This window comes from Massilia haematophila (assembly GCF_042647645.1).
Taxonomy (GTDB): Bacteria; Pseudomonadota; Gammaproteobacteria; order Burkholderiales; family Burkholderiaceae_D; genus Telluria; species Telluria haematophila.
The window spans coordinates 2,497,893-2,553,027 of record NZ_JBHRVV010000001.1; the positions used below are offsets into that span (position 1 = coordinate 2,497,893).

Annotated in this window: 52 protein-coding genes and 3 tRNA genes (2 of these 55 only partly in view); 16 read left to right on the top strand and 39 right to left on the bottom strand. The window is 66.1% G+C overall.

Annotated features, from left to right (window positions below):
- The 4 genes from ACFOPH_RS11105 to ACFOPH_RS11120 form a co-directional block, all read right to left on the bottom strand.
- A protein-coding gene (locus ACFOPH_RS11105) for an ABC transporter permease (RefSeq protein ID WP_312550825.1) crosses the window boundary here: on the bottom strand, positions 1–699 show its 5' portion. The gene continues 195 nt to the left of window position 1, outside the view; the window shows 699 of its 894 coding nt (coding positions 1–699); it begins with the start codon at positions 697–699; its stop codon lies beyond the left edge, outside the window.
- A complete protein-coding gene (locus ACFOPH_RS11110; protein WP_379737910.1) occupies positions 696–1,529 on the bottom strand; it encodes an ABC transporter ATP-binding protein in 834 nt (277 codons plus the stop codon). Before ACFOPH_RS11110 ends, ACFOPH_RS11105 begins: the two co-directional genes overlap by 4 nt.
- A 7-nt stretch (positions 1,530–1,536) precedes the next feature.
- Positions 1,537–2,541: an ABC transporter substrate-binding protein gene (locus ACFOPH_RS11115; RefSeq protein WP_379735262.1), complete on the bottom strand. Its 1,005-nt coding sequence runs from the start codon at positions 2,539–2,541 to the stop codon at positions 1,537–1,539.
- 141 nt (positions 2,542–2,682) lie between these two features.
- A complete protein-coding gene (locus ACFOPH_RS11120; RefSeq protein ID WP_379735264.1) occupies positions 2,683–3,558 on the bottom strand; it encodes a TauD/TfdA dioxygenase family protein in 876 nt (291 codons plus the stop codon).
- Between the two features lie 235 nt (positions 3,559–3,793).
- On the opposite strand from ACFOPH_RS11120, the gene ACFOPH_RS11125 reads away from it, so the two are divergent.
- Genes ACFOPH_RS11125 through ACFOPH_RS11140 form a run of 4 tightly spaced genes read left to right on the top strand, consistent with a single transcriptional unit; the run spans position 3,794 to position 6,144 of the window.
- Positions 3,794–4,363 (top strand): RNA polymerase sigma factor, encoded by a 570-nt coding sequence (locus ACFOPH_RS11125; RefSeq protein ID WP_312550830.1) that lies wholly within the window; start codon positions 3,794–3,796, stop codon positions 4,361–4,363.
- A complete protein-coding gene (locus ACFOPH_RS11130) occupies positions 4,360–4,779 on the top strand; it encodes a DUF3619 family protein (protein ID WP_312550832.1) in 420 nt (139 codons plus the stop codon). Before ACFOPH_RS11125 ends, ACFOPH_RS11130 begins: the two co-directional genes overlap by 4 nt.
- On the top strand, positions 4,776–5,603 hold the full coding sequence (locus tag ACFOPH_RS11135) for a DUF3106 domain-containing protein (protein WP_379735267.1): 828 nt from the start codon (positions 4,776–4,778) through the stop codon (positions 5,601–5,603). The genes ACFOPH_RS11130 and ACFOPH_RS11135 overlap by 4 nt, the downstream gene beginning before the upstream one ends.
- Positions 5,590–6,144 (top strand): RDD family protein, encoded by a 555-nt coding sequence (locus ACFOPH_RS11140; RefSeq protein WP_379735269.1) that lies wholly within the window; start codon positions 5,590–5,592, stop codon positions 6,142–6,144. The genes ACFOPH_RS11135 and ACFOPH_RS11140 overlap by 14 nt, the downstream gene beginning before the upstream one ends.
- Here the strand turns inward: ACFOPH_RS11140 and ACFOPH_RS11145 are convergent.
- The 14 genes from ACFOPH_RS11145 to ACFOPH_RS11210 all read right to left on the bottom strand — a co-directional run bounded on the left by ACFOPH_RS11145 (position 6,126) and on the right by ACFOPH_RS11210 (position 17,382).
- Positions 6,126–6,392, bottom strand: coding sequence for a hypothetical protein (locus ACFOPH_RS11145; RefSeq protein WP_312550524.1), 267 nt, complete (start codon positions 6,390–6,392; stop codon positions 6,126–6,128). The genes ACFOPH_RS11140 and ACFOPH_RS11145 overlap by 19 nt on opposite strands.
- Positions 6,393–6,617: 225 nt before the next feature.
- Positions 6,618–7,493: a YdcF family protein gene (locus tag ACFOPH_RS11150; RefSeq protein ID WP_379735271.1), complete on the bottom strand. Its 876-nt coding sequence runs from the start codon at positions 7,491–7,493 to the stop codon at positions 6,618–6,620.
- 105 nt (positions 7,494–7,598) lie between these two features.
- A complete protein-coding gene (locus tag ACFOPH_RS11155) occupies positions 7,599–8,330 on the bottom strand; it encodes an rRNA pseudouridine synthase (RefSeq protein ID WP_379735273.1) in 732 nt (243 codons plus the stop codon).
- Positions 8,330–9,358: a low-specificity L-threonine aldolase gene (ltaE, locus tag ACFOPH_RS11160; protein WP_379735275.1), complete on the bottom strand. Its 1,029-nt coding sequence runs from the start codon at positions 9,356–9,358 to the stop codon at positions 8,330–8,332. The genes ACFOPH_RS11155 and ltaE overlap by 1 nt, the downstream gene beginning before the upstream one ends.
- A 5-nt stretch (positions 9,359–9,363) precedes the next feature.
- Positions 9,364–10,278 carry a class I SAM-dependent methyltransferase gene (locus tag ACFOPH_RS11165; RefSeq protein ID WP_379735277.1) on the bottom strand — a complete coding sequence of 305 codons (915 nt, stop codon included), beginning with the start codon at positions 10,276–10,278 and terminating at the stop codon, positions 9,364–9,366.
- Positions 10,265–10,459 carry a Fe-S cluster assembly protein IscX gene (gene iscX, locus ACFOPH_RS11170; protein WP_312550519.1) on the bottom strand — a complete coding sequence of 65 codons (195 nt, stop codon included), beginning with the start codon at positions 10,457–10,459 and terminating at the stop codon, positions 10,265–10,267. The genes ACFOPH_RS11165 and iscX overlap by 14 nt, the downstream gene beginning before the upstream one ends.
- An 11-nt stretch (positions 10,460–10,470) precedes the next feature.
- Positions 10,471–10,812, bottom strand: coding sequence for an ISC system 2Fe-2S type ferredoxin (fdx, locus tag ACFOPH_RS11175; RefSeq protein WP_312550518.1), 342 nt, complete (start codon positions 10,810–10,812; stop codon positions 10,471–10,473).
- 234 nt (positions 10,813–11,046) lie between these two features.
- A complete protein-coding gene (hscA, locus tag ACFOPH_RS11180; protein WP_379735280.1) occupies positions 11,047–12,936 on the bottom strand; it encodes a Fe-S protein assembly chaperone HscA in 1,890 nt (629 codons plus the stop codon).
- A 254-nt stretch (positions 12,937–13,190) separates the two neighbouring features.
- Positions 13,191–13,706 carry a Fe-S protein assembly co-chaperone HscB gene (hscB, locus tag ACFOPH_RS11185; RefSeq protein ID WP_312550516.1) on the bottom strand — a complete coding sequence of 172 codons (516 nt, stop codon included), beginning with the start codon at positions 13,704–13,706 and terminating at the stop codon, positions 13,191–13,193.
- Between the two features lie 5 nt (positions 13,707–13,711).
- On the bottom strand, positions 13,712–14,035 hold the full coding sequence (gene iscA / locus ACFOPH_RS11190; RefSeq protein WP_312550515.1) for an iron-sulfur cluster assembly protein IscA: 324 nt from the start codon (positions 14,033–14,035) through the stop codon (positions 13,712–13,714).
- Positions 14,036–14,060: 25 nt separating this feature from the next.
- A complete protein-coding gene (gene iscU / locus ACFOPH_RS11195) occupies positions 14,061–14,447 on the bottom strand; it encodes a Fe-S cluster assembly scaffold IscU (protein WP_312550514.1) in 387 nt (128 codons plus the stop codon).
- Between the two features lie 29 nt (positions 14,448–14,476).
- The gene (locus ACFOPH_RS11200; RefSeq protein WP_312550513.1) at positions 14,477–15,733 is read right to left on the bottom strand and encodes an IscS subfamily cysteine desulfurase; all 1,257 of its coding nucleotides are present in this window, start codon (positions 15,731–15,733) and stop codon (positions 14,477–14,479) included.
- 24 nt (positions 15,734–15,757) lie between these two features.
- Entirely contained in the window at positions 15,758–16,237 is a 480-nt protein-coding gene (gene iscR / locus ACFOPH_RS11205) for a Fe-S cluster assembly transcriptional regulator IscR (RefSeq protein ID WP_312550526.1), read from the bottom strand.
- 374 nt (positions 16,238–16,611) lie between these two features.
- The gene (locus ACFOPH_RS11210; protein WP_312550512.1) at positions 16,612–17,382 is read right to left on the bottom strand and encodes a uracil-DNA glycosylase; all 771 of its coding nucleotides are present in this window, start codon (positions 17,380–17,382) and stop codon (positions 16,612–16,614) included.
- Positions 17,383–17,559: 177 nt separating this feature from the next.
- Between ACFOPH_RS11210 and ACFOPH_RS11215 the strand changes: the two genes are divergently transcribed.
- Complete coding sequence (locus ACFOPH_RS11215; RefSeq protein ID WP_379735283.1) at positions 17,560–18,003, top strand: CBS domain-containing protein; 444 nt, start codon at positions 17,560–17,562, stop codon at positions 18,001–18,003.
- A gap of 120 nt (positions 18,004–18,123) precedes the next feature.
- Here ACFOPH_RS11215 and maiA read toward each other — a convergent pair whose 3' ends face one another.
- Both maiA and ACFOPH_RS11225 read right to left on the bottom strand, forming a co-directional pair.
- Positions 18,124–18,768 (bottom strand): maleylacetoacetate isomerase, encoded by a 645-nt coding sequence (maiA, locus tag ACFOPH_RS11220; RefSeq protein WP_379735285.1) that lies wholly within the window; start codon positions 18,766–18,768, stop codon positions 18,124–18,126.
- Positions 18,765–19,790 carry a fumarylacetoacetate hydrolase family protein gene (locus tag ACFOPH_RS11225; protein ID WP_312550509.1) on the bottom strand — a complete coding sequence of 342 codons (1,026 nt, stop codon included), beginning with the start codon at positions 19,788–19,790 and terminating at the stop codon, positions 18,765–18,767. Before ACFOPH_RS11225 ends, maiA begins: the two co-directional genes overlap by 4 nt.
- Before the next feature lie 96 nt (positions 19,791–19,886).
- On the opposite strand from ACFOPH_RS11225, the gene ACFOPH_RS11230 reads away from it, so the two are divergent.
- Together ACFOPH_RS11230 and ACFOPH_RS11235 are read left to right on the top strand one after the other, a co-directional pair.
- Positions 19,887–20,801 (top strand): LysR family transcriptional regulator, encoded by a 915-nt coding sequence (locus ACFOPH_RS11230; protein ID WP_312550508.1) that lies wholly within the window; start codon positions 19,887–19,889, stop codon positions 20,799–20,801.
- 72 nt (positions 20,802–20,873) lie between these two features.
- Positions 20,874–21,443 carry a gamma-glutamylcyclotransferase gene (locus tag ACFOPH_RS11235; RefSeq protein WP_312550507.1) on the top strand — a complete coding sequence of 190 codons (570 nt, stop codon included), beginning with the start codon at positions 20,874–20,876 and terminating at the stop codon, positions 21,441–21,443.
- A gap of 186 nt (positions 21,444–21,629) precedes the next feature.
- On the opposite strand, the gene lpxD is transcribed toward ACFOPH_RS11235, so the two are convergent.
- The 5 genes from lpxD to ACFOPH_RS11260 form a co-directional block, all read right to left on the bottom strand.
- The gene (gene lpxD / locus ACFOPH_RS11240; protein WP_379735288.1) at positions 21,630–22,694 is read right to left on the bottom strand and encodes a UDP-3-O-(3-hydroxymyristoyl)glucosamine N-acyltransferase; all 1,065 of its coding nucleotides are present in this window, start codon (positions 22,692–22,694) and stop codon (positions 21,630–21,632) included.
- A 115-nt stretch (positions 22,695–22,809) separates the two neighbouring features.
- Complete coding sequence (locus ACFOPH_RS11245) at positions 22,810–23,985, bottom strand: PA0069 family radical SAM protein (RefSeq protein ID WP_379735290.1); 1,176 nt, start codon at positions 23,983–23,985, stop codon at positions 22,810–22,812.
- A gap of 40 nt (positions 23,986–24,025) precedes the next feature.
- Entirely contained in the window at positions 24,026–24,661 is a 636-nt protein-coding gene (locus ACFOPH_RS11250; protein ID WP_312550504.1) for a tRNA-uridine aminocarboxypropyltransferase, read from the bottom strand.
- A gap of 62 nt (positions 24,662–24,723) precedes the next feature.
- Positions 24,724–25,299 carry an NADPH-dependent FMN reductase gene (locus ACFOPH_RS11255; protein ID WP_379735292.1) on the bottom strand — a complete coding sequence of 192 codons (576 nt, stop codon included), beginning with the start codon at positions 25,297–25,299 and terminating at the stop codon, positions 24,724–24,726.
- A gap of 96 nt (positions 25,300–25,395) precedes the next feature.
- Positions 25,396–27,765, bottom strand: coding sequence for a hybrid sensor histidine kinase/response regulator (locus tag ACFOPH_RS11260; protein ID WP_379735294.1), 2,370 nt, complete (start codon positions 27,763–27,765; stop codon positions 25,396–25,398).
- Positions 27,766–28,097: 332 nt separating this feature from the next.
- Here ACFOPH_RS11260 and ACFOPH_RS11265 point away from each other — a divergent pair, with 332 nt between their 5' ends.
- Entirely contained in the window at positions 28,098–29,381 is a 1,284-nt protein-coding gene (locus ACFOPH_RS11265) for a dienelactone hydrolase family protein (RefSeq protein WP_379735296.1), read from the top strand.
- A gap of 156 nt (positions 29,382–29,537) precedes the next feature.
- Positions 29,538–30,722, top strand: coding sequence for an esterase/lipase family protein (locus ACFOPH_RS11270; RefSeq protein ID WP_379735298.1), 1,185 nt, complete (start codon positions 29,538–29,540; stop codon positions 30,720–30,722).
- A 223-nt stretch (positions 30,723–30,945) separates the two neighbouring features.
- Here the strand turns inward: ACFOPH_RS11270 and ACFOPH_RS11275 are convergent, their stop codons facing one another.
- Positions 30,946–32,853 (bottom strand): hybrid sensor histidine kinase/response regulator, encoded by a 1,908-nt coding sequence (locus ACFOPH_RS11275; RefSeq protein WP_379735300.1) that lies wholly within the window; start codon positions 32,851–32,853, stop codon positions 30,946–30,948.
- A 249-nt stretch (positions 32,854–33,102) separates the two neighbouring features.
- On the opposite strand from ACFOPH_RS11275, the gene ACFOPH_RS11280 reads away from it, so the two are divergent.
- The gene (locus ACFOPH_RS11280) at positions 33,103–35,349 is read left to right on the top strand and encodes an ATP-binding protein (protein WP_312551828.1); all 2,247 of its coding nucleotides are present in this window, start codon (positions 33,103–33,105) and stop codon (positions 35,347–35,349) included.
- 15 nt (positions 35,350–35,364) lie between these two features.
- Entirely contained in the window at positions 35,365–35,820 is a 456-nt protein-coding gene (locus tag ACFOPH_RS11285; RefSeq protein WP_312551827.1) for a response regulator, read from the top strand.
- Positions 35,821–35,917: 97 nt separating this feature from the next.
- On the opposite strand, the gene ACFOPH_RS11290 is transcribed toward ACFOPH_RS11285, so the two are convergent.
- Entirely contained in the window at positions 35,918–37,555 is a 1,638-nt protein-coding gene (locus tag ACFOPH_RS11290; protein ID WP_312551826.1) for a response regulator, read from the bottom strand.
- A 181-nt stretch (positions 37,556–37,736) separates the two neighbouring features.
- Between ACFOPH_RS11290 and ACFOPH_RS11295 the strand changes: the two genes are divergently transcribed.
- Together ACFOPH_RS11295 and ACFOPH_RS11300 are read left to right on the top strand one after the other, a co-directional pair.
- Positions 37,737–38,027 (top strand): hypothetical protein, encoded by a 291-nt coding sequence (locus tag ACFOPH_RS11295; RefSeq protein WP_312551825.1) that lies wholly within the window; start codon positions 37,737–37,739, stop codon positions 38,025–38,027.
- Positions 38,028–38,107: 80 nt separating this feature from the next.
- On the top strand, positions 38,108–39,646 hold the full coding sequence (locus ACFOPH_RS11300) for an amidase (protein ID WP_379735303.1): 1,539 nt from the start codon (positions 38,108–38,110) through the stop codon (positions 39,644–39,646).
- 301 nt (positions 39,647–39,947) lie between these two features.
- Here ACFOPH_RS11300 and ACFOPH_RS11305 read toward each other — a convergent pair whose 3' ends face one another.
- Positions 39,948–41,039, bottom strand: coding sequence for a tartrate dehydrogenase (locus tag ACFOPH_RS11305; RefSeq protein ID WP_312549765.1), 1,092 nt, complete (start codon positions 41,037–41,039; stop codon positions 39,948–39,950).
- Positions 41,040–41,185: 146 nt separating this feature from the next.
- Positions 41,186–41,261: transfer RNA gene (locus tag ACFOPH_RS11310), tRNA-Asn, on the bottom strand.
- A 138-nt stretch (positions 41,262–41,399) separates the two neighbouring features.
- On the opposite strand from ACFOPH_RS11310, the gene purT reads away from it, so the two are divergent.
- Positions 41,400–42,614 (top strand): formate-dependent phosphoribosylglycinamide formyltransferase, encoded by a 1,215-nt coding sequence (gene purT, locus ACFOPH_RS11315; protein ID WP_379735305.1) that lies wholly within the window; start codon positions 41,400–41,402, stop codon positions 42,612–42,614.
- A gap of 749 nt (positions 42,615–43,363) precedes the next feature.
- Here the strand turns inward: purT and ACFOPH_RS11320 are convergent.
- The 5 genes from ACFOPH_RS11320 to ACFOPH_RS11340 all read right to left on the bottom strand — a co-directional run bounded on the left by ACFOPH_RS11320 (position 43,364) and on the right by ACFOPH_RS11340 (position 46,269).
- On the bottom strand, positions 43,364–43,924 hold the full coding sequence (locus tag ACFOPH_RS11320; RefSeq protein ID WP_379735307.1) for a toll/interleukin-1 receptor domain-containing protein: 561 nt from the start codon (positions 43,922–43,924) through the stop codon (positions 43,364–43,366).
- Between the two features lie 260 nt (positions 43,925–44,184).
- A tRNA-Asn gene (locus tag ACFOPH_RS11325) sits at positions 44,185–44,260 on the bottom strand.
- A gap of 123 nt (positions 44,261–44,383) precedes the next feature.
- Positions 44,384–44,668: a PEP-CTERM sorting domain-containing protein gene (locus ACFOPH_RS11330; RefSeq protein ID WP_379735309.1), complete on the bottom strand. Its 285-nt coding sequence runs from the start codon at positions 44,666–44,668 to the stop codon at positions 44,384–44,386.
- Between the two features lie 262 nt (positions 44,669–44,930).
- Positions 44,931–45,006, bottom strand: a tRNA-Asn gene (locus tag ACFOPH_RS11335).
- Between the two features lie 51 nt (positions 45,007–45,057).
- Positions 45,058–46,269, bottom strand: a complete 1,212-nt coding sequence (locus tag ACFOPH_RS11340) for an amino acid aminotransferase (RefSeq protein ID WP_312549759.1) — start codon at positions 46,267–46,269, stop codon at positions 45,058–45,060.
- 115 nt (positions 46,270–46,384) lie between these two features.
- Between ACFOPH_RS11340 and uvrB the strand changes: the two genes are divergently transcribed.
- A complete protein-coding gene (gene uvrB, locus ACFOPH_RS11345; protein WP_379735311.1) occupies positions 46,385–48,502 on the top strand; it encodes an excinuclease ABC subunit UvrB in 2,118 nt (705 codons plus the stop codon).
- Between the two features lie 180 nt (positions 48,503–48,682).
- On the opposite strand, the gene ACFOPH_RS11350 is transcribed toward uvrB, so the two are convergent.
- Entirely contained in the window at positions 48,683–49,144 is a 462-nt protein-coding gene (locus tag ACFOPH_RS11350; RefSeq protein WP_379735313.1) for an RES family NAD+ phosphorylase, read from the bottom strand.
- A gap of 169 nt (positions 49,145–49,313) precedes the next feature.
- Between ACFOPH_RS11350 and ACFOPH_RS11355 the strand changes: the two genes are divergently transcribed.
- Entirely contained in the window at positions 49,314–50,651 is a 1,338-nt protein-coding gene (locus ACFOPH_RS11355) for an IS4 family transposase (RefSeq protein WP_379735315.1), read from the top strand.
- 54 nt (positions 50,652–50,705) lie between these two features.
- Here ACFOPH_RS11355 and ACFOPH_RS11360 read toward each other — a convergent pair whose 3' ends face one another.
- The 4 genes from ACFOPH_RS11360 to ACFOPH_RS11375 form a co-directional block, all read right to left on the bottom strand.
- Complete coding sequence (locus ACFOPH_RS11360; RefSeq protein WP_312549756.1) at positions 50,706–51,803, bottom strand: trypsin-like serine protease; 1,098 nt, start codon at positions 51,801–51,803, stop codon at positions 50,706–50,708.
- 189 nt (positions 51,804–51,992) lie between these two features.
- Positions 51,993–52,433 (bottom strand): FKBP-type peptidyl-prolyl cis-trans isomerase, encoded by a 441-nt coding sequence (locus tag ACFOPH_RS11365; RefSeq protein ID WP_312549754.1) that lies wholly within the window; start codon positions 52,431–52,433, stop codon positions 51,993–51,995.
- Between the two features lie 98 nt (positions 52,434–52,531).
- Positions 52,532–54,583 (bottom strand): hybrid sensor histidine kinase/response regulator, encoded by a 2,052-nt coding sequence (locus ACFOPH_RS11370; RefSeq protein WP_312549753.1) that lies wholly within the window; start codon positions 54,581–54,583, stop codon positions 52,532–52,534.
- A gap of 1 nt (position 54,584) precedes the next feature.
- Positions 54,585–55,135, bottom strand: partial view of a MarC family protein gene (locus tag ACFOPH_RS11375; protein WP_312549751.1) — the 3' portion only. Its footprint extends 46 nt past the window's final position; 551 of the gene's 597 nt are visible here — the last part of the coding sequence; its start codon lies beyond the right edge, outside the window; the stop codon is at positions 54,585–54,587.

Here is a 55,135-nt window from a genome sequence, read left to right on the forward strand (position 1 = left end):
GGCGATCAGGGTGCGCCAGGCAAACGCCCAGGCGATCTTCAGGCCCGACAGGATGGCCGGCAGCGCCGCCGGGACCAGGATCTGCAGCACCAGGCGCAGGCCTTTCAAGCCGTAGTTGCGCCCGGCCATGCGCAGCGTCTCGGGCACGGCCCGGAAACCGGCGCAGGCGTTCAGCGTCAGGGGCCACATCACGGAATGCATCAGCACCATGATCAGGCTGCCCTTGCCCAGGCCGAACCACAGCAGGGCCAGCGGCAGCAAGGCGATCGCCGGCAGCGGGTTGAACATCGAGGTCAGGGTGTCGATGAGTTCGCGCCCGAGCCGGTTCGACACCGCCAGCCAGGTCAGCAGGAAGGCGCCGAGAATGCCGGCCAGGTAGCCCTGGGTCAGCACGGCGAACGAGACGGCCACGTAGCCGAACAGTTCGCCGGTGGCGATGCCGTCGATGAGCGCCCTGCCCGTCGCCAGGGCCGTCGGCAGCAGCAGCTCGTTGTCGTACCAGCGCGCCAGCGCTTCCCAGAGCAGGGCCAGCACCAGCAACAAGGCCGCCTTGCGCAGCCAGGCGAGCTCGCCGAAGGCAAACCAGCGAGGACCGGCTGCGGCCTGCATCGATGCGCCCAGCGGGGCAGCACCCAAGATGGGCGTCGCCAGGGCGAGTTCGTACTCGGGACGGATGGGTGGTTCGCGGAAGGCTGTCATGGATGGGCGGCGTAGCCGGGAGCGGTGGAAGGAATGCCGGACGCCGCAACGGCGGCTGCGCCGAACAGCAGGCGGTGGATGCGTTCGTTCGCGGCCTGGAATTCAGGGCTGCCGGCGCTGCCCAGGTCGAACTGGTGGCTGTTGAGTTCCGCGCGCACGCGGCCCGGGTGCGGGCTGAGCAGCAGGATGCGGTTGCCGACCACCAGCGCTTCCTCGATCGAATGGGTCACGAACAGCATGGTGAAACCGATCTCTTGCCATAGCGCCTGCAGTTCTTCCTGCATCTTGCGCCGGGTGAGCGCATCGAGCGCGGCGAAGGGTTCGTCCATCAGCAGGATCTCGGGCTGCATGGCCAGCGCCCGTGCGATCGCTACGCGCGCCTTCATGCCGCCCGAGAGCGTGTGCGGATAGGCGTCGCCGAAGCGCGCCAGGCCGACCTTGCCGAGCCAGTGGCGCGCGCGCTCGCGCGCCTCTTTCTTGCCTGTGCCGCCCGCCAGCATCGGGAACATCACGTTCGCCTCCACCGTCTTCCACGGCGGCAGCTGGTCGAATTCCTGGAACACGACGATGCGGTCCGGTCCCGGCCCGGTGACGGGCTTGCCGCACAGGCGCAGGCTGCCCGCGCGCGGGGCGACGAAGCCGGCGACCGCCTTCAACAGCGTCGACTTGCCGCAGCCCGAAGGCCCGAGCAGCACGAAGCGGTCGCCGCGGTGCACCTCGAAACTCACGTCCTCGGTGGCGCGCACCACGCCGCGCTCGGTCGGGTAGTCGATGGTAACGTGCTCGGCCCGCAACAGCGGTCCATGCGGCACGACCTGCAGGGTCGGCATTGTCATGTCAGCTCCCCGAAGCGAGCGCCGGATGCGCGAAGAAGTAATCGCGCCAGCTCGCCGGCTTCTTGCGGATCGCGCCGACCTGGTGCAGGAACTGCGCCAGGCCCAGCGTATTCTGCGGCGCCACCTTGAACTGCACCTTCGGATCCTTCAGGACCTTCACCAGCAGCGCGCGGTCGATGCTGTTCCTGTTCACGCGCAGGTAGGCGTCGGCGGCGGCTTCCGGGTTGCTGGAAGCGAGCTGCGCGGCCTCGACCAGCGCGTCGAGGAAGGCGCGGTAGGTCTTCGGGTTCTCCCTGACCCACTTCTCGGTGGCATACAGCACCGTGGCCGAGCTCGGGCCGCCCAGCACCTCGTAGGAATCGAGCACGACCTTCGCGTTCGGATTGCCGGCCAGTTCCTGGTCCTGGAAAGGCGGATTGCCGAAGTGGGCGTTGATCTCGGTCTTGCCGGCGATGACGGCGGCGGTGGCGTCCGGGTGCGGCACGGCCTGGGTCAGCGGGTCGAGCTTGCGGAACTGGGCCGCGCCCCACTGCTTCGCCGCCGCCATCTGCAGGATGCGCGCCTGCACCGAGACGGTGACGGCGGGCAGCGCGATGCGGTCCTTGGGACCGAAGTCGGCGATCGACTTGACCGCGGGATTGGTGCTGACCAGGTAATACGGGAAGTTGCCGAGCGAGGCCACGGCGCGCACGTTCTGCTTGCCGGCGGTGCGGTCCCAGACGGTGAACAGCGGTCCCAGGCCGGCGCCGACCACGTCGACCGAATTCGACAGCAGCGCATCGTTGCCGGCTGCGCCGCCCGACAGCCTGATCCAGTCGACATCGATGTCGACGCCCTGCTTCCTGCCGTGCTTTTCGATGAGTTTCTGGTCCTGGGCGACGTTGAGCAGCAGGTAAACCACGCCGAACTGCTCGGCGATGCGGATCTTGCCTTCGGCATGGGCCGGCACGGCGGCGGCCAGGGCGAGCGCGGCCAGGCCGGCGGCGACTTTGGAAAAACGGAACATGGGTTCTCCGGGGTGGTTTGCTTTAGAGCGCTTAACAAGACCTTTAGGGCAAGGGATACGGCCGCCGGCGCATCGGCGAAGACAGTACGCGGGTACGGCGAGACGATGCAACGCAGCCATGGAGGTTTTGTTAGGCGCTCTTTAAAATGGGACATCGCCTGCGATCGTCGTGCGGTACAGCTTGCGGCGCTGGTCCGGCGGGCAGCCGGCCGCCAGGTGCAGCAGCGAGCGGTTATCCCAGAACACCATGTCGTGCGGCTTCCATTGGTGGCGGTAGATGAATGCCGGCTTGACGCTGTGCGCGAACAGCGCGGCCAGCAGTGCGCGGCTGCGGTCTTCCGGAATGTCGACGATGCGCGTCGTGAAGTGTTCGCTGACAAACAGCGCGCGGCGCCCGGTTTCCGGATGGGTGCGCACCACCGGGTGGCGCACCGGCACCACCTCGTCGATCTGGGCCTGGGTCAGCGCGGGACGCCAGGGATTCAGTTTGCGCAGGTCTTCGTAGCGCGCCAGGTAGCTGTGCTCGGCCTGAGCGTGTTCGACTTCGCGCTTGAGCCAGCCCGGCAGCGTATCCCAGGCCAGGTGCTGGTTGGCGAACAGCGTGTCGCCGCCGTCGGGCGGCAACTCCTGGGCGTGCAGCATCGAGCCCAGGCTCGGCACGGCCTTGTACGACAGGTCGGAATGCCACAGGTGGCCGGCGTCGCCCAGGCCGATCGGTTCGCCGTTCTCGCGGATGTTCGAGATCACCAGCACTTCCGGATGCTCCGCCAGCTGGAACTGGCGCAGCACGTGGATCTGCAGTTCGCCGAAGCGCCGGCTGAATTCGACCTGCTGGGCCGGCGTGATGCGGGTATCGCGAAAGACCAGCACATGGTGGTCGAGATGGGCGCGGTGCACGCGCGCCAGGTCGAAGGTGGACAGGGGGCGTGCGAGGTCGAGGCCGAGGACCTCGGCGCCGAGCGGCGCGTTCAGGGGCCGGATGTCGAAATCCTGGCGGGAGACGGTATCGAGTGGCATGGCGGTCAAGATGAGTAGCGGTATGAATGAGCGTGCAATTCAGCTTAGCCATGCCCTGTTGAGGCGACAACGAATCATTTCGACTATCCTCATGCAGTTTTTGAAAGCGCCGCGGCCGTCCAGGCGGCGTAACTGAGCAATTCCGGTGCATGGCCGGTGGTTTTTTGCTAGGATTCGTCAGTTTTCCAATAAGCACGAGCTACGTACTCGGAGCGCATCACCCCCTCTCATCCGCATGGCGACAGACAAAGAACTCAACGACTTCCTCGAGAATGTCGAACGGCGCGCGTTCAAGCAGGCCGTGTATGCGGTGCGCAAGGACGAGGCGGCGCTCGATATCGTGCAGGATGCGATGATCAAGCTCGCCGAAAAATACGGCGACAAGCCGGTTGCCGAACTGCCGATGCTGTTCCAGCGCATCCTGCAGAACACCATTCTCGACTATTTCCGCCGCGAGAAGGTCCGCAACACCTGGGTCAGCCTGTTCTCGGGCTTCGGCCGGAAGGACGAGGACGATGAGGACTTTGATATACTCGCCTCGTACGAGGCGGAGGAAGGTTCGGCGGCGGCGGAATCGAGCCTGGACCAGGTCGAGCGGGCCCAGACTTTGCGCCTGATCGAAGCGGAGATACAAAAACTCCCGGCGCGTCAACGCGAAGCCTTCCTTATGCGTTACTGGCAGGATATGGACGTGGCCGAAACGGCTGAGGCGATGGGCTGTTCCGAGGGCAGCGTCAAAACGCATTGTTCGCGCGCGACCCACGCGCTTGCCGATGCCCTGCGGGCCAAGGGAATTAAACTATGAATACCGACGACATCAACCTGGCGTACAAGGTGCGCCACGCCCTGAACGAGAACCTCGACGCGCTGCCCGCTTCCACCACCGAGCGCCTGGCCGCCGCGCGCGCCCTGGCGCTGTCGCGCAAGAAGCCCGACGCCTTGCCCGTCGCGCTGGCCGCGCCGGCGAAGCAGGATTGGCGCCGTAGCTGGTTCGATGTCGACACCCTGTTCTCCGGCGCCGGCCTGGGACGCCTCGCCGTCGCGGTACCGATGCTGGCGCTGGTCGTCGGCCTGGGCGGCGTCTACCAGTACCAGCAACAGCAGCAGATCGCCGAACTGGCCGAGCTCGACGCCGCCGTGCTGGCCGACGAGCTGCCGCTGACCGCCTATCTCGACCAAGGTTTCAACGCCTATCTGGAGTCGCAACAGCGCCACCAATGACGAAACGCGATTCCAAACCCCGCCGCGCCTGGCTCGCAGTCGCGGCGGTGGTGGTGGCCGGACTGGCGGCCTGGGCCATTTCTCAGCGTTGGGGCATCGGCGATCCGGATTCCGGACTCGCCCCCGCCGTCGCGACCTCCGCACAAGCCGGCGCCGCTGGCGCCAGGAACCTCGACAAGCCGCTCTGGCGCGATCTCACGCACGCCCAGCAGCTCGCGCTCGCGCCGCTCCAGCCCGAATGGGATGCGATGGACGGCGTGCGCAAGCGCAAATGGCTCGAGATGTCGCGCCGCTTCGCCTCGATGAATCCGGAAGAGCAACGGCGCGTGCACGACCGCATGCGCCAGTGGATCCGCCTGACGCCGGAAGAACGCAGTCTCGCACGCGAGAACTACAGCAAGGTGCGCAAGCTGGCGCCGGGCGAAAAGGCCGCGACCTGGGAAAGCTACAAGCAGCTGCCGGCCGCGCAGAAGCGGCGCCTGGAGCAGAGCGCCAGGCGCAAGAACGCCCCGGCCGCCATTGCTTCGGAACCGACGATCGTGGCGCCCACGCCCTGCCCGTCCGGCACCACGCGCCGCGGCGCTTCCTGCATCTCGCTGCATCCGCCGGGCACGCTGCCGAACACGCCGGCGCTCACCCAGCCGGCCCCGGCCCCTGCCGCACCCGGCATGCCGCCCGGGGCTGCACCCGGGAGTGCGCCGGGCGCCGCACCGGCCGCGCCGGCTCCGGCGGCGCCAGTCGCGCCCGCGGAACCCGCCCCGAGCGCGCCCGCCGCCGGCGCCCAACCCACGGTCACTCCAGGCGTATCGAATGCAAACGGCTGAATCTTCCGCAGCAGCTCCCGCAGCCCATCCCGTGATCGGCACGCCGACGGTCAAGCGGCGCCTCATCGCGATGGCCTACGAGGCCTTCCTCCTCACCGCCGTCGAGGCGCTCGCCGTCTTCGTGTTCATCTTCGCCACCGGCAACCGCCAGGAGGCCGGCTACCGTGCCGCCCTGATGGCCTTCCTGTTCCTGGTGACGGGCGCCTATTTCGTCCACGCCTGGAGCGGCAGCGGCTTCACGCTGGCGATGAAGACCTGGCGCATCAAGGTGGTCAAGGTCGGCCACGCGAAGGTGCCCTTCAGGAATGCCGCGATCCGCTACCTGCTGGCCTGGGGCTGGTTCGCCCCGGCGCTCGCGGTGGGCGCCCTGCTCGACCTGCACCATGCGAAGGAATGGGCGGTCGCCCTAGGGATCGGCCTGGTGGCCTGGGCGCTCACCGCCTTCCTCGACAAGGACCGGCAGTTCCTGCACGACCGGATCGCGGGGACGCGCTTGATTGCGCTGCCGAAGAAGCAAGCTGTTCAGGCCAGGGCGAAGTAGCCGATCAACAGCGGCATGCTCGCCATCGCGCACAGGACGCCCGCCAGCGAGGTCTCGTAGCGGCGCCTGAGCACCCGGCTCCAGGACCGCAGCGCGATACGCTCGTACCAGTTGGCCTGCCATTGGGTCAGCGCATACAACTGCAGCGCGATCGCGCCTGCCAGCAGGGCGCCGGGCTCGCGCTGGAAGGCGAGGACGACCGCCGCCACCAGCAGGCAAAACGACGCAGCTTTGCATTGCGTTTTCATTCTCGGTTCCGCTCGCTTCAACATGCCACGCCGACCGCTCCGGTTGAGTCAGACCACCCTTCGCGCAGCCGAGCCAGGCATCAATGTCGACAGGAAGAACAGGCTCTACAGCATTGATCGACGTTAATTCATCCGCTGACAGGCGTCCATTTCTTTTGCGCTAGGCACTGAGGCAAATCAAAGTGCGAACCGGGATGTTCGGCAAGCGCATTGCCCTCCTCGCTCTCACTCCCCGCAGCATTTCGTTTCGATCGACGCTTGCTTGCCTGGCGGCTTAGTGGCGGGCCCATCGGTGGCACCCGTCCCCGCCGAGCGCAACCGGTACCAAGCCAGGCCGAGCAGTTCATACATCGCATAGCGCGCGCGGCGCACGCCCTCCGGACTGGGAATCCAGGCGCCGAACCCCTGCGACTGCCTGCCGAAGAACATGGTCGGCGCCGCGACGACGTCCATGCCCGCGCGCTCGAAGGCGGCGCAGGAGCGCGGCATGTGCATGGCGTCGGTCACGAGCAGGATGCGATGGATGCCGTCGGCGCGCAGCATGGCCGCGCTGTAGGCCGCGTTCTCGCCGGTATCGCGCGAGCGCGGCTCGATCCATTTCACCGGCACGCCGAAATCCTCGCGCAGCGCCACGGCCATGGCATGGGCTTTCGAATAGGCGCGATCGTCAGGGGCCGGATCGATGCCGCTGGCGCCGTTGCCGCCGCTGACCAGGATCGGCAGGCCGGTGCGCCGCTGCAGGTGGGCCGCATAGCGCACGCGGCCGAGGGCGACATAATCCGGAATGTCGAGGCCACCGTATTCGGGCGCGTGGCGCAGCCGGCCCGAGGCGAGCACCACAATCGCCTCGGCGCCGGCCTGTTCGGGCGCTGCGAGCGGCGCGGTCATCGCTTCCAGCGGCGCCACGAAGAAGCGCGCGCCCGCGGTGCTGGAGAGGAGGAACAGCGCCGCCAGGCCGGTGCCGGCGATGCTGCGTCCAAGCCGCGGCCAGCGGCGCCAGAGCAGCAGGCCGGCAAGCATCACCAGGAAGAGATTGGCGGGCGGGAGGATCAGGTCACGCGGGACCAGGTTGATCAGGTCAAGCAGGGGTTGGATGCTCATGCGGCGCGGGATTGAATGGACGACAAGCATTATCGCCCATGCCGGCCCGCCGCCCCCACATCGTTACAGGCCGAAGGCGGTTCGGCCCGTAACGATATGGGGCGCTCAGAACCGTTCGTACTCGGCCAGGTAGCGCCACTGCCCCTCGGGCAGCCCGGCCATCGGGATGCGGCCCACGCGCAGGCGCTTCAGGTCGGTCAGCGTCAATCCCACCTCGGCGCACATGTGCTCGATCTGGCCGGGCTTGACGCCCTTGGCGGCGAAGCGCAGCCGGCCTTCGCTCTGCCAGCTGACTTTCATCGGCGCGATCGGCCGGCCATCGAAGTGCAGACCGTGGTTCAGCAGGGCCAGGCCGCCATCACGGATGCCGCCATCGACCTCGGCCACGTATTCGTACTCGACCCGGCTCGCATCGTCGACCAGCTTGCGCGCCACGCGGAAGTCCTGGGTATAGACGACCAGGCCTGTCGCATCGGTTTCCAGCGGCGTGCACAGGGTCAGGCGCGCCAGGTGGCGTTTCAGGAAACGCGGCGCGCCGTGGGTGGCGAACAGCGATTCGGCCGCGACGCAGTCGAGCGCGTTCGCGCCGCGCGCGCCGACGCCGGCATTCACGCCCGAGGGCTTGTGCAGCAGGATCGTGACCGGCGCCGGCTCCTCGGCCCTGGCGCCCGGCAGCACGGCTACCTGGCGCGACGGGGTGACGCGCGTGGCCGGATCCTCGACCACCACGCCGTCGACGCTGACCCAGCCGCCGGCGATGTAGCGCTCGGCCTCGGCCCGCGAGCATGGCACCAGTTCGGCCACGCGCTTGGCCAGGCGGATTCCTTCGTCGGTCATCAGGCGCGCCAGTCTTTGAAGAAGGATTGAAAGGCCGCGACCGTACGCGCGACATCGGCGGCCGACACGTCCAGGTGGGTCACGATGCGCATGCGCGGACCGACCGTGGCGCGGATGCCCTGCTCCGCCAGCGCCTTGCGCAGCGGCGCGCAGGCCGCGGCCGGCACATCGAGCCAGAAGATGTTGGTCTGCGGGGCCGACACGCTCAGCGCGTCGATCTCGCCCAGGCCGCGCGCCAGCGTCGCCGCGTTCTCGTGATCCTGCGCGAGGCGCTGCACGTTGTGCTCGAGCGCGTAGTGCGCGGCCGCCGCGATCACGCCGGCCTGGCGCATGCCGCCGCCCAGCATCTTGCGCCAGCGCTTGCCCTGCTCGATAAAGCCCTTCGGCCCCAGCAGCACCGAGCCGACCGGCGCGCCCAGGCCCTTGGACAGGCAGACCGACACCGTGTCGAAACCCTGCATCACCTCGCGCAGGCTGAGGCCTTGCTTGACGGCCGCGTTGCAGACGCGCGCGCCGTCGAGGTGGGTGGCGAGGCCTTTCGCATGCGCCAGCGCGGTGGCGGCCGCGACGTAGTCCTGCCCCAGCACGCGGCCGCCGATGGTGTTTTCCAGCGCCAGCAGGCGGGTGCGCGCGAAGTGCATGTCGTCGGGCTTGATGTAGGCCTCGATGTCGGAGAGCAGAATCGAGCCGTCCGGCTGGTTCGCGATCGGCTGCGGCTGGATCGAGCCCAGCACCGCGGCGCCGCCGCCTTCGTACTTGTAGGTATGCGCTTCCTGGCCGACCAGGTACTCGTCGCCGCGGCCGCAGTGGGTCATCAGGGCGATCAGGTTGGTTTGCGTGCCGCTGGGGGCGAACAGGCCGGCTTCGTAGCCGAACAAATCGGCGGCGTAGTCCTGCAGGCGGTTGACGGTCGGGTCGTCGCCATAGACGTCGTCGCCGACTTCCGCGGCGGCCATCGCCGCGCGCATGGCCTGCGAGGGTTGGGTGACGGTGTCGCTGCGCAGGTCGATCCAGTGTTGTTCGCTCATGGGTGTCAGTTTTGGGTTGATACGGCGTCGGAACCTGCCTCGGCGGACTCCGCTTGCGAGGCATAGAAACGCTGGCCCATCTCTTCGAGCCCGAGCGTGGCCAGCACTTCCTGCAAACGTTCGGACGGGCGGCGGCGCGGCAGGTTCTTGTAGGTGGCGACGATCAGCTCGTTCTTCATCGAGTGCTCCCAGCCCACCAGTTCGGTCACGGTCACCTGGTAGCCGTGCGCTTCCAGCTGCAGGCAGCGCAAGACATTCGTTACCTGGCTGCCGAATTCGCGGGTGTGGATCGGGTGGCGCCAGATCTCGGTGAGCGGGCTTTTCAGGTCGCGGCCCTTGTTCTTGCGCAGCACCGATGCGACTTCCGCCTGGCAGCACGGCACCAGCACCATGCGCTTGGCCTTTTTCTTCAGCGCGAAATCGATGGCGTCGTCGGTCGCGGTGTTGCAGGCGTGGAGCGCGGTGACGATGTCGACAGTCGGCGGCAGCTTGCTCGAGGTGGTCGACTCGGCCACGGACAGCGGCAGGAAGGACATGTTCGCGAAGCCCAGGCGCGCCGCCAGTTCGGTCGACTTGGCGACCAGTTCTTCGCGCGTCTCGATGCCGTAGATGTGCGAGGCGTCGTCCAGCGATTTGAAGAACAAGTCGTACAGGATGAAGCCGAGGTAGGACTTGCCCGCCCCGTGGTCGACCAGCGAGACGCCGTTCTTCTCCGCGCGTACATCGTTCAGCAGCGGCTCGATGAAGTTGTACAGGTGGTAGACCTGCTTCAGCTTGCGGCGGCTATCCTGGTTCAGCTTGCCATCGCGCGTGAGGATGTGCAGTTCCTTGAGCAGCTCGATCGACTGGCCTGGACGAACCTCCGGCGGCAGTTCCTGCGCGACCGGAGCCTTGGTGTTGGTGTGCTTAGCGTGCTTCATCGATCCATGCCGCCTGAATGGCTTCCAGTACGCGCTCGCCGCCGCGGGTGCGGTCGTCGTCGAAGCCGTCGAGGCCGACGACCCAGTTGTGCAGGTCGACGAAACGCACGGTCGTCGGATCGACGTCCGGGTACTTTTCGTAGAGTGCTTCGGCGATCGCCAATACGTCAGTCCACTTCATGACGGATCCTGTCAGTGGCTTTTTTCAGCCGCGTGGTTGATGGTGTACTTCGGGATCTCGACGACCAGGTCTTCCTCGGCGATGATCGCCTGGCAGGACAGGCGCGAGTTCGGCTCCAGGCCCCAGGCCTTGTCGAGCATGTCTTCTTCTTTTTCTTCCGGCTCGTTCAGCGAGTCGAAGCCTTCGCGCACGATCACGTGGCAGGTGGTGCAGGCGCAGACGCGGTCGCAGGCGTGTTCGATCTCGATGTCGTTCTCGAGCAGGACGTCGCAGACGGACTTGCCGGCCGGGGCTTCCAGGACGGCGCCGTCGGGGCAGAACGTCGGGTGGGGCAGGATGACGATTTGTGGCACTTGGGTTACCTCGTAAATTGTTTATACTGTTCTAGGGAGGAGCCGTGGACGCTTCCGTAGGGTGGGCACTCCGTGCCCACGCGGAACGACGCGCTAACGCAACTCCCTTTCATACGCTCACGCTGCGCAGAGTTGGCGGCTCGAAAAGCGTCAACGCGGCTCATGCGTTCGCGTGGGCACGGGGTGCCCACCCTACGGTCGGCCGCCCATCCATCCCACACGTTCGCGCAGTGCTTACACCTCGTCCAGCGACTTGCCGGCCAGGGCGCTGCGCACGCTCTTGTCCATGCGGCGCGCGGCGAATTCCTCGGTGCCGTGGGCCAGCGCGTGCACCGCGTCGTGCAGCGCGTTCTGGCGCGCGCCCGGCTCGAGCGCGGCGTCGTTCGACTGCGCGATCGCATCGCGCACGCCCTGCACCAGCTTCGCCACCGCCGCCTGTTCGTCCGCGCTCAGCAGCTCGGCATCGGTATCGAGCGCCGACTGCGTGGCCAGCAGGATGCGTTCGGCCTCGACCTGTTCTTCGCGCAGCGCGCGCATCTGCATGTCGACCTGGGCCGAGCTGTACGAATCCTGCAGCATGCGCGCGACCTCGTCGTCGCCCAGGCCGTAGGACGGTTTCACCGTGATCGAGGCTTCCACGCCCGAGCGCGTCTCGCGCGCCGAGACCGACAGCAGGCCATCGGCATCGACCTGGTAGGTGACGCGAATCCGCGCGGCGCCGGCCGCCATCGGCGGGATGCCGCGCAGCTCGAAGCGCGCCAGCGAACGGCAATCCGTCACCAGCTCGCGCTCGCCCTGCACCACGTGCACCGCCAGGGCCGTTTGACCGTCCTTGAAGGTGGTGAATTCCTGGGCGCGGGCGCAAGGGATGGTCGAGTTGCGCGGGATGATCTTCTCGACCAGGCCGCCCATGGTCTCGATGCCCAGCGACAGCGGGGTCACGTCGAGCAGCAGCCAGTCGTCGCCTTCGGCGCGGTTGCCGGCCAACAGGTTGGCCTGGATGGCGGCGCCCAGGGCCACCACCTTGTCCGGGTCGATGTTCGCGTGCGGAATGGTGTGGAAGAAGTCCCCGACCGCGCGGCGCACGCTCGGCATGCGGGTCGCGCCGCCGACCATCACCACGCCGTCGACGTCCTCGACGCTGACGTTGGCGTCGCGCATGGCCTTGCGGATCGCGTTCATGGTCTTCGCGACCAGGTGCTTGGTGATCTCGGCGAAGGTGGCGGCGGTGATCGTCACGTGCACGATCTCGCCCGAGTTCAGGATGGCGTCGATCGTGGTCTCGTCGTTGGTCGACAGCAGTTCCTTGGCCTGGCGCGCCTTGACCATCAGCGTTGCGGTGTCTTCGTCGGACAGCGGCGCCAGCTTGGCCTGCTCGTTGATCCAGCAGAACAGGCGGTGGTCGAAGTCGTCGCCACCCAGGGCCGAGTCGCCGCCGGTGGCCAGCACTTCGAAGACGCCCTTGGACAGCTTCAGGATCGAGATGTCGAAGGTGCCGCCGCCCAGGTCGTAGACCGCGTAGACGCCTTCCTTGGCGTGATCGAGCCCGTAGGCGATCGCGGCCGCGGTCGGTTCGGACAGCAGGCGCAGCACGTTCAGGCCGGCCAGCTGGGCCGCGTCCTTGGTCGCCTGGCGCTGGGCGTCGTCGAAGTAGGCGGGCACGGTGATGACCGCGCCGACCAGCTCGTCGCCGAGCGAGTCTTCGGCGCGCTGGCGCAGCGTGGCCAGGATCTGGGCCGAGGTCTCGACCGGGCTTTTCACGCCGCCGACGGTGTTGATCTGGACCATGCCCGGAGCGTCCACGAAATCGTAAGGCAGGTTCTCGGCGTGGGCGATGTCTTTCAGGCCGCGGCCCATGAAGCGCTTGACCGAGACCACGGTGTTTTTCGGGTCGGTGGTCTGGTGGGCGCGCGCCTTGTGGCCGATGTGGGCATGGCCGTTCGGGAGGTAACGCACGATGGACGGCAGCAGCGCGCGGCCCTCTTCGTCGCTGAGCACTTCGGGGCTGCCGCTACGCACGGTCGCCACGAGCGAGTTGGTGGTGCCCAGGTCGATGCCCACCGCCAGCCGGTGCTGGTGCGGTGCGGTCGACATGCCGGGTTCGGAAATCTGCAAAAGTGCCATTGTGTGTTACCTGGTTGTTGTTCTTGGGGACTTGACCTGGACGCGGACGTTCGGTTTTCGTAGGGTGGGCTCTCGAGCCCACGCTGTCTCACATGTCGAGCAAACGGACCATCGCACGAAACCAGCAGCCGGGAGAGATTGGCGACATGTTCAGGCGCTATCGCAGATCGGAGGACGTACCGCGTGGGCTCGAGAGCCCACCCTACGAAAAGCAGCTCCATCGTGCGCATGGGCGGCACATGGCCGCCCACCGATCAGCTCTCCAGCGCCTCGAACGCGTACTGTACCTCGTCGCCGAATTTATCGAGGAACATCAGCGCGCGCACGCCTTCGGCCGCCTTCTGGTAGTTCCCCGCGTCGAGCTCCTTGCCGACCTGAGCCAGCATGGTCTTGCGTTCGCCGCGCACCTGGGCGTCGAGTTCGTCCAGCGCCTCGGCGTCCTTGGCGGCGCGGGCATCGCCCAGCGCCTCGCGCCATTCCATCTGCTGCATCAGGAAGGCCATCGGCATCGCCGTGTTCGACTCGGTCTGCAGGTCGACGCCGTTCAGTTCGCACAGGTACTGCGCGCGCTTCTGCGGGTTCCTCAACGTCTGGTAGGCCTCGTTGGCGCGGGTCGCCCACTGCATCGCGACGCGTTTCTCGGCATCGGTGGCGTTCACGAAGCGGTCCGGATGCACGCGGCCCTGGACCTCGCGGTAGGCCGTATCCAGGGCGGCCATGTCGACCTCAAACCGGGCCGGCAGCCCGAACAGCTCGAAATGGTTCTGCATGCCTATCAGATCCGGAAGCTCTCGCCGCAACCGCAATTGTCCTTGACGTTCGGGTTGTTGAAGCGGAAGCCTTCGTTCAGGCCCTCGCGGGCGAAATCGAGCTCGGTGCCGTCGATGTAGGGCAGGCTCTTCGGGTCGACGAAGACCTTCACGCCGTGCGACTCGAAGACGTTATCTTCGTCCGCCACTTCGTCGACGTACTCGAGCTTGTAGGCCAGGCCGGAGCAGCCGGTCGTGCGCACACCGAAGCGCAGGCCGATCCCCTTGCCCCGGCGCTCGAGGTAGCGGTTCACGTGCTTCGCAGCTTTTTCGGTGAGTGTGATTGCCATGTGGTTCCTCCAGCTTGGTTTCGTCTTACGCGCTCGGGTGCTTGGTCTTGTAGTCCGCGACGGCGGCCTTGATCGCGTCTTCGGCCAGGATCGAGCAGTGGATCTTCACCGGCGGCAGCGCCAGTTCTTCCGCGATCTGGGTGTTCTTGATCGCCAGCGCCTGGTCCAGGGTCTTGCCCTTGACCCACTCGGTCACCAGCGAGCTCGAGGCGATCGCCGAGCCGCAGCCGTAGGTCTTGAACTTCGCGTCCTCGATCAGGCCCTGCTCGTTGACCTTGATCTGCAGCTTCATCACGTCGCCGCAGGCCGGGGCGCCGACCATGCCGGTGCCGACCGATTCGTCGTCCTTGCCGAAGGCGCCGACGTTGCGCGGGTTTTCGTAGTGGTCCAGTACTTTGTCCGAATATGCCATGGTAGTGCTCCTAGAATTCTCTTAAGTAATTAGTGGGCTGCCCACTGGATCGAATTGAGATCAATGCCTTCCTTGAACATGTCCCACAGCGGCGACAGTTCGCGCAGTTTGCCGACCTTCGACTTCAGCAGGTTGACCGCGAAATCGATGTCTTCCTCGGTCGTGAAGCGGCCGATGGTGAAGCGGATCGAGCTGTGCGCCAGTTCGTCGCTGCGGCCCAGGGCGCGCAGCACGTAGGACGGCTCCAGCGAGGCCGAGGTGCAGGCCGAACCCGAGGACACGGCGATGTCCTTGATCGCCATGATCAGCGACTCGCCCTCGACGTAGTTGAACGAGACGTTCAGGTTGTGCGGCACGCGGTGTTCCATGTCGCCGTTGACGTAGACCTCTTCGATTTCCATCAGGCCCTTCGCCAGGCGGTCGCGCAGCGCCTTCACGCGCTCGAGCTCGCTGTCCATCTCTTCCTTGGCGATGCGGAAAGCTTCGCCCATGCCGACGATCTGGTGGGTCGGCAGCGTGCCCGAACGCAGGCCGCGCTCGTGGCCGCCACCGTGCATCTGCGCTTCCAGGCGCACGCGCGGCTTGCGGCGCACGTACAGGGCGCCGACGCCTTTCGGGCCATAGGTCTTGTGCGCGGTGAAGGTCATCAGGTCGCACTTGGTCTTTTCCAGGTCGATCTGGACCTTGCCGGTCGCCTGCGCGGCGTCGCAGTGGAAGATGATGCCCTTCGAGCGGCACAGTTCGCCGATCGCGTCGATCGGCTGGATCACGCCGATCTCGTTATTCACCAGCATCACCGAGACCAGGATGGTGTCCGGACGGATCGCCGCTTCCAGCTGGGCGATGGTGATCAGGCCATTGTCCTGCGGCTCCAGGTAGGTTGCTTCGAAACCCTGGCGCTCGAGTTCGCGCACGGTGTCCAGCACCGCCTTGTGCTCGGTCTTGACGGTGATGATGTGCTTGCCCTTCGTCTTGTAGAAGTTGGCGGCACCCTTCAGGGCCAGGTTGTTCGACTCGGTCGCGCCGGAGGTCCAGATGATCTCGCGCGGATCGGCGCCGACCAGGGCCGCCACGTGGGCGCGCGCTTCCTCGACCGCCGCTTCCGCGCTCCAGCCGTACATGTGGCTGCGCGAAGCCGGATTGCCGAACTGCTCGCGCAGGTAGGGAATCATCTTGTCGGCGACGCGAGGATCGATCGGCGTGGTTGCCGAGTAATCCATGTAGATCGGGAAATGCGGCGCAGTCACGAAGCTCTGCTCGATTTTTTTGTCCAAAGGCGCGTTCATCAGTTCACTCCAGTTTGCTTTGCTTCAGTTTTGTCCAACGGTGGCAGCGGCGGTGCGGTGCACCACCACGACGTTTTGTTCTTTCTGCTTTTGCTGGTCGACCAGGTCTTGCAGGGAAACCGAGTCCAGGTAGTCGACCATCTTGGCATTGAGCGTGGTCCACAGCTCATGGGTCATGCAACGGGTGCCGCTGGCGGCGTCGGCGCCGTGGCAGTTTTCCTTGCCGCCGCACTGGGTCGCATCGAGCGGCTCGTCGACCGCGATGATGATGTCGGCCACCGTCACTTTTTCGGCCGGGCGAGCCAGGCTGTAACCGCCACCCGGGCCGCGGATCGACTCGACGATCTCGTGACGGCGCAGCTTGCCGAACAGCTGCTCCAGGTAGGACAGCGAAATGGCCTGGCGCTGGCTGATGCCCGACAGCGTGACGGGACCATTGCCTTGACGCATGGCAAGATCGATCATCGCAGTAACAGCAAAACGGCCTTTGGTGGTCAGACGCATCATAACCCCGGTTAATGTTAAAATATTGCTCTTGTTCACTAATTACAGCTTCCACAGCATCTTGTGGATGGCAGCGGATAAAAACCGGATTAGTTGAACGATTTAGTCAAGTATAGCAAATTCCGGGGGGCTTGTCTTGGAAGCCCCCAAAACCGCCCGGGCGGTTTCAGGGTGTTGTCCGTCGGTGCAGGAACCTGTGTTGCGGAGCATCCAGCAACGTTCGACGCGTGGGCGGCGAAGCCGCCCACCCTACGCCTGTCCGATACCCGTAGGGTGGGCAGCTCCACCGGAATCCGGCGACTATGCGCATTGCATGCGCTGCCCACGCGGCGATACGCGCCGCCTGCCATGCGAAACCGCGCCGACTCCCTCATTCACCGCTTGCGCAACAACTGCATCGGCCCGAACAGTTCCCGCATCCCCTGGTGCCCGATGAAGCTCAGGTTATAAGGATGCTCCGCTACCGCCTGCGGAAACTTCGCCGTCTCCGGCAACTTGCGCAACTCCTCGGCGATCTTTCCCCACAGCACCAGCGTCGGCGGCACTGGCCGCTCGGACAGCACCGCCAGCACCACTTGCAGGAAAGGCAGCCAGGCCCGCGCATCGATCACCGGCTTGACATGCGAACGGAACACCAGCGACGCATTCAGCAGCAGGAAACCCTCGCCTTCCAGGTTCCGCTGCAGCTCGGCCAGCGTGCCGATCGCCCCGTTCGCGAGCGCCGCGGCGGCCACCGGCGCCATCGCCGCCCCGCCTGTTGCATCGACCTGCAACTGCCCGTCCGCCACCAGCAGCATCTTCATGAAGTTGCGCAGCGAAGTGGCGCGGTTGACCGGCTTCGACAGGCCGCTGTCGCTCCACAGCTCGCCCACGGCGCCATCCATGAAGCAGACCCCGGTCGCGCTCTCGGCGCGCGGGTAAGGTCCCTCGCCCACCAGCACGTAGCGCACCTGGTCCAAAGGCTGGGCGAAGGCCGCGAACAGGCGGTTTTCGGTCGGCAGATAGGTGTCGACCGCCAGCGCCGGCAGGTAGCCGGGATTGGCGCGCGCGACCGCTTCCAGGCCGCGCAGCAGGTGCGGCCGCCAGGAGGGATCGGCGAGGTCCAGGGCAGCGAGGATGGCGGCGGGGATGGTCGTATCGGTCATGGCGTGGCGGCGGAAAAAAGAAGCGGATTGTAGCGCAGGCAAGGATGGCGCGCGGCCGCGCAGCGGGGACGCAGCGGGGACGATTCCGCGCTTCAATCTGGCGTGCCCCTTGCGCGATTCGCGGCATGATCCATGCCTCCCGCGGACCTTCCGCCCACCTCGACAAGGAGTGTACCCATGCAAACGATCCAGGATGTGATGACGCGCGACGTGGAAACCATTTCGCCGCAGGAAACGGTGCAGCGCGCCGCGCAGATGATGGACGAGCTGAACGTGGGCGCGATTCCCGTGCTCGACGGCGGCAAGCTGGTCGGCATGATCACCGACCGCGACATCACGGTGCGGTCGGTCGCCGCCGGCCAGGCGCCCGGCTCCACCCGCGTCGGCGACGTGATGAGCACCGACGTGCGCACCTGCACCACGCGCCAGACGGTCGACGAGGTGCTGGGACAGATGGGCGACGTGCAGATCCGCCGCGTGCCGGTGATCGACGAGGACTCGCAGGAGGTCGTCGGCATCGTCTCGCTGGGGGACATGGCGACCAAGCATTCGGCCCAGATCGACCGGACGCTGGACGAGATCTCGACGCCGTCGGAGCCGGATCGGTCGACCCGGCATTGAGGACCTGCGGATCGCCGCGTGGGCAGCGCGGCGGTGGGTGCCGGCGCGGGGCGTGGTTTTGCCCGCGCCGGCGATCACCGCGTGGGCAGCGCATGCCTGGCGGATGATCGGCGGTGATGCTTATTCCGCGTCCGGCTGCTTCGACGGGTGGGCGGCGGCGAAGGCCGGCACTTCGGCGCAGTGGGCGTCGATGCGCGCGATGTTCGGGTAGGCCTTGATGTCGATCCCGAAACGCTGGGCGTTGAACACCTGGGGCACCAGGAAGCAGTCGGCCATGGTCGGCGAGCCGCCGTGGCAGAACGGGCCGGCCGCCGGATCGCGCGCCAGGTGGGCTTCCAGGCCACTGAGGCCTTCGCGGATCCAGTGCTGGATCCACTCGGTCTTGGCTTCCTCGCTCAGCTTCAGCTCCTGGACCAGGTGGCGCAGCACGCGCAGGTTGTTCAGCGGGTGGATGTCGCAGGCGATGATCTGGGCCAGCTCGCGCACGCGGGCGCGGCCCGGGGCGTCGTGCGGCATCAGGGGCACGGCCGGGAAGCGCTCGTCGAGGTATTCGATGATCGCCATCGACTGGGTCAGGGTGATGCGCTCGTCCTGGAAGGCCGGCACCAGGCCGCTCGGGTTGATCTTGCGGTATTCCTCCTGGCGCTGCTCGCCGCCGCCCTTGAGCAGGTGCACCGGCACCGCTTCGTAGTTCAGGCCTTTCAGGTTCAGCGCGATCCGCACCCGGTAGGCTGCCGAACTGCGGAAATAGGTGTAGAGCTTCATTCCTTCCTCCCGTGGTAATGCGCGACTTCGTGATCGATGGCGCCGAAAATGCTCGCGCCGGTAACATCCAGCATCTCGATGCGCACGCTGTCGCCGAAGCGCAGGAACGGCGTCTTCGGCGCACCGTGTTCGATGGTTTCGTACATCCGCACCTCGGCCAGGCAGCAGTAGCCGACGCCGCCGTTGGCGATGCTCGAGCCGTGCAGGTTGCCCTGCTTGTTCGAGACCGTGCCCGAACCGACGATGCTGCCCGCGCCCAGTTCGCGCGTTTTCGCGGCGTGCGCGACCAGCTGGGCGAAGCTGAAGGTCATGTCTTCGCCGGCGTTCGGCTTGCCGAACAGCTGGTCGTTCAGGGTGACCCGCAGCGGCAGGTGCAGCTTGCTGTCGCGCCAGGCGTCGCCCAGCTCGTCCGGCGTGACGGCCACCGGCGAGAAGGCGCTGGCCGGCTTCGACTGGTAGAAGCCGAAGCCCTTGGCCAGTTCGTTCGGGATCAGGTTGCGCAGCGAAACGTCGTTGACCAGCATGACCAGGCGGATCGCGCTCGCCGCCTGCTCGAGGCTGGCGCCCATCGGCACGTCGCCGGTCACGACCGCCACTTCCGCTTCCAGGTCGACGCCCCAGTCTTCCGACATCACGGCGATCGGGTCGCAGGGACCGATGAAGCGGTCCGAGCCGCCCTGGTACATCAGCGGGTCGGTGTAGAAGGAGGCCGGCACCTCGGCGTTGCGCGCCTTGCGCACCAGCTCGACGTGGTTGATGTAGGCCGAGCCGTCGCACCACTGGTAGGCGCGCGGCAGCGGCGAATGGCATGCGGATTCGATGAAGGACTCGGCCTCGTCGGCGGTGCCGGCGTTGAGCTGGTCGTAGACGGCCTGCAGGCGCGGCGCGACCTGGTCCCAGTCGTCGAGCGCGCCCTGCAGCGTGCGCGCGATCGTCGGGACCGCCTGGCAGGTGACGAGATCGCGGCTGACGACGACCAGCGTGCCGTCGCGGCCGCCGCTTTTGAGGGTGGCGAGTTTCATGGCGTTTTCCTTTGTTGTTGCGTTGTTGCCGCCATTAAAGATGAAAACGGACTATCATACAATCAATATTTTCCGACCCATTTATCGGATTATCTTATGAATCCTACCCTGCGCCAGATGCGTGCCTTCGTGGCGGTCGCCAAGACCGGTAACTTTACGCTGGCGGCGCAAAGCCTGCACGTCACGCAGTCGGCCCTGTCCGGCTTGATCAAGGAACTCGAGCAGACCCTGGGCGCGCGCGTGGTCGACCGCTCGACGCGCAAAATCACCCTGACCGACATCGGGCGCGAACTGTATCCGCTATTTAGCCAGATGATCGACGATCTCGACGGTGCGCTGGCGAACGTCGCGGATCACACACAGTTGCGAAAAGGCATCGTTCGCATTGCGGCGCCGCAACTGATGTGCTGCACCTTGCTGCCCGAAGCGATCGCGGCCTATCGCGCCGGCTTGCCGGACATCGAGGTGCGCCTGGCCGACAGCGAGGTGGACAGCGTGATCGCGCGCGTGCTGTCGGGAGAGTCGGACATCGGCATCGGGCCCGAGCGCGAGCCGACCCCGCTGCTGGAGGCCAGGCAATTGTTCGAGATGCCTTTCGCCCTGGTTTTTCCACCCGGCCATCCGCTGGAAGCGGCCGAGCGCGTCACCTGGCAGGACGTCACGCGCTTCCCCTTCATCGCCCTGCAAGGCCAGTTCACCGAACGGCTGCTGGCCGACATGCACGCGCTGCTGCGCGAGCTGCCCCTGAAGCCTGCGAACGAGGTGAACTTCATGACCACGGCCCTGGCGATGGTCAGCGCGGGGCTCGGCGTCACGGTCTGCCTGCCCTATGCCGAACCGCTGGCGCGCCTCTACCGGCTGCACATGCGTCCGCTCGAGGAGCCCATGCTCACGCGCCGCTTCTTCGTCTATACGCGCGCCGGACGTTCACTGTCGCCGGCGGCGGAAAGCTTCATCGATTTCCTGTTTCCCTATGTTGCGTCGAAACGTCGGCGGGTGGACGGCGCCTGAGTCCTTGCCTGCCGCCATCGGGCAGCTGCGCTAGAATCGAGCGATCGCTTTTTCCCTTCCCGGCACCGCATCATGTCCCACAACACCATCGCCATCAACCAGCGCATGGACAGGTTCGACAGCCACGCCAGCGTCTGGCTGTTCGGCTACGGTTCGCTGATCTACAAGGCCGACTTCCCCTTCCTCGAACGCCGCCCGGCGCACATCACGGGCTGGAGCCGCCGCTTCTGGCAGGGCTCGCACGACCACCGCGGCACGGAAACCGCGCCGGGCCGGGTCGTCACCCTGGTGCCCGAGCCCGGGGCGGTGTGCCATGGCATGGCCTACCTCGTCACGCCCGAGGAATTCGCCCACCTCGACCACCGCGAAAAGAACGGCTACCTGCGCCTGGCAACCGAGATCGGCTTCGAGGACGGCAGCAGCGCCCTTGGCCTGGTCTACATTGCGACCCACGAGAACGCGGCCTTCCTCGGCCCGGCCAGCGAGCGCGCGATCGCCCGCCAGATCGCCGAGGCGCGCGGACCGAGCGGCCCGAACAGCGAATACCTGCTGGAGCTGGCCAAGGCCCTGCGCGAGCTGGGCAAGAACGATCCGCACGTGTTCGAGATCGAGCGTCACCTGGTGGAGCTGGCGGAGCACTGATCTGTGCTTGCACCATAGCGGTATGAGGGCGCGGTGTTAGGGCGCGGTATTAGGGCGCGGTATCAGGGCGCGTTGACGGACGGCGCAGCGCCCATCAGGCTATCCCTCCCGCAGCCTTGCCGCACAGCGGCCGCGCTTGCGCAAGGCATTTTCTCGGGTCTGCAACGCAGCGCTCCTTTCACGTCCTCACTTTTCCGCAGTCAGCGCCTTGATCGCCTTCTCGAGCGCCTTGATCTTGTCGCGCATCGTCGTCAGGTTACGCGCGAGGACCGCATTGCGCTCCCAGTCCGCGTTTCTGGACGCGGGGACGTAGCCGGTATAGCGTCCGGGCTCCCTGATCGAGTTCGGCACCATGGTCGCGCCGGTGATGTGGACGTTGTCGACGATCTCGATGTGGCCGTTGATCATGGCCGCGCCACCGAAGGTGCAGTGCTTGCCGATGTTGGCGCTGCCGGCCACGCCGACGCAGCCGGCCATGGCCGTGTGGGCGCCGATGTGGCAGTTGTGGCCGATCTGGATCTGGTTGTCGAGCTTGACGCCGTCCTCGATCACGGTGTCGTCCAGCGCGCCGCGGTCGACCGTGGTGTTGCAGCCGATGTCGACGTCGTCGCCCATCACCACGCGCCCGGTCTGCGGAATCTTGATGTAGGCGCCGCCGTCGACCGCGAAACCGAAGCCGTCGCCGCCGATCACGGCCCCGGAGTGGACGATCCCGCGCGCGCCCATGATGCAGCGCGCGTGGAAGGTGACGTTGGGGAAGAGTTGCGTGCCCTCGCCGAGCACCGCTTCGCGGCCGACGTAGCATCCGGGACCGATCACCACGCCGGCCTTGACGACCGCGCCCGCCTCGACCGTGACGTAGGCGCCGATATGGGCCGTCGGGTCGACCTGCGCGCTGGCGTGCACCAGGGCCGTCGGATGCACGCCCGGGGCCGGCGGCGCTTCACGCTGGGAAACAAAGTACTGCGCCGCACGTGCATACCAGGCATAGGGATTGGGGCTCACGATGCGCGCGCCCTCGTAGGTGGCCGCGACTTCCGGCGCATCGGCAGGCGACAGCACCAGCGCCGCCGCATGGCTCTGCGCGGCCAGGGTGCGCAGCTTGCTGTTGCTGAGAAAACTGATGTCGGAAGCGCCGGCACGGTCCAGCGGCGCGATGGCCATGACTTCGATGTCCGCGTCGCCCTCCAGTTGGCCGCCGAAACGCTCGACCAGCTCGGCTAGTCGGATTCCCTTGCTCTCCCCTCTCATCGCGGCTCTCCTCGCATGGCGCTGTCGGTATGTCCATTTGGACAAGCGGGCCTGAAGAGCGGTTCCAGCAACGGCGAGGTGCGCCAACCTGGATCAAACGTGGAACACTACAAGTTCAGAACAAGTCCATCTGCGCGCTGGCCTTGCCCTTTTGCCTGCCGTTCGACGCCGGCACCACCAGCGGCCGCCGGAACTGCGACGTGTCGAGCCGCTCGAAGCGCCCGCGCAACGCCCCCAGGCCGAGGCGCTCGACGGTCTTGTCGAAGCGCTGGCGGATCAGGTCGGCCCAGATGCCCTCGCCATGCATGCGGCGGCCGAAGTCGCTGTCGTAGTCCTTGCCGCCGCGCAGGTCGCGCACGCGGTTCATCACACGCTGGGCGCGTTCCGGGAAGTGCGCTTCCAGCCACTCCTGGAACAGCGGATTTACTTCCCAGGGCAGGCGCAGCACCACGTAATGGGCGCTGACCGCGCCGGCGTCGCGCGCCGCTTCCAGGATCTTCTCGATTTCCGGTTCGGTGACGAAGGGGATGATCGGCGCCACGCTCACGCTCACCGGTATGCCGGCGTCGGTCAGGGTGCGGATGGTGCGCAGGCGCCGCGCCGGCGTGGGCGCGCGCGGTTCGAGGGTGCGCGAAATTTCCGAGTCGAGCGTGGTGAGGGTGATCGCCGCACAGGCCTGGGCATTGGCCGCCATCGGCGCCAGCAGGTCGATGTCGCGCTCGATCAGCGAGGACTTGGTGACGAGCCCGACCGGGTGCCGGCATTCGTGCAGCACTTCGAGCACCTGGCGCGTGATGCGGCGTTCGCGCTCGCAGGGTTGATAGGCGTCGGTGTTGACGCCGATGGCGATGTGCTCGGGCTTGTAGGATGGGCTGGCGAGCTCGCGCCGCAGCAGCTCGGCCGCGTTGACCTTGGCGAAGATGCGGCTCTCGAAGTCCAGGCCGGGCGAGAGACCGAGGTAGCTGTGGCTCGGCCGCGCAAAGCAGTAGATGCACCCGTGCTCGCAGCCGCGGTAGGGATTGAGCGAAACATTGAACGGGATGTCGGGCGAGCTGTTGCGCGAGAGGATGGACTTTGCCACCTCGTCGGTCACGACGGTCTTGAACGGTGCCGGCGCGCCGCCCTCTTCCACTACGGCCCAGCCGTCATCGAAGCGTTCGCGGCCGTTGACGTCGTAACGGCCCTGGATGTTGGAGACGGCGCCACGCCCTTTCGTGGCGGCAGGCGCTGGCGCGAGCACGATCTGCTCGGCGCTGTATTCCCGGTCAATTGTTCGTTCGCGATCGGCCATGCGGCACCTGTACTGTATATTTACACAGTATGGTACGCTGCTATTCCCTGCAATTCAAGCGCGGCACGAACGCTGCCTGTTGTTCGACGAAACCGTCGAAGGCCGCGAACAACGGTGCATAGGGCGCGCCGTCGCCCCCGAGCTGGGCCAGGGCGTAAGCGCTGGCCTCCAGGGTGGACAGCTGGTCGGGCGCATGCGCCTTGCGGATACGGTAGTGCGAGGCCGGCATGTCGCGCAGCGCCAGGCGTGGCAGCTGCTGCAGGGCCGGGTTCAGGTACAGCATCTTGCGGCTTTTACGCCACGTTGCATCGAGCACGACCAGGCGAATTTCCTCCGGCGCGGGCAAAGGGGCCGGCGCCGGCGACTGGCTGTTCGCGGACGACTGGCTGTTCGCGGGCGTCTCCGGGTAGAGCAGCACGGGAGTGCGCCCGTCCGCATGCAGCAGCGCGTCGAGGCGCGCCGGTTCGAAGGTCTCGCCTACCTCGAGCACGCTGCCGGCCACGCTCAGGTGCAGCAGGCGCGCGCTGTTCTTGGCGTTGGCCACTTCGAGCGGGTGCTGCAGGATCAGCAAGGCGGCCGGCGATCCCACCGGGCGCACCCAGCGGCAAATGCAGGCCGGTCGCGCGCGCAGGCAGGCGGCGCAGGTGGCGCGGCGGGAACTTGGGGGCTGGCTCATCGGCGCTCGGGCAAAAGGCGCCGATTGTAGCAGCCCGGGGGCGGCTCCCGCCGCCCGCCCGCTTACGCAGGCTGGCCCTGTTGCTGGCGCAGCGCCGCCAGCGCGCCGCTCCAGGCCACCACCTGGTCGAGCATGGCGTCGACCGACTTCGCCTGGTGGGCGGCCGGCTTGAAGGTGGCGAAATTCTCGAAGTCGGTGAACAGCGACAGCATCACCTGGGCGCGCACGTCGGCCACCATCAGTTCGCCCATCACCAGGCGCAGGCTCTCGATGGCGCGGGCGCCGCCGGCGCTGCCGTAGCCGACGAAGCCCGCGGCCTTGTTGTTCCATTCCTTGTACAGGAAGTCGATCGCGTTCTTCAGTGCGCCCGAGGTGCCGTGGTTGTACTCGGGCGTGACGAACACGAAGCCGTCGAACTCGGCGATCTTCGCCGCCCAGGCGAGGGTGTGCGGTTGCGAGTACTGGCCCATCGAAGGCGGCACCGGCTCGTCGAGCAGGGGCAGCTTGAAATCCTCGATGTCGACCAGCTCGTATTGCGCATCGCTGCGCTTGCCCGCCGTCTCCATCACCCAGCGCGCCACGTCCAGCGCCTTGCGCCCGGGACGGGTGCTGCCAACGATAACCGCCACCTTGATCATGATCGCCTCCTCGCAAGCCAGGGAACACTCCCGCGCCCATTCTAGTAAGTTGCCCGAGGCGGGCGCGCCGCGTTGCAAGGGAACAAAAATGCCTGCTTATCTGCGCCCGGTAAGACGTCCCAGCAGGCCGATCACCTGTTCGAGGTCGTAGGGCTTGGCGAGGATCTTCACGTCGGGGATCGAGACACGGCGTTCGGTGTAGCCGGTGGCGAGCACGACCGGCAACGCCGGCCAGCGTTCGCGTACCAGCGCCGCCAGGTCGATGCCGCTGATGCTGCCCGGCATGACGATGTCGGAAAACACGATATCCACGGCCGCGCCGCGCTCGAGCAGCGCGCGCGCCTCCTCGCCATTGACGGCGACGCGCACCGTGAAGCCGGCGGCACGCAAGCCCTCGACCACCGCTTCGCGCACCAGCGCGTCGTCCTCGACGAACAGGACGGTGGCGCCGGCGCCGGGCGCGGCGCCGTCCGGCGCGCTGTCGGGTACGGCAAGCGGCGGGGCAGGCGTCATGGCATCCGACACGGTAGCCGGCGCGGTAGCCGACGCGGTATCCGCATCGGTGCCCGGCGCGGCGCCCGGCGCAGCCGCCGGCACGCCGGACGTCTCGGCCGGCCGGACGGCGCCGTGCGCCGCCGCAGGGGCCGCATCGTCCGCCGCCGATTCGTCGGCGCGCGGCAGGTAGATGTGCACGCGGGTTCCCTTGCCGGGCGTGCTGTGCAGGGTCAGCGTGCCCTGCGCCTGGGTGGCGAAGGCATAGGCCTGGGCCAATCCCAGTCCGGTGCCCTGCCCCGTCGGCTTGGTGGTGAAAAACGGATCGAGGGCGCGCGCCAGCACTTCCTGGGTCATGCCGGCGCCCTCGTCGGACACCGTCAGGTGCACATAGTCGCCCGGCGCCAGGCCCGGCGGGGACGCCTGCTCGGCCTTGCGCGCCGCGATGCGCAGCGTGCCCCCGGCCGGCATCGCGTCGCGCGCATTGATCGCGAGGTTCAGCAGCGCCAGGTCGAACTGCAGCGGCTCGACCGTGACCGGCCACAGGCCGGCCTCGAACGCGGTCTCGATCCGGACCTTGTCGCCGACCGCGCCGCGGATCAGGTTCAGCGCGCTGGCAAGCTGGGCGTTGGCATCGACCGTCACCAGCCGCCCCTCCTGCACCCGGCCGAAGGAGCCGAGCTGGCCGGTCAGCGTGGTGGCGCGCGCGACGGTGCGCCTGCAGGTCTCGATCAGGCGCTGCAGGTTCGGCTCCCTGGCCTGCATCGCCGCCAGTTGCAGGGCCGTGGTCAGGGTCTGCAGCAGGTTGTTGAACTCGTGCGCGATGCCGGCCGTCAGGCGCCCCAGCGACTCGAGCTTCTGGCCGCGCAGCAGCGCGCCCTGCGCCTGCTCGGTCGCCAGGATCGCCTCGTTGACACGGTGCTCGAGCTCGCGCTTCGAGCGCCGGATCTGCTTGCTGGCCTCGACCATGCGCCAGGCCACGGTATCGACTTCCTCCAGCCCGTAGGGGCGATACGGAATCTCCTCGCCGTCGGCCAGGCGGTCGGCGCAACGGCCCAGGTATTCGACCGGCGCCACCGCGCGGCGGGCAAACCAGCGTCCGACGGCCACCGCCAGCACCAGCAGCAGCGCCATCATCGCCGCCAGCAATGCCGCGGCCTCGAGCGGCACGCGCCGGACCTCGGCGTTCGGAATGCTGATCAGGACCCGCCACTGGGAATTCGGTACCGTGCTGGCCAGGGTGCGCACCGGGACGCCCTCCAGGGTCTTGCTGTCAAAGAAAAAATTCCGGGTCGTGGCGGCCAGGTGCCGGCGCGTCTGCTCGCGCAACAGCATGCCGACGTAATGCCCGGGGTCGCGCGAGCGGGCCGCGATACGGCCGTTGCGGTCGGTCACGTTGACGCTCCAGGTGGCCGGGAACTGCTGGCGCTGTACCAGGCGCTGCAGGATGCCGACGTGGATGCCCAGCACCAGGTGGTAGCGGGTCTTGCCGTCGACCACGACCGGCACCTGCATCATGAAGTCGTAACGCTGCAGCCGCGGCAAGAAGAACAGGTCCGAGATCAGGGTCTGTTCGCCGCCCAGGCGCTGCATCAGCGCCGGCAAGTTCGAGGGATCGCGCCCGCTCAGGGGCATTCCCAGTGGGCGATTGGTGTTCAGCAACGACTTGCCGTCCAGGCCATACAGGACCGCCACCGCGTCGACGCCCTCGGCAGCACGGCGTGCATGCTCGTGGAACTCGGCATGATCGCCGCTGGCCAGCGCCGGCGAGGCCGCCAGCGTGCGCAGGATGCCTTCGTGGTGGCGCATCTCGTTGTCGATCAGCAGGGCAAAAGCCCGGCCGGTCTCGGCAATGTTGCGCTCCTGGTCCTTTTGTTGTTCCTCGTAGACATAGGCGACCGCCAGCGCAGCGCCGATGAACGAGGGGACCAGGAGGGTAACGACAAGGATCAGCAGCCGGTTCCGGAAACGCATTGTGGTCGGGTCCTCCTGGGCCGGCATACAGCATGAAACGACGATGACACTGCCGGGGTCCTGCGCCTGACCGGCAACGAGAAGCCGGCAGCGCGCCGGCTCACCGGGCGATTATACAAGAGGCAACCTTGTTCGCCTGTTCACTTATTTCCTTGCTCTTCGGGCAAGCTTGTAAACGTTCGCTATTGATCTATGTAAGCATCTTTGCCACACGCGAAAATTTAGCTCTGGAATTGCCCAATCGGATATTGCCCTAGGCCATCGGCCTGCCTAGAATCAACTTATTCCGCCAAGCAATCTGTCGCACCGGCAGACACTTTCCAGAGTCGCCCATGTTCCAAGTTCGCCCAGCAGCCGTCCGCCGCATCGCCACCGTCCTCCTCGCCAGCCTCGCCATGTTGCCAGGCCTGGCGATCGAACAGGAGCTCCAGCTCGACTACCGCATGAACGAACGGGTCGTGCAGGTGCCGGCCGGCCGCGACGGCCGCGCCATGCTCGAGACCACCGTGTTCCGTCCGAACGGCCCCGGCCCCTTCCCGCTGCTCGTCATCAATCACGGCAAGGATCCGGGCAGCCCGAGCGCCCAGCCGCGCGACCGCTTCTACTACATGGCCGCCGCCTTCGTGAAACGCGGCTACGCCGTGATGGTGCCGATGCGCCAGGGTTTCGCCAATTCGACCGGCCGCTACCGCGACCGCGGCTGCGACATGACCGCCAACGGCTACCTGCAGGCCGAGGACATCCGTGCGGCAATCGACTACGCCCGCACCCAGAGCTGGGTCGACGCCGAGCATGTGATCGTCGCCGGCCAGTCCTACGGCGGCCTGGCCACGATGGCGCTCGGCACCGAGCAGCTGCGCGGCGTGCGCGGCCTGATCAACTTCGCCGGCGGCCTGCGCGACGACAGCGCCGGCTGCGGCTGGCGCTCGGCCCTGGTCTCGGCCTTCGCCGAGTACGGCGCGAACAACAAGATCCCGAGCCTGTGGATGTACGGCGAGAACGATTCGCTGTTCGGCCCGGACCTGGCGAACCGCATGCACGAAGCCTTCCAGCAGGCGGGCGGCAAGGCGCGCCTGGTCGAGTTCCCCTCGTTCAAGCGCGACGCCCACGGCATGCTGGCCAGCCGCGACGGCGAGAAAATCTGGCTCGACGACACCATGCGCTTCCTGCGCCAGATCGGCATGCCGACCGAGGTGGTCTACAACGTGCCGCCACCGCCGACCCCGGCGCGCACCAACTACGCCCAGCTCGACGATATCGAGGCCGTGCCCTTCCTGTCGGAGAACGGACGCCGCGCCTATGCCGACTACCTGACCAAGATGACGCCGCGCGCGTTCGCGGTGTCGCCGAGCGGCGCCTGGACCTGGGCCGAGGAAGGCGAAGCGCCGGAAGCGCGCGCCCTGGCGACCTGCTCGGCCAAGAGCACCGAGCCCTGCAAGCTGTACTCGGTCGACGACTATGTGGTGTGGAACGGCGAGCGCCTCGATGCTGCCGAGAAGGCCTCGATGACGGCCTCGATCGCCGCCCCGGCCGATCCGAACGCGCCGGGCGCGGTGGGCAGCACGGTGCCGACGCCCCAGCCGGCGGCCCAGCCTGCAGCGGCGCCGGCAGAATAACTCGCCGTTTATTTCATCCAGTAATTTGTACAGTCAAGCCGCCGGCGCACCCTTGTGGTGCGCCGGATGCGTTTACACGCAGCACACGCGACATGGCGCAAACCCGTCCCGCGGTCGAGCCCGGAAAATGGGGCACACCACCATTCGGAGCCATTCATGCGGTGCTTCACCCGGATCCTCTTCGCCATGCTGGCGCTGGCCCTGCTGCCGGCGGGGCCGGCGCGCGCCGCCAACAACGATCCGGTGGTGCTGGTGCACGGCTTCCTCGGCTTCGGACCCGAAGCCTTCCCCACCAGCGGCTACCTGTACTGGGGCGGTTACCACGACATCGCCGGCCACCTGCGGCTCTACAAGGGGCCGCGCACGGTGTTCACCGCCACCGTCGGCGCGATCAGCTCGAACTGGGACCGCGCCGCCGAGCTCTACGCGCAGATCAAGGGCAGCTGCGTCGACTATGGCCTGAATCACTCGCGCACGCCGCTGCCCGGGCAGGAACAGAAGCCCTTCGGGAAATGCTGGGCCGCCGACCCCACCAACAACCCGCAGGGCTATCCGCTGGCGCTCTACCCGGCCTGGGATGCCGCGCACCCGCTCCACTTCATCGGCCACAGCCAGGGCGGCACCACGCTCCGCGCCCTGGTCGAGCTGCTCGAACACGGCGCGCCCGGCAAGGGAGACGGCGAGCTCTACCAGGGCGGCAAGACCGGCTGGGTGCGCAGCGTGACCACCCTCTCGGCGCCGCACAACGGCACCACGCTGCGCGACGCCGTGCTCGACATCCTGCCCCAGCTGCGCTCGCCGCTGCGCGACCTGATCGAGGCCGATTTCCAGCGCTGGGAACTGGCGCCGGACGGCGCACGCGACTTCAACCTGTGGGCGCGCACCTCGCCCCACGTCTACTACTTTTCGGTCGGCACCCTGGCGACCGAGGCCGGCGCCTGGTGCTGCAACGGCACCGACCGCGCGATCGCCCCGATCCAGAGCTCGAACCACCAGTACCCGCGCGTCGACATGATCCCCTATTTCAAGACCTATGCCGGCGAATGGATCGTGCCCTCGGTGCGCCAGCACGGCATGGGCGGCTACACGCAAAGCGCGCCGGGGCGGGTACGCGTCGACAGCGAATGGTTCGCCAACGACGGCGTGGTGAACACGGCCAGCATGCGTGCGCCGGCCGGCCACCCGGTGCGCGAGTTCGACGGCACGCCGGTGCGCGGCACCTGGAATTTTCTCGGGAATTACCGGGGGTACGACCACTTCGATATCCTGAACTGGCCAAACAAGGGGCCGTCGGCGGATCCGATCTACGAGCGGATCAGCGATATCATTTTTGGCTTGTGATTGCCCGGCGCTTCGCGGCGCAAGGTTTGGCTCGGATCAACCGCCGTAGCGCGTGGACACAGGTGTCCACCCTACGAAAAGCCGGGCGCAAAACCTTATGGTTGTAGCCGTTGTAGGGTGGACACCCGTGTCCACGCGGTCGAACGCTTGAATGAACGCACCGCGTCGCGCAGCGCACGACGACGGCCGCACTCCCACCCCGAACTGATCGCCCTCTACCCTGTCATGCCGCCGAACGCAGCGCGCGCGCCAGGTCCGACAGGCGGTAGGGCTTGTTGACGAAGGCGAAGTCGCTCAGGTTGGCGTGCTCGAGCTTCAGGGCCGGCAGCGGATAGCCCGAGGCCAGGATGATCTTCACATCCGGATAATGCTTGCGCGTATAAGCCGCCAGCTCGACGCCGTTCATCCCGTGCGGCATGATGACGTCGGTGAACAGGATGTCGATGTCGCGGCTCTGCAGGAGCGCCAGTGCTTCCTGGCCGCTGGAGGCGGTCAGGACCTGGTAGCCCATGCTGATGTAGAGCGCCGAGGCGACGTCCAACAGGTCCGGCTCGTCCTCGACGATCAGCACCGTCTCGGTAATTTCCTGCTGGGCCGGCAGGTCCTGGCCAGGCGCGGCCGGCAGGTAGATCGAGATCGACGTGCCCTCGCCCGGTGCGGTGCGGATCTTCACCTCGCCGCCGGACTGCTTGATGAAGCCGTAGACCTGGGACAGGCCGAGGCCGGTGCCCTTGCCCACCTCCTTGGTGGTGTAGAAGGGCTCGAAGGCGCGCTCCGCGGTCTCGGGCGACATGCCGGTGCCGGTGTCGGCCACCGTCACCTTGACGTAGGCGCCGGGGGCCAGGCCGTTGACTTCGCGTTCGGCCAGCTCCACGTTCCCGGTATCGATGCACAGGCGCCCGCCCTCGGGCATGGCGTCGCGCGCATTCACCACCAGGTTCAGCAGGGCCGACTCGAAGCGGGCGCTGTCGATGACGGTGGCGCGGATCTCCGGCGCCAGGTGCACCTCGAAATCGATCGCGGCGTTGACCGCGCGCCGCAATACCGACTCGAAGCCCGAGATCAGCCGGTTGACGCTGTGGGTTTCCGGCTGCAGCGGCTGCTGGCGCGCGAAGGCGAGCAACTGCTGGGTGAGCGTGGCGCCGCGGTCGATCGCGCGGCGCATGCTGTCGAGGGTCTTGGCGTCGGCCCCGCCGCCGCTACGCAGCGTCAATACCTCGAGGCCGCTGGCCAGCACCGACAGCAGGTTGTTGAAGTCGTGGGCGATGCCGCCGGTGAGCTGGCCGATCGATTCCATCTTCTGCGCCTGGAACAGCGCCGCGTTGGCTTCGGCCAGGGCGTCGGCCGCGGCCTTCTTCTCGGTCAGGTCGCGCGTGACCTTGGCAAAGCCGATCAGCTCGCCCTCCTCGTCGTGGATGGCGTCGATGATGACGTGGGCCCAGAAACGGGTGCCGTCCTTGCGCATGCGCCAGCCTTCGGCCTCGTAGCGCCCTTCCCTGAGCGCGGTGCCGAGCGCGCGCGCCGGCAGGCCGCTTTCGCGGTCCTCGGGCGTGTAGAAGCTGGAAAAGTGCTGGCCGACGATCTCCTGCTCGGAGTAGCCCTTGATGCGTTCGGCGCCGCCGTTCCAGTTGCTGACCACGCCTTCCGGCGACAGCATGTAGATTGCATAGTCGGACACGCCCTGCACCAGCAGGCGGAAGCGTTCCTCGCTGGCGCGCAGCGCGTCCTGGGCTTTCTTGCGTTCGGTGATGTCGCGCGTGATCTTGGCGTAGCCGAGCAGGTTGCCGTGCTCGTCGTGGATCGGGTCGATGATGACGCTGGCCCAGAAACGGGTGCCGTCCTGGCGCACGCGCCAGCCTTCAGCCTCGTATTTACCCTCCGCCAGCGCGGTGGCCAGGGCACGCGCCGGCAGGCCGCTGGCGCGGTCCTCGGGCGTGTAAAAGCGCGAAAAATGTTCCCCCAGGATCTCGGGCGCCTCGTAGCCCTTGAAGCGGCGTGCGCCGCTGTTCCAGCTGCTGACGTGGCCTTCCGGGTCGAGCATGTAGATCGCATAATCCCGGATGCCCGAGATCAGGTACTGGAAGCGCTGTTCTTCGGTCAGGTCCTGCTTGACGTGAATTCTCTTGTTCATGGGCGGATGGCGCGCCTGCGGTGAGGGAAACATCTTATGATAACTCCAATATCTGCAATCCTGCCACGCGCAAATCATCCCTGCGCAGCCCGGCACCCACCGGCGTCAAGCACGATTTGTCTCGAAATCATTGCTGTCCGTGCCAATGTCGGTTTCGCGGCGTAATGACAGGGCATTGCCTTACATCCAGGCTTGGCTTTCACGCTAGAATAGCGGTTTCGTAACCCAGCCGTGCCGAGCTCGCGCATCATGAAAACAGGCCCATCCGTACCGCTCGACCTGTCCAGCTGCGACAAGGAACCGATCCGCACCCCCGGCAGCATCCAGCCGCACGGGTTCATGCTCACCCTCTCGCCCGCGCTGCAGGTGCTGCAGGCCAGTGCCAACCTGTCGCGCTGGCTCGGCGTCGACGCCGCCGCCGCCGGCGGGCGTCCGCTGGCCGAGGTCATCGGCGAGGCGGCCGCCACGCGCCTGGCGCCCGGGCTCGATGGCGGCAAGCTGGGCAACCGTCCGTTCTACCTCGGCACGGTCACGGCCGGCAACGGCCAGCATTTCGATGTCCTGGCCCATGCCTGGGATGGCCTGGTGATCGCCGAGTTCGAAGCCGTCGAGCGCGACGCGCCGGCGGGCTTTCGCGAGCTCTATCCGCTGCTCGGCGAATTCCTCCTGAAGGTCAACGAAAGCGAGTCGGTCGAGTCGCTGGCCGCGCTGGCGGCGTATCACGTGCGCATGGTCACCGGCTACGGGCGCGTGATGGTCTACCAGTTCGACCGCGACGGCCACGGCCACGTGATGGCCGAGTCGAAGGAAGACAGCTACCACTCCTACATGGGCCAGCGCTTCCCGGCCACGGACATCCCGACCCAGGCGCGCGAGCTGTACACGCTGTCGCCGATCCGCCTGATCCACAACGCCGACTACACCCCGGCCCCGCTGCTGCCCGCGCTCAATCCGGTCACGGGCGCGCCGAACGACCTGTCGTTCGCCGCCCTGCGCAGCGTCTCGCCGGTGCACCTGCAATACATGCGCAACATGGGCACGCTGGCATCGATGTCGGTGTCGCTGGTGGTCAAGGGCCAGCTGTGGGGCCTGATCTCCTGCCACAACGCCGGGCCGGCTCCGCTCGAGTTCGAGAAGCGCACCGCCTGCGAGCAGCTGGGCCAGGTCCTGGCGCTGTGCATCGAGTCGCGCGAGGACGCCGCCGAGCTGCAGTTCCGCCTCGAAGTGCGGCGCATGATGGTGGCGATGCTGGCCAACCTGACCAAGGGCGCCGACATCATCGACAACATGCGCACAGTGTTTCCCGAGCTACTGCGCTTCGCGCGCGCCGGCGGGGTCGCGATCGTCGCCGACGAGCGCGTGCTGACCTACGGCGACACGCCCGACGACGAGGACATCCACGACATCGTCGGCTGGCTCGAGCAGCAGGGCCACGGCGGCGACGTGTTCCACACCGATGCGCTGTCGCTGCACTTCCGCGCCGCCGCCCGGCTCACGCGCAATGCCAGCGGCCTGCTGGCGATGCCGATCTCGCGCGTGCACAAGCACTACCTGCTGTGGTTCCGCCCCGAGCTGGTGCACACCATCGAATGGGCGGGCAACCCGCATGAGAAGGAAGCAGTGCCGGGCACCATGGTGCAACTCACGCCGCGCACCAGCTTCGCCGCCTGGCGCGAGGAAATCCACGGCATCAGCCTGCCCTGGCACGTCGCCGAGATCGAGCTGACCGGCGAATTCCGCAGCGCCCTGCTGGGCATCGCCCTCGAGCGCGCCGAGCAGATGGCCGAACTGGCCGAAGAACTGGGCCGCGCCAACAAGGAGCTGGAAGCCTTCTCGTACTCGGTCTCGCACGACCTGCGCGCGCCGCTGCGCCACATCGTCGGCTTTTCCGACCTGCTGCTCGAATCGAGCGGCAGCGAGGATGGCAACCTGCGCCAGCGCTTCCTCACCAACATCAAGGAGTCGGCGCGCCTGGCGGGCAAGCTGGTCGACGACCTGCTGAGCTTCTCGCAAATGGGCCGCGCCGCGCTGCGCCCGGTCGAGGTCGACATGTCGCACCTGGTCGACTCATGCATCGACAAGATGGCGATGGACCTGCAGGGCCGTCATATCGAGTGGGACATCGCGCCGCTGCCGCGCGTCGTGGCCGACCCGACCTTCCTGCACCTGGCGATGTCCAACCTGCTCTCGAACGCGGTCAAGTTCACGGGCCAGCGCGATCCGGCCGTGATCCGCGTCTGGGCCGAGCAGGATGCAAGCGACACCGTGTTCCACGTCGCCGACAACGGCGCCGGCTTCAACATGGACTACGTCCACAAGCTGTTCGGCGTGTTCCAGCGCTTGCACCGGATGGAAGACTTCCAGGGCACCGGCATCGGCCTGGCCAACGTGCGCCGCATCGTCGAGCGCCACGGCGGGCGCGCCTGGGCCGAATCGACCCAGGGCCAGGGCGCCACTTTCTCGTTCAGTATCCCGCGCAAACTCGCATTACCTTAAGAGCCACACACCATCATGCTAAAACCGATCCTGCTGGTCGAAGACAATCCTCACGACCTCGAACTGACCCTGGTGGCGCTGGCGAAGAGCCAGCTCGCCAACGAGGTCGTGGTGGTGCGCGATGGCGCCGAGGCGCTCGACTACCTGCTGCGCCGCGGCGAGTTCGCCCAGCGCGCCGAAGGCAATCCCGCCGTCACCCTGCTCGACCTGAAGCTGCCGAAGATCGACGGCCTGGAGGTGCTCGACAAGATTCGCAGCACCGCCCACCTGAAGAGCATGCCGGTGGTGATGCTGACCTCCTCGAAGGAAGAGCAGGACCTGGTGCGCAGCTACGAGCTGGGCGTCAACGCCTACGTGGTCAAGCCGGTCGACTTCAAGGAATTCGTGCGCGCGATCGCCGATCTCGGGATCTTCTGGGCGGTGCTGAACGAACCGCCGCCGGGCTCGCAGCGCTACGTGCGGCCGAGCTAGGATGCCCTCGCGGCAGGAAGCCTCCTGCCGCGTTTCGTGAATCAAGAGAAAAACAACCAGGCGACGCAAGCCGCCATCAGGGGCCTGATCGGGCGTTCTAGGAGGCCCGCGCCGGCGAATGGCCGGTGGCCTTCGGGGCCTTGCGGTTACGCCGCAGCAGATGACGGATGCGCGCGCTCAGCGCGTCCGGATGATAGGGTTTCTGCAGCAGGTGCACCGTGGGACTGAGCTTCCCCTCGTGCGCGAGCACGCCTTCCGCATATCCCGAGGTATACAAAATCTGCGCCTGCGGCAGGCAGCGGCGCAGCACTTCGCCCAGCTGCAGGCTGCTTACCGGCCCCGGCATGATCACGTCGGTGAACACCAGGTCGATGTGGCGTCCGCTCTCGATCAGCTCCACCGCGCGGGCGGCGTCCGGCGCCTCCAGCACCTCGTAGCCGAGCGCCGACAGGATCGCGCAGGTCGAGGTGCGTACATCCGCCTCGTCCTCCACCACCAGGATTGTCTCCAGGCCGCCGCACAGCGGCGTGTCCACGGTCGGCTCCGGCGCCGCCGCCTCGACCTCGCTGCGCGGGAGGTAGATGCACACGCTGGTGCCCATGCCGGCCTGGCTGCGCAGCAGGATCTCGCCGCCGGACTGCTTGACGAAGCCGTAGGCCATCGACAGGCCGAGCCCGGTCCCCTGCCCGACCGGCTTGGTCGTGAAGAAGGGCTCGAAGGCGCGCTGCAGCACTTCGGGCGGCATGCCCTTGCCGGTGTCGGCGGTCTCGATCATCACGTAGTCGACGGCCGGCACCTCGGGCGGCGCGTCGGCGGCGTCGACGTTGGCGGCGCGGATGGTCAGCGTGCCGCTGCCGTCCATCGCGTCGCGCGCGTTGATGGCCAGGTTCAGCAGGACATTGTTGAGCTGGTTGGGGTCGGCCAGGGTGCTGCCCAGCGACGGATCGATGTCGGTGACGATACGCGCACTGGGGCCGAGCACGCGGCGCATCATGTCGTCCATCTCGCGCAGCAGGTGGCCGGGATTGAGCACCACCGACTGCAGCGGCTGGCGCCGCGCGAAGGCCAGCAGGTGCGAGGACAGCTTGGCGCCGCGCTCGACGCCGGCCAGCGCCATCTCGACGCGGGCACGGGCGGCGTCGTTCAATCCACCCACCAGCTTGAGCAGCTGCAGGTTGCCGCCGATGATCTGAAGGACGTTGTTGAAGTCGTGGGCGACGCCGCCGGTGAGCTGGCCGATCGCCTCCATCTTTTGCGCCTGGTGCAGGGCCGACTGGCTGGCGGCGAGCTCTTCCTGGCTGTGGCGCAGCGAGACGAAGGCCTGGTCGCGCTCGCGCCGCGCGATGCAGGCGGCGCTGTGGTACTGCACGCGCGCGACCAGCTCGCGCGGGTCGGGCCACTTGACCATGTAGTCGTTGGCGCCGGCGGCAAAGGCGCGCGCCTTGATCTCGGGATCGTCTTCGGAGGACAGCAGGATGACGGGGATGTGTTCGGTCTCGCGGTTGGCGCGCAGCAGGCGCGTGACCTCGAAGCCGTCGAGCTCGGGCATGCGCAGGTCGACCAGCACCACCGTCGCGCCGATTTCCAACACCAGCTCGACTGCGCGCGCGGCGTTCGACTCGTAACGCAGGACGTGCTTCACGCAAGTCCGCAAGCCATGCTCGATGATCTGCTGGGAGAAAGGCTCGTCGTCGATCAAGAGAATGGAACAGCGGCTGGTTTCGTCTTCGATCATTGCCCTACACCCTATCTGCTGTCAGGAATCCCGTCATGTATTTGCTTTTTGGGAAGCATTAATTCTACACCAATGTGCAACAGCGAGCTCGTCAAATTTGACAATTGTGCAGAGCGGTACTTGCGCCCGCCACCGGCGCCATCATATGGGAAGGACGATGTTTTCGAGCGGCGAGGAATGCATGAGTGCCCCGGTATGCCCCCTGTGCGGACGCGAGCTCGGCACGGTCAACATCGACCGTCACCACCTCGTACCGAAGACCTTCAAGGGCAAGGAACAGTTCCCCATTCATAAGATCTGCCATCGCAAGATCCACTCCGCCTTGTCCGAACGCGAACTACTGCGTTCGTATCACACCTGGGAGGCGCTGCGCAGCCACGACGACATCCGCGCCTTCATCGATTGGGTGGCGAAAAAGCCGCCTGAGTTCTATACCCGCACTTTTACGTCGAACGCGAAGAAACGCAAGTAAAAAGTTTTTACGCGTTGTCGACTTGACAAATTTGACGAATTTATTTCATGCTGGACATTCCTACAATAAAGGATTGTCGCATGGACTACGCCGAATACCTGCAACACGATGCCACCGCGCTGGCCCGGCGCGTCGCCCGCGGCGACGTGGCCGCATCCGAACTCCTGGCCCTGGCACTGGACCGCAACGCCGCCGTCCACGGCCGCATCAACGCTGTCTGCCGCCTGCTCGAACCCCAGGCGCGCGCCCAACTGGACCGCGCCATGGGTGGCGCGCTGGCAGGCGTCCCCTTCCTGATCAAGGACGGCGTGCAGGACTACGCCGGCGTGCCGACCAGCTTCGGCAGCCGCTCCATGCTCGGCTACGTACCGACCGAACACGCGAGCGTGGTGCGGCGCTACCTGGATGCCGGCCTGGTCGTGTTCGGCAAGACCAACCTGCCCGAGTTTGCCCTGAAGGCCGTCACCGATCCGCAGCTGTACGGCCGCAGCAGCAATCCCTGGGACCTGGGCCGCACCCCGGGCGGGTCCAGCGGCGGCGCGGCGGCGGCGGTGGCGGCCGGCATCGTTCCCATGGCGGCCGGCAACGACGGCGGCGGCTCGATCCGCATCCCGGCTGCCTGTTGCGGCCTGTTCGGGCTGCGTCCATCGCGCGGCCGCGTGTCCTCGGGCCCGGCGATCGGCGAAGTCTGGTTCGGCGCCTCCAGCGAAGGCGTCCTTTCGCGCAGCGTGCGCGATTCGGCGCTGGCGCTCGACATCCTCCAGGGTGCGGAACCGGGCGACCCGTTCGACATCGCCCCGCCGTCCGGCTCCTACGCCGACCTGATGCGGCGCGATCCCGGCAAGCTGCGCATCGGCTTTTCCACCGCCTCGCCGATCGGCACCGAGGTCCATCCGGAAGCGGTGGCCGCGGTGCAGCGCACGGCCAAGCTGCTGCGCGGACTCGGACACGAGGTCGAGGAAGCCGCTCCGCGGGTCGACGGCACGGCGCTGGCCGAAAGCTTCCTGCACATTTATTTCGGCCAGGTGCCGGCCATGGTCGCGCGCGGCCGGGCACTGGGCGCCGGGACCGGCGACGTCGAGCTGACGGGCCGCCTGCTGGCGACGCTGGGCGGCGCCATGTCGGGCGCGCGCCTGACGGCCCAGCTGGCGAAGTGGAATACGTTCAGCCGCGATCTCGCGCGCTTCCACGCGCGCTACGACATGCTGCTCACACCGACCCTGGCCGCCCCGCCGCTGCGCCACGGCGAAGGCGATCCGCCGGCGGCCGAGCAGTTCGTGCTCGACCTGCTGCAGCGCAGCGGCCTGCTGGGCATCCTGGCCCGGCTCGGGCTATTGGAAGGCACGGTGAACCGCATCGCGCGCGACAGCCTGCGCTTCGTACCCTTCACCCAGCTGGCCAACCTGACCGGCACCCCGGCAATGTCGGTGCCGCTGCACTGGACAGCGGACGGCCTGCCGCTGGGCGTGCAGTTCGTCGGACGTTTTGGGGCCGAGGACAGGCTGCTGCAGCTGGCGCACCAGCTGGAAGGCGCGGCGCCGTGGTTCGACAGGTTGTCGCCGCTGGCGCGCGAGGGATTGGGGCAGACCGGGAAGGTTCCCGCCAGCGTGGATGCTTGAACATGCGGGTTTCGTAGGGTGGACACCCGTGTCCACCCTTGACGGCGGCATTCTTCCAATTGCGCTCTATCGGATGCGCTGGCAATGCTCGACCGGTGAGACCGCGTGGGCACAGGTGCCCACCCTACCACGGCGTTCACCCGGTTTTCGTAGGGTGGGTTCTCGAACCCACGCCGTACCACGCGTGCACGTCGAAACACCTGCCAACAGAAAAGGCCGATGATCATCGCGTTGTTGCGAGATCATCGCCTCCTTGTTTCGAGCGCCGTACAGCGTGGGTTCAAGAACCCACCCTACCAAATCAGCTTACCAACGTCGCAATCGCATCCCCCACCTCCACCGTCTTCGCCGTCCCGCCCAGGTCCCCGGTCCGCGGTCCGGTGCGCAGCACCTCTTCGATCGCGCCGACGATGGCGTCGTGCGCCTCGCGCAGCCCCGCGGGCGCATCCGGCGCGTCGGCCAGGAAGCCCAGCATCATCGCGCCCGACCAGATCATTGCGATCGGGTTGGCGATGCCCTTGCCCGCGATGTCCGGCGCCGAGCCGTGCACCGGTTCGAACAGCGAGGGGAAGCTGCGCTCCGGGTTCAGGTTGCCCGATGGCGCGAGACCAATGGTGCCGGTGCAGGCCGGGCCCAGGTCCGACAGGATGTCGCCGAACAGGTTCGAGGCCACCACCACGTCGAAGCGCTGCGGCTGCAGCACGAAGCGGGCCGTGAGGATGTCGATGTGCTGCTTGTCGACCGTGACTTCCGGGTAGCCGGCGCCGACGGCGTCGGCACGGCCGTCCCACCAGGGCATGCTGATCGCGATGCCGTTCGACTTGGTCGCCACCGTCAGGTGCTTGCGCGCGCGCGACCGGGCCAGCTCGAAGGCGTACTTGAGCACGCGGTCGGCGCCATGGCGGCTGAACACCGACTCCTGGATCACGATCTCGCGTTCGGTCCCGGGGAACATGATGCCGCCCAGGTTCGTGTATTCGCCCTCGGTGTTCTCGCGCACCACGTAGAAATCGATGTCGCCCGGCTTGCGGTTGGCCAGCGGGCAAGGCACGCCCTCGAACAGGCGCACCGGGCGCAGGTTGATGTACTGGTCGAACTCGCGCCGGAACTTCAGCAGCGAACCCCAGAGCGAGATGTGGTCCGGCACCGTAGCCGGCCAACCGACCGCGCCGAAATAGATCGCATCCATGCCCGCGAGCTGCTCCTTCCAGTCGGGCGGCATCATGTCGCCGGTCTTCAGGTAGTAGTCGCAGCTGGCCCATTCGAACTGCGTGAACTCGAGCGCGAGACCGAAGCGCCGGGCGGCCGCCTCCAGGACTTTCAGGCCTTCCGGCAGGACTTCCTTGCCGATACCGTCGCCGGCGATCGCGGCGATCTTGAAACTGCGTGTCATGTGGTACTTCCCTTCTGGGCTTGCTTCGATAGAAAAGATGATCGTAGCAGTCTTTCCACAAGGGCGCAGACGGGACGGCAGGCGGTGGCCAAATTGCGGCTGCAAACGAAAAAGGCCGCATCTTGCGATGCGGCCTTCTCTTGTTCTGGCTCCCCGACCTGGACTCGAACCAGGGACCTGCGGATTAACAGTCCGTCGCTCTACCGACTGAGCTATCAGGGAATTGAGGCAATATTATAGCCGGCCGTTTTCGTTTTAGCCAGTGTCTCGCGAAAAATCCCAACCCGCACCCGCTGCGCCCCGCTTTGCTATAGTCTCGCCACCCTGGCCGCACGGCTTCACCACACTTCAATCACGACCATGACTACTTCCCGCATACTCGGCACTCCCCTCTCCGCTTCCGCCACCCGCGTGATGCTGCTCGGCTCCGGCGAACTCGGCAAGGAGGTCATCATCGCGCTGCAGCGCCTCGGCGTCGAGGTGGTGGCGGTCGACCGCTATCCGAACGCGCCCGGCCACCAGGTCGCGCACCGCGCCCATGTGATCGACATGACCGACGGCGATGCCCTGGCCGCGCTGATCGAGCAGGAACAGCCCGACCTCGTCATTCCCGAGATCGAAGCGATCGCCACCGACAAGCTGGCCGAACTGGAAGCGGCGGGCAAAATCACCTGCATCCCGACCGCGCGCGCGGCCCAGCTGACCATGAACCGCGAAGGCATCCGCCGCCTGGCGGCCGAGGAACTGGGCCTGCCGACCTCGCCCTACCGCTTCGCCAGCAACCTGGCCGAGCTGGAACAGGCCTGCGCGGCGGTGGGCTTCCCCTGCGTCGTCAAGCCGGTCATGTCCTCGTCCGGCAAGGGCCAGTCCAAGCTCGACGGCGCCGCCGACGTGCGCGCTGCCTGGGATTACGCCGCCGCCGGCGGCCGCGTCGACAGCGGCCGCGTGATCGCGGAAGGCTTCATCGACTTCGACTACGAGATCACCCTGCTCACCGTGCGTTCGCTGGGCGCGAACGGCGAGGTCGAGACCGCCTTCTGCGATCCGATCGGCCACAGGCAGGTGCAGGGCGACTACGTCGAATCCTGGCAGCCGCATCCGATGAGCGCACTGGCCCTCGCGCGTTCGCGCGAGATCGCGGAAAAGGTGACGGGCAATCTCGGTGGCCTGGGCGTGTTCGGCGTCGAGCTGTTCGTGAAAGGCGACATGGTCTGGTTCTCGGAAGTGAGCCCACGCCCGCACGACACCGGCATGGTGACCATGGTCACGCAACTGCAGAGCGAATTCGAGCTGCACGCCAAGGCCGTGCTGGGCCTGCCGGTGAACACCGCGCTGCGCACGCCGGGCGCCTCCGCCGTGATCTACGGCCAGCTCGACGAAGCCGGCATCGCCTTCGAGGGCGTGGCCGAGGCCCTGCGGGTGCCGGGCGCGGATATCCGCCTGTTCGGCAAGCCGGAATCGTTCGCGCGCCGCCGCATGGGCGTGGCGCTGGCCGGCGCCGGCGATATCGACAGCGCACGCCAGCGCGCGCTGGAAGCGGCAGGCAAGGTCAAGCCGGTGTCGGGCCACAAGTAACGCCCGCCAATAGCGGACCGCACACAGGGTCCGCAGGCGCGGCTGCCGACGCCGCGCCATCCTCCCCCCCCGGCAGTTCCGCCCCTCCCCGTCACACAATCCGATCCCATGCTTGGGCGCAGGCCGACACGCCTGTAGGCGCAAGCCTTATACCGGACGGCGCCAGGCTGCGATGTAATAGCCACGACTGCAAGCGTATCCGCACGCCGCGGATTTTCATGCACAGGCAAGCCGTGGGGCGAAGGTGACAAAGTGGCGTTCAAGTTGAAAAAGGTGATGGAGATGGTCGGACCATCGGCGGCATTGGTCTTCGCGGCATGGCTGCTGCAGTTGCTCGAACAGCGCCATGCCGCGACGCAGACGCGCTACCGCGAACTGATCGACGCCTTCCGCAACGGCGCCGACGGCAGGAGCGGCGTCATCATGAAGGATGACATCGATGCCTACCGCCAGCGCACAAGGTCGATGTTCTGCGCGACGCGCATCGGCATGACCGCGGGATTCCTGCTGCTGCTCTCGCTCATGATCGGCACCCTGGACGCCGTGCTCGAGGCCGACTGGCCGAAACTGTTCGGCGCGCCAGCCAACATGCTCAGGCTGCTGCTCGTGATTCCGGCCGCAGTCCTGGTTATCGCGGAAAACGCAATGACCAGGAAGCGCCAGGGCGCCGGGCTGGGCGACCGGAGCGGTTGCAACGATCAGCAGCCAGCCGGCGCTTCGTGCGCAGCCAGGAAAGCCGTGGGCGCGGTTCACGCCACGCTATCGAAGGCGAGTCGGCGCCCGGGATCGCCCTCGACGGGCCGGCTATCCATCGCCAGGCGAATATCCGACGCCAGCCTGGCCAGCATCTTCTTCGCTGCGGGCGAACTGAGGGGCTCGAAACGCAGGTTGCGCCAATCGACATAATTGCGCATCGCAACCAGGCTTGCCACGGCATCCGCCATGCGCTGCGCCTCATCGTTCAGCAGCGGACTGTCGATGTAGTAGACCGGAAGGATCAGGTCGCTGCGGCCGACCGCCCGCTCCAGCCTGACGAAGCGCTCGAACTCCTCCCGACATGCGTCGCTGCGGAAGAAACTGGGCGTGATGATGCAGATGAGGAAGTTGACCGACTCGATGCAGTCGCGGATTCGCTCGCGCCAGTTCTGTCCCCAGGCGATATCGTGCCGGTCCTGGAAGATGTCGAAGCGCATGCCCGTCTGTGCACGCACCTCGCCGCTCAAGCGCTCCCTGAAATCCGTCAGATAACCCGCGTCATGCTCGTCATCCGCCCGCACGTAGCTCATGAAGCCAATTGCATTGCTGCTCATACAAACCACCTTTCTCTTTCACTCGTCTAAAGCTCATCCATCGGATGATGCGTGCCAGACAACGGCTGCCCGAATGATGAGGCTGCATGTTAGAGCTAGTGGTCCGAGGAAAAATTCCGCGAGAAAATCGACTATTCGTGAGGACAACTGATCCGGCTCAAGGATTGTGCGGGATAGTAAACGGCAGCGCCCTGAAGAACGCCAAAAACAAAAAGGGCCGCATCTTGCGATGCGGCCCTTTTCGTGTACTTCCAAATTCTTGGCTCCCCGACCTGGACTCGAACCAGGGACCTGCGGATTAACAGTCCGTCGCTCTACCGACTGAGCTATCAGGGAATTGATGAAACGAATTATAACTGCTCAGCGGCATTACGCAAAGCGCCGTACGCGAATTCGTGCGGCGCCATGCCATCGGCCTCGCTTAGCCTTCGGGCTGCGCGCGCAGCGCCTTTCGGACGATCAATGCTTGCCGCGGCGGCGGCGGGCGGCGGCACCGGCCAGGCCCAGGCCCAGGCCCACCAGGGCCAGCGAGGCCGGCTCGGGGACCTCGCTCGCGATCGTGTACTGGATCACCCCCAGCGAACCGCGCAGGACCGACTCGCTATCGGCGCTTTGCCCGCCAAACGTGAAACGCAGGATCTCGCCCGCGCCGACATTGGTGAAGCTGTACGAACCCATGTGGCTGAAGGCACCGGGATACATGTTGCAGCAGCTGACGGTGCCGGCGTTGAGCAGCGAGGTCATGCCCTCGTCCGTGCCGGCGCGGAGGAAGGCCTGGGGCAAAGCGTACCCGTGAACGCCAGAATATTGCCAGAAGAAGTGGTAGTCGCCCGCCTTGTCGGCGACGGCGCTCGCGGCCCATGTCCGGGGCAGTCCCTTGGTTGACCTTGTTGTTGCTCGATGTAAAAGATGCCGACATGCAACACGCATGAAGCGCCGATGCAAAACAAAAAGCCACATCCTTGGATGTGGCTTTCGTTTTGCAGCTTTTACTTCTGCTGAATTCTGGCTCCCCGACCTGGACTCGAACCAGGGACCTGCGGATTAACAGTCCGTCGCTCTACCGACTGAGCTATCAGGGATTAGCTTGCTCTTCGCTCTGCACTTGCGTTCAAGTTCGAAGAGCCAAGATTTTAGAGGACTTTGGCGATTGCGTCAACGACGAGATCGATGTTTTTCGAATTCAGCGCGGCAACGCAGATGCGGCCGGTGTCGACCGCGTAGATCGACTGCTCGCGCAGCTTGCCGACCTGCTCCTTGGTCAGGCCCGAGTACGAGAACATGCCGACCTGTTCGCGGACGAAGGCGAAGTCGCGGCCCGGGGCCTTCTCGGCCAGCTTCTGCACCAGTGCCTCGCGCATTTCCTTGATGCGCACGCGCATGCCGGCCAGCTCGTCTTCCCACATCTGGCGCAGTTCCGGCGTCGACAGGACGGTCGCGACCACCTTGCCGCCGTGGATGGGCGGGTTCGAGTAGTTGGTGCGCACCACGCGCTTCAGCTGCGACAGCAGACGCGCCGCTTCCTCGGCGTTTGAGGCCACCACCGACAGCGCGCCGACGCGCTCGCCGTACAGCGAGAAGGACTTCGAGAACGAGTTCGACACCAACAGCGGACCGCCGGCCTCGACGAAGCGGCGCACCACGGCGCCATCTTCCGCAATGCCGGAACCGAAGCCCTGGTAGGCCATGTCGAGGAAAGGAACCAGGCCGTTCTGCTGCACGGCCGCGATCACCTGGCCCCACTGCTCCTGCGTGAGGTCGGCGCCGGTCGGGTTGTGGCAGCAGGCGTGCAGCACCACGATCGAGCCACGCGGCATCTTGTTCAGCGAGGCCAGCATGCCCTCGAAGTTCACGCCGTGGGTGGCCGGGTCGTAATAGGTGTAGTTGTTGACGATGAAACCGGCGCTCTCGAACAGGGCGCGGTGGTTTTCCCAGCTCGGGTCGCTGATGAAGACTTCCGACTCGGGTGAGAAACGCTTGAGGAAGTCGGCGCCGAGTTTCAGCGCGCCGGTGCCGCCCAGGGCTTGCACGGTGATCGCGCGCTTCTCTTGAATTACGGCGCTGTCGGCCCCAAATACGAGTTCCTGCACAGCCTTGTCGTACGCTGCCAGGCCGTCGATCGGCAGGTAGGTGCGCGGCGCCGGCTGCTCCATCAGCTTCGCTTCCGCCTTCTGCACGCACTGCAGCAGCGGCACCTTGCCATTGTCGTCATAGTAGACACCAACGCCCAGGTTGATCTTGGCCGGATTGGTGTCGGCGTTGAATGCTTCGGTGATGCCCAGGATAGGGTCGCGCGGGGCCATGTCGATGGCGCCGAAGAGGCTGGCGGAGGCTGAAGAAGTCATCGTGATAAACTGAATTGTCGGTGGGTTCGCAGCTGTTGTATAGACAACGGCTCTGCAACAAAAAGCATGTTGCAGTGCCGCAGGCGGATCCCCATTCTAGCAAAGGTCTTGAAACATGGCTGAAGTATCCAGCATAAGCGCTCCCGCAACCGGCCCCGAACCGACGGTGATCACTTACCCGAACTCACCCTTCAAGCTGCATCAGCCCTTCCCGCCGGCCGGCGACCAGCCGACCGCGATCGACGGCCTGGTCGAGGGCATCGAGGACGGCCTGATGTACCAGACCCTGCTCGGGGTGACCGGTTCCGGCAAGACCTATACGATGGCCAACGTCATCGCCAAGGCCGGCCGTCCGGCGATCGTGTTCGCGCCGAACAAGACCCTGGCCGCCCAGCTGTATGCGGAGTTCCGCGAGTTCTTCCCGCAGAACGCGGTCGAGTACTTCGTCTCCTACTACGACTACTACCAGCCGGAAGCCTACGTGCCGCAGCGCGACCTGTTCATCGAAAAGGACTCGTCGATCAACGAGCACATCGAGCAGATGCGCCTGTCGTGCACCAAGTCGCTGATGGAGCGACGCGACGTCGTCATCGTCGCCACGGTGTCGGCGATCTACGGTATCGGTAATCCGAACGAATACCACAAGATGATCCTGACGCTGCGCCACAAGGACAAGGTGGCCCAGCGCGACATCATCGCGCGCCTGATCCAGATGCAGTATTCGCGCAACGAGATGGACTTCGGCCGCGGCACCTTCCGCGTGCGCGGCGATACCATCGACATCTTCCCGGCCGAGCACGCCGAACTGGCGATCCGGGTCGAGATGTTCGACGACGAGATCGAGTCGCTGCAGCTGTTCGACCCGCTCACCGGCCGCGTGCGCCAGAAGATCCCGCGCTTCACGGTGTACCCGGGCTCGCACTACGTGACCCCGCGCTCGACCGTGCTGCGCGCGATCGAGTCGATCAAGGCCGAGCTGCGCGACCGCCTCGACTACTTCCGCAAGGAGAACAAGCTGATCGAGGAACAGCGGCTGGAGCAGCGCACCCGCTTCGACCTCGAGATGATGGCCGAGATCGGCTTCACCAAGGGCATCGAGAACTATTCGCGCCACCTGTCGGGCGCGATGCCGGGCGAACCGCCGCCGACCCTGGTCGACTACCTGCCGAAGGACGCGCTGATGTTCATGGACGAGTCGCACGTGCTGGTCGGCCAGCTGTCCGCCATGTACAACGGCGACCGCTCGCGCAAGACCAACCTCGTCGACTACGGCTTCCGCCTGCCCTCGGCGCTGGACAACCGGCCTTTGAAATTCGAGGAATTCGAAGGCAAGATGCGCCAGACGATTTTTGTGTCGGCGACGCCGGCGGACTACGAGAATGCGCACGCCGACAACGTGGTCGAGCAGGTGGTGCGCCCGACCGGCCTGGTCGACCCGCAGGTCATCGTGCGCCCCGCCCTGTCGCAGGTCGACGACCTGATGAGCGAGATCAACGACCGCATCAAGAAAGACGAACGCGTGCTGGTGACCACGCTGACCAAGCGCATGGCCGAGCAGTTGACCGAGTACCTGAGCGACCACGGCATCAAGGTGCGCTACCTGCACAGCGACATCGAGACCGTCGAGCGCGTCGAGATCCTGCGCGACCTGCGCCTGGGCACCTTCGACGTCCTGATCGGCATTAACCTGCTGCGCGAAGGCCTGGACTTGCCGGAAGTGTCGCTGGTGGCGATCCTGGACGCCGACAAGGAAGGTTTTCTCCGTTCCGAGCGTTCGCTGATCCAGACCATCGGCCGCGCCGCGCGTAACCTGAACGGCGTGGCGATCCTGTACGCCGACCACATCACCGACTCGATGCGCCGCGCGATCGATGAGACCGAACGCCGCCGCGCCAAGCAGATCGCCTTCAACGAAGCCAACGGCATCGTCCCGAAGGGCGTGCAGAAGAAGATCAAGGAGATGATCGACGGCGTCTACAGCAATGCCGCGCAGAAGGCCATGGCCGAGGGCGCTACCGGTCTGGCCGAGGCGGAAGCCGCGGCGAAGGTCGAGGGCATGAGCGAGAAGCAGATCAGCAAGGAGATCAAGCGCCTCGAGAAGCTCATGGTCGACCACGCCAAGAACCTCGAGTTCGAGAAGGCGGCCCAGGTGCGCGACCAGCTGCATGTGCTCAAGCAGCAGGCGTTTGGGGCGCCGGGGGCGGACAATGTGGTGTCGATGTTGGGGAAGTAAATTGGCAAAGCAGAACGGCGCCGGTGGCGCCGTTTTTTTGTGCTGACCATTTCGCCGATTTTCAACGTGTCAGACCGTGTGGGTTCAAGAACCCACCCTACGCCAACATCGGGTTTCGTAGGGTGGGTTCTTGAACCTACGCCTTCTCATCGCCGGCTGGCACGCGGCCCGTAACTGCCCCTACCGCTTGAACATCCTCGGATCGAAACTGAAGGTCCGCGCAATACTCAGCTTCACCTGGTCAAAGGCATGGTGCGCCGGGTTGATCACGAGATTCGCGCCCTCCCCCACGATCACCGACGGCACCCGCATGTAGAGGTGTTCGCGTTTCTTGAGGAAGGCCGTGCCGAAGGCGGTGGCGCTGCCGCCGTCGTCGAGCGAGTCCCAGCCCTCGGGCAAATCCTCTGCCGCGACGTCGAGCCCGAGTTCGGGATCGTCCGGCAGGTCGATCGCGACCAGCACCAGCGGCTCCTCGTCGACCTCCTCGGTGTGGACGAATTTTTCCAGCACGGCCAGTTCCACCGTCATCGCCGCGTACAGGGCTGGCTGCCCCTCGCTGTGCCAGTGGCCGCCGCTCGCGCGCGCGCCGGCGCAGCTGCGGTCGAGGGCGGCTTTTTCGATGGCGATTCTCCAGGTTCTCATGAGTGCTGTCGCTTGATCAATTGATGGGACCAGCATACAACGAGGGCTGGACGCTGCCGCGCACGGCTCGAGGAGTGCCCTAAAAAACAAAAGCGGCCCGCAGGCTAATGCCGGTCACTTAAGGCATTGACCAGTCGGCGGTTTGAGCTAAAACGGATTCACGATCAACGTGAATCCGTTTTTTATTATGGCTCTCCAACTTGACCTGGACTATGCGGCTGAGCTGGCACCGCATGAGTTTGAACGCTTCGCCAGCCTGATCGATCCAGCCTGGATCGACGAAGCCTTGCAGCAGACCAGGACAGTGTCATTGCGGCGGCGGCGCTTGCCGGCCGAACGCATGGTCTGGCTGGTCATCGGCCTGGCTCTGTTTCGCAATGAACCGATCTGGCATATCGTCCAGCAGCTCGATTTGGCCGAGGGCCCGACACCCAGTGCTCCCGTGCCCAGTGCTGCTGTAGCAGGGCGAGAGCGCCTTGGTGAGGCACCGATGGCATGGTTGTTCGAACGCTTGGCAAGCTGCTGGGGGAGCACTGCCATACCTGAACAAGGGCTGTTTCATGGGTTGCGCAGTTACGCCGTCGACGACGTGGTGTGGTCGCTGCCCGACACACCAGCCAACGGTGAAAAGTTTGGCCGAGGCTCGAACGCGCATTGCAAAGGCGCTTGGCCACAATTGCGCGCAGTCTGCTTGATGGACACCTACACTCACCTGATCCGCGCTGCCGAGTTTGGCGACTACGGCACCTCAGAGCTGAGCTTTGCCAAATCACTAATGCATAAGGTGCCAGATGGATCGTTGACGATCTTCGATCGTGCCTATCTCTCGGCAACCCTTCTTCTGGACTGGCAGCAGGCAGGTGAGCAAAGACATTGGCTCATGCGGGCTAGAAGCGGATTGCGTTATGAAGTGGTCTGCCAGTTTGCCCCTGACGACTGCCTGGTGAGTTTCGAGGTATCCCAGCAGGCACGCAAGCAGCGACCGGATTTGCCATCGCATTGGCAAGCACGACTCATTACCTGCATGGTTGGTGGAGAGCGCCGGCAGTACCTTACCTCTCTGTGGGACGCGCACCGTTTTCCAGCGCGTGAGATCGTTGCGCACTACATGCAGCGCTGGGAGATCGAATTAGGTTTCAGGGAAATCAAACAAGGCATGCAGAAGAATGCGACGACACTGCGCAGCAAGTTGCCTGCGCTGGTACGCCAGGAAGTATGGGGCACGCTCATCGCCTACAACCTGCTGCGCCATGAAATTGCCCAAATGGCCGATGAACTACACGTACCGCCACAACGCCTAAGCTTCCAGTGGCTGGCCCTGGCCATTACCACGGCCCTGTACCACTGGCCTCTGCAAACGCCTGGCACCTTCCTCAAGCGTCTGGCACTGCTACGCGAGCAGGCACGCGCCTATCTCTTGCCAGAACGTCGAACGCGGTCCTATCCCAGAGTCGTCAAACAGTGCAGATCCAAGTTTCCAATGAAAAATGCCAGTCAGCTTAACTGACTGGCATTAGCCCGCAGGCCGCTTTTGCTTGATATCCCGACTAAGCCGGGCAGATTACTTCTGCTTGCGGCGACGAGCGGCGCCACCCAGCATCAGGGCGCCCAGGCCCAGCAGGGCAACGCTGGTCGGTTCCGGAACCAGGGTGATGTTGCCGCCGGTTGCGGTGTACAGGAAGTCCTTGTAGCCGCCCATGATCATGCCGCCGAAGTAGGTACCGAAGGTGCCTTCCTTGTAGCCCAGCGAGGTGAAGCGGCCGCTGAAGGTGTTGTTAGCAACCAGCATCAGTTCGCCGTACATTTCGACGAAAGATGGGCCGCCCGAGTCACCGCCGCCGATGCCCGATTCGCGGTCATTCGGCAGCACCGGGGTGCAGACGCCGAAGAAGTCGCAGAAGGTGTCGCGGCCGGCGCCGTCGAAGTCGGCGTAGTAGACTTCCTGGTTGCCGCCTTCGAAGTCCTGCTCGTCGTCCAGGTCGATCAGGTCGACGTAGTTTTCGCCGGTGCGCTTGACGCGGAAGTCAGGGCTGATGTAGTAGCCGTTGACGCCGTCGCCCGAGGTGCCGTAGCCGGCCATGGTGATGTGGGTGCCGGCGTTGATCGGGTTGACGGCGACCTTGTAGATCTTGGCGCTGTCCGGTGCGTCCTGGGCCAGGGTGATGACGGCGACGTCGTCGTTCACGCAACCGAGGCTGCCGTCCGGGCAGTTGTTAAAGCCCTGGTAGTCCTTGTGCACGGCGAACGAGCTGGCGTTGATGACCGCGGTGCCCGGGCCGCTGGAGGCGGCGTTGAAGACCACGCGCACGTCGCTGCCTGGCTTTTTCAGGTCGACATAGGAACCGTTGCCGTTGGTGTCGACGCAGTGGCCGGCCGAGACCACCTGGCGCTTGCCCACCAGGGCGCCCGAGCAGATGTAGGACTGGCCGTCGTAACGGATGTTGATGCTGACCACGCCCGAGAACTTCGAGGCCGGGCTGTTCGGATCGACGTGTGCGCCTGGGGTATCCGGCAGCGCGCCCGACGTGATGGCCGGGGTGACGATCGAACCCGGGGTCGCGGCGATCGAGCCTGCGTGGGCTGAGCCCATGCCGAACACAAAGCCAGCGGCGACAACACTACCTGCAATTTTCTTCAACGACAGATTCCGATTCAGCATTTGTTTTTCCTTTTAGTTGACTAATCTTTCACGGACGTCCCACACCGTGTACATAGTGATTAGCAGAAACCGTGCCAGAAGGAAAATAATGCATGATTTCAATATGTTAGCTACTTAACACTCGGAAAACATGCTTTCATTGTAAGAATTTCCGACACCCAATATTGGGTGTCGTTTACAGGTCTTGCCTTATTTCACGTCGACCAGCTCGACGTCGAAGATCAGGTTGGCATTCGGCGGAATCGGACCGACGCCGCGCGAACCATAACCCAGCTCCGCGGGAATGATCAGGGTGCGCTTGCCGCCCACCTTCATGCCCACCACGCCCTGGTCCCAACCCTTGATGACCGCGCCCATGCCGAGCGGGAAGGTAAACGGCGCGCCGCCGACCGAGGTGTCGAACTGCGGGCCATGGCCCTGCGGCGCCTGCGGCGAATACAGCCAGCCGGTGTACTTGACGGTGACGGTGTTGCCGGCGACAGCTTGCTTGCCCTTGCCGACGACGCTGTCGATTTTTTGCAGTTGCAGCTTCGCCGGTGCGGCTGCCGAAGCGGCGGCGGGCGCGGCGGCCCAGGCGGCGCCGGTGGACAGGACCAGGGCCAGCCCCAGGGTGGAGACGTATCGATTCATGTATAACCTTCGTTGGGAGTGATTATGCGGCTCCACCGCTTGCCTGCCGGCATTGGTGGGCTGTCGCAGTATTCCCTACTCGGGCATTTCGCACAAGCTCAGCGTCTGGCCTGCTGTACCGATGCAAGGATTTCCGACACCCGGCCGAGGTCGGCGGGTTTGACGAGGTGATGGTCGAAGCCGGCCTCCTCGGCCTGGCGCAGGTCTTCCTGCTGGCCATAGCCGGTCAGTGCGACCAGGACCGCGCCGCGCAATTCGGGGATGGCGCGCAGCTGGCGCGCCAGCGCATAACCGTCGGTATCGGGCAGGCCGATGTCGAGCAGCATGACCTCGGGCCGCTCGCGGCGCGCGCGCTGCAAGGCGCCACGGCCATCGTATTCGACCGCGACCGCATGGCCCTGCACTTCCAGCACCGTCGCCAGCATCTGCGCGGCGTCCTGGTTGTCGTCCACCACCAGCACGCGCAGCGGCTGGTCGCCGACCTCGGCCGCGTAGGTTTCCTGCCCGGCCGCTGCGCCGGACAACGCGTCCAGGCGCGGCAGGCAGATCTCGAACTCGCTGCCGCGGCCGGGCGCGGCGCGGGCATCGACAGTGCCGCCGTGCAGGTTGACCAGGCTCTTCACCAGCGCAAGGCCGATGCCCAGCCCGCCCTGCGAGCGGTCCGGGGTGCGCTCGGCCTGGGTGAACAGCTCGAAGATATAGGGCAGCACGTCGGGCTCGATGCCGATGCCGTTGTCGGCCACCGTCACCGTCACCCGGCCCCCGTGCGCCGTGACCCGCAGCGCGATTTGCCCGCCCGGCGGCGTGTACTTGGCGGCGTTGTTCAGGATGTTCGACAGGACCTGCACCAGGCGCGTGCGGTCGCCCAGCACGTGCACCGGTTCGCCCGAGAGCTGCATGGTCAGCGCGTGGCGCTTGGACTCGATCAGCGGGCGCACCTGCTCGACCGCGCCGGACACCACCGCGTTCACGTCCAGCTCTTCCTTGTCGAGCGTGACCAGGCCGCGGGTGACGCGCGAGACGTCCAGCAGGTCGTTGACGAGGTCGGTCATGTGCTCGGCCTGGCGCGCGATGATCTCGCTGGCGTTGCGCACGCCCTTGGCGTCGAGGTGGCCGAGTTTCAGCAGGTGGGCGGCGGTCGTGATCGGCGCCAGCGGGTTGCGCAGCTCGTGCGCCAGCATGGCCAGGAACTGGTCCTTCTGGCGGTTCGCCGCGCGCAGCTCGTCCTCGACCTGCTTGCGCAGCGTGACGTCGCTGCCTTCCACGAAAATGCCGACCACCTGGCCCGACGGATCGCGGATCGGCTGGTAGATGAAGTCGAGGTAGCGCTGCTCGAGCGGCGCGCCCGCTTCGCGCGCCAGCTTCAGCGGCAGGGCGTGGCCGACGAACGGCTTGCCGGTGTTGTAGACCTCGTCGAGCAGCTCGAAGAAACCCTGCCCTTCGACCTCGGGCAAGACTTCGCGCGCAGTCTTGCCGACCAGGTTGCCGCGCCCGACGACCTCGATATAACTTTTGTTTGCGATCTCAAACACATGTTGAGGCCCGCGCAGCACGGCGATGATGCCGGGCGCCTGCTCGAACAGCGTCATCAGGCGCTCGTTTTCCTGCTGGCGGTAGCGCTCGGCCAGCACCTGCCCGGTGACCTCGACGCAGGCGCAGTACATGCCGGCCACCACGCCGCTTTCATCGCGCACCGGCGAATACGAGAAGGTGAACCAGGTCTGCTCGTCGAAGCCATGGCGGTTCATCAGGAGCGGCAGCTTTTCCCAATAGGTGCCCTCGCCCTGCAGCGCGCGCTCGACGATGGGCCAGATGTCGCCCCAGATCTCGCCCCAGATCGCCTTGAAGGGCGCACCGAGCGAAGCCGGATGCTTCTCGCCCAGGACCTCGACATAGGGGTCGTTGTACAGGAAACCGAGCTCTTCGCCCCAGGCCACGAACATCGGGAACTTCGAGTTCAGCATCAGCGCCACGACCGTGCGCAGCGCCTGCGGCCAGCTTGGTGGAGGGCCGAGCGGCGAGCGCGACCAGTCGTGCGCGCGCATCATCGCCCCGACCTTGCCGCCGCCGCTGAGGAACATCAGCGCACCCACATCGAGCGCGGCGTCCTGGGTGGGCGGGGCCGTTGCCCCGGGGCGAGGTTCGCTCATATCAGAGGGTCTGGACAAATTCGCGGATACCGCCAAGCAGCATCTCGACCGACATCGCCGTCAGGATCAGGCCCATCAGGCGCTCGAAGGCAGTCATGACCTGCGGACCGAGCTTTTGCTGCAGGCGCTCGGCGCTGAGGAATACCGCCAGCCAGACCACGCCGACGGCCGCCAGCGCGGCCACGTGGACCATGGTCTCAGACACGCTTTCCGCGCTGAAGAGCAACACGGTGGCCAGCGCCGACGGGCCGGCCAGCGCCGGAATCGCCAGCGGCACGATGAAGGGCTCGCCGCCTTCGCTGCGTCCGAGCACGCCGTCCGGATGCGGGAAGATCATGCGGATCGCGATGATGAGCAGGATCACCGCGCCGCCGATGCGCAGTGCAACCGGGCTCAGGTGCAGCGCGGCCAGGAAGTGCTGCCCGAAGAACATGAAGATCAACAGCAGCAGGAAGGCGATCGCGCATTCGCGCACCACGATGCGTGGACGGCGCTGCAGCGGCGTTTCTTTGAGGGCGGCAGCAAACAAGGGAACGTTGCCGAATGGGTCAG

Bases quoted from the DNA above. Each gene is read 5' to 3' on its own strand.
- purT (WP_379735305.1), top strand. From the start codon at position 41,400: ATGACTACTTCCCGCATACTCGGCACTCCCCTCTCCGCTTCCGCCACC.
- ACFOPH_RS11150 (WP_379735271.1), bottom strand. From the start codon at position 7,493: ATGAGCATCCAACCCCTGCTTGACCTGATCAACCTGGTCCCGCGTGAC.
- iscU (WP_312550514.1), bottom strand. From the start codon at position 14,447: ATGGCATATTCGGACAAAGTACTGGACCACTACGAAAACCCGCGCAAC.
- iscX (WP_312550519.1), bottom strand. From the start codon at position 10,459: ATGAAGTGGACTGACGTATTGGCGATCGCCGAAGCACTCTACGAAAAG.
- ACFOPH_RS11250 (WP_312550504.1), bottom strand. From the start codon at position 24,661: ATGAGCCAGCCCCCAAGTTCCCGCCGCGCCACCTGCGCCGCCTGCCTG.
- ACFOPH_RS11305 (WP_312549765.1), bottom strand. From the start codon at position 41,039: ATGACACGCAGTTTCAAGATCGCCGCGATCGCCGGCGACGGTATCGGC.
- ACFOPH_RS11245 (WP_379735290.1), bottom strand. From the start codon at position 23,985: ATGGCCGATCGCGAACGAACAATTGACCGGGAATACAGCGCCGAGCAG.
- ACFOPH_RS11110 (WP_379737910.1), bottom strand. From the start codon at position 1,529: ATGCCGACCCTGCAGGTCGTGCCGCATGGACCGCTGTTGCGGGCCGAG.
- maiA (WP_379735285.1), bottom strand. From the start codon at position 18,768: ATGAAGCTCTACACCTATTTCCGCAGTTCGGCAGCCTACCGGGTGCGG.
- ACFOPH_RS11340 (WP_312549759.1), bottom strand. From the start codon at position 46,269: ATGACTTCTTCAGCCTCCGCCAGCCTCTTCGGCGCCATCGACATGGCC.
- ACFOPH_RS11270 (WP_379735298.1), top strand. From the start codon at position 29,538: ATGCGGTGCTTCACCCGGATCCTCTTCGCCATGCTGGCGCTGGCCCTG.
- ACFOPH_RS11165 (WP_379735277.1), bottom strand. From the start codon at position 10,278: ATGAAGCACGCTAAGCACACCAACACCAAGGCTCCGGTCGCGCAGGAA.
- hscB (WP_312550516.1), bottom strand. From the start codon at position 13,706: ATGCAGAACCATTTCGAGCTGTTCGGGCTGCCGGCCCGGTTTGAGGTC.
- lpxD (WP_379735288.1), bottom strand. From the start codon at position 22,694: ATGAGAGGGGAGAGCAAGGGAATCCGACTAGCCGAGCTGGTCGAGCGT.
- ACFOPH_RS11145 (WP_312550524.1), bottom strand. From the start codon at position 6,392: ATGAAAACGCAATGCAAAGCTGCGTCGTTTTGCCTGCTGGTGGCGGCG.
- ACFOPH_RS11300 (WP_379735303.1), top strand. From the start codon at position 38,108: ATGGACTACGCCGAATACCTGCAACACGATGCCACCGCGCTGGCCCGG.
- ACFOPH_RS11135 (WP_379735267.1), top strand. From the start codon at position 4,776: ATGACGAAACGCGATTCCAAACCCCGCCGCGCCTGGCTCGCAGTCGCG.
- ACFOPH_RS11120 (WP_379735264.1), bottom strand. From the start codon at position 3,558: ATGCCACTCGATACCGTCTCCCGCCAGGATTTCGACATCCGGCCCCTG.
- ACFOPH_RS11230 (WP_312550508.1), top strand. From the start codon at position 19,887: ATGAATCCTACCCTGCGCCAGATGCGTGCCTTCGTGGCGGTCGCCAAG.
- ACFOPH_RS11155 (WP_379735273.1), bottom strand. From the start codon at position 8,330: ATGACCGACGAAGGAATCCGCCTGGCCAAGCGCGTGGCCGAACTGGTG.
- ACFOPH_RS11365 (WP_312549754.1), bottom strand. From the start codon at position 52,433: ATGAATCGATACGTCTCCACCCTGGGGCTGGCCCTGGTCCTGTCCACC.
- iscR (WP_312550526.1), bottom strand. From the start codon at position 16,237: ATGCGTCTGACCACCAAAGGCCGTTTTGCTGTTACTGCGATGATCGAT.
- ACFOPH_RS11200 (WP_312550513.1), bottom strand. From the start codon at position 15,733: ATGAACGCGCCTTTGGACAAAAAAATCGAGCAGAGCTTCGTGACTGCG.
- ACFOPH_RS11210 (WP_312550512.1), bottom strand. From the start codon at position 17,382: ATGACCGATACGACCATCCCCGCCGCCATCCTCGCTGCCCTGGACCTC.
- ACFOPH_RS11285 (WP_312551827.1), top strand. From the start codon at position 35,365: ATGCTAAAACCGATCCTGCTGGTCGAAGACAATCCTCACGACCTCGAA.
- ACFOPH_RS11255 (WP_379735292.1), bottom strand. From the start codon at position 25,299: ATGATCAAGGTGGCGGTTATCGTTGGCAGCACCCGTCCCGGGCGCAAG.
- ACFOPH_RS11115 (WP_379735262.1), bottom strand. From the start codon at position 2,541: ATGTTCCGTTTTTCCAAAGTCGCCGCCGGCCTGGCCGCGCTCGCCCTG.
- ACFOPH_RS11295 (WP_312551825.1), top strand. From the start codon at position 37,737: ATGAGTGCCCCGGTATGCCCCCTGTGCGGACGCGAGCTCGGCACGGTC.
- hscA (WP_379735280.1), bottom strand. From the start codon at position 12,936: ATGGCACTTTTGCAGATTTCCGAACCCGGCATGTCGACCGCACCGCAC.
- uvrB (WP_379735311.1), top strand. From the start codon at position 46,385: ATGGCTGAAGTATCCAGCATAAGCGCTCCCGCAACCGGCCCCGAACCG.
- ACFOPH_RS11140 (WP_379735269.1), top strand. From the start codon at position 5,590: ATGCAAACGGCTGAATCTTCCGCAGCAGCTCCCGCAGCCCATCCCGTG.
- ltaE (WP_379735275.1), bottom strand. From the start codon at position 9,358: ATGAGCGAACAACACTGGATCGACCTGCGCAGCGACACCGTCACCCAA.
- ACFOPH_RS11130 (WP_312550832.1), top strand. From the start codon at position 4,360: ATGAATACCGACGACATCAACCTGGCGTACAAGGTGCGCCACGCCCTG.
- ACFOPH_RS11265 (WP_379735296.1), top strand. From the start codon at position 28,098: ATGTTCCAAGTTCGCCCAGCAGCCGTCCGCCGCATCGCCACCGTCCTC.
- ACFOPH_RS11290 (WP_312551826.1), bottom strand. From the start codon at position 37,555: ATGATCGAAGACGAAACCAGCCGCTGTTCCATTCTCTTGATCGACGAC.
- ACFOPH_RS11370 (WP_312549753.1), bottom strand. From the start codon at position 54,583: ATGAGCGAACCTCGCCCCGGGGCAACGGCCCCGCCCACCCAGGACGCC.
- ACFOPH_RS11225 (WP_312550509.1), bottom strand. From the start codon at position 19,790: ATGAAACTCGCCACCCTCAAAAGCGGCGGCCGCGACGGCACGCTGGTC.
- ACFOPH_RS11260 (WP_379735294.1), bottom strand. From the start codon at position 27,765: ATGCGTTTCCGGAACCGGCTGCTGATCCTTGTCGTTACCCTCCTGGTC.
- ACFOPH_RS11320 (WP_379735307.1), bottom strand. From the start codon at position 43,924: ATGAGCAGCAATGCAATTGGCTTCATGAGCTACGTGCGGGCGGATGAC.
- ACFOPH_RS11350 (WP_379735313.1), bottom strand. From the start codon at position 49,144: ATGAGAACCTGGAGAATCGCCATCGAAAAAGCCGCCCTCGACCGCAGC.
- ACFOPH_RS11125 (WP_312550830.1), top strand. From the start codon at position 3,794: ATGGCGACAGACAAAGAACTCAACGACTTCCTCGAGAATGTCGAACGG.
- ACFOPH_RS11330 (WP_379735309.1), bottom strand. From the start codon at position 44,668: ATGACCTCGCTGCTCAACGCCGGCACCGTCAGCTGCTGCAACATGTAT.
- ACFOPH_RS11235 (WP_312550507.1), top strand. From the start codon at position 20,874: ATGTCCCACAACACCATCGCCATCAACCAGCGCATGGACAGGTTCGAC.
- ACFOPH_RS11360 (WP_312549756.1), bottom strand. From the start codon at position 51,803: ATGCTGAATCGGAATCTGTCGTTGAAGAAAATTGCAGGTAGTGTTGTC.
- ACFOPH_RS11275 (WP_379735300.1), bottom strand. From the start codon at position 32,853: ATGAACAAGAGAATTCACGTCAAGCAGGACCTGACCGAAGAACAGCGC.
- iscA (WP_312550515.1), bottom strand. From the start codon at position 14,035: ATGGCAATCACACTCACCGAAAAAGCTGCGAAGCACGTGAACCGCTAC.
- ACFOPH_RS11280 (WP_312551828.1), top strand. From the start codon at position 33,103: ATGAAAACAGGCCCATCCGTACCGCTCGACCTGTCCAGCTGCGACAAG.
- ACFOPH_RS11215 (WP_379735283.1), top strand. From the start codon at position 17,560: ATGCAAACGATCCAGGATGTGATGACGCGCGACGTGGAAACCATTTCG.